This window comes from Nitratireductor thuwali, assembly GCF_036621415.1.
Taxonomy (GTDB): Bacteria; Pseudomonadota; Alphaproteobacteria; order Rhizobiales; family Rhizobiaceae; genus Chelativorans; species Chelativorans thuwali.
Map to the genome: position 1 here is coordinate 3,068,163 of NZ_CP030941.1, position 57,072 is coordinate 3,125,234.

At 65.2% G+C, this 57,072-nt stretch carries 53 protein-coding genes (2 of these 53 running past the window's edge); 35 read left to right on the forward strand and 18 right to left on the reverse strand.

The features are described from left to right. Together hisS and NTH_RS14890 are read right to left on the reverse strand one after the other, a co-directional pair. On the reverse strand, positions 1-1,326 hold the 5' portion of the coding sequence (hisS, locus tag NTH_RS14885; RefSeq protein WP_338530742.1) for a histidine--tRNA ligase. Its footprint begins 222 nt before the window's first position; the window shows 1,326 of its 1,548 coding nt (coding positions 1-1,326); it begins with the start codon at positions 1,324-1,326; its stop codon lies off the left edge, out of view. Between the two features lie 786 nt (positions 1,327-2,112). Beyond that, a complete protein-coding gene (locus NTH_RS14890) occupies positions 2,113-3,846 on the reverse strand; it encodes a VWA domain-containing protein (protein WP_338530743.1) in 1,734 nt (577 codons plus the stop codon). 453 nt (positions 3,847-4,299) lie between these two features. On the opposite strand from NTH_RS14890, the gene NTH_RS14895 reads away from it, so the two are divergent. The 4 genes from NTH_RS14895 to NTH_RS14910 all read left to right on the forward strand — a co-directional run bounded on the left by NTH_RS14895 (position 4,300) and on the right by NTH_RS14910 (position 10,172). Beyond that, positions 4,300-5,160, forward strand: coding sequence for a TIGR01459 family HAD-type hydrolase (locus NTH_RS14895; protein ID WP_338530744.1), 861 nt, complete (start codon positions 4,300-4,302; stop codon positions 5,158-5,160). Positions 5,161-5,174: 14 nt separating this feature from the next. After that, a complete protein-coding gene (locus tag NTH_RS14900) occupies positions 5,175-6,155 on the forward strand; it encodes a bifunctional riboflavin kinase/FAD synthetase (RefSeq protein WP_338530745.1) in 981 nt (326 codons plus the stop codon). Positions 6,156-6,447: 292 nt separating this feature from the next. Continuing rightward, on the forward strand, positions 6,448-9,357 hold the full coding sequence (ileS, locus tag NTH_RS14905) for an isoleucine--tRNA ligase (protein WP_338530746.1): 2,910 nt from the start codon (positions 6,448-6,450) through the stop codon (positions 9,355-9,357). A 137-nt stretch (positions 9,358-9,494) separates the two neighbouring features. Continuing rightward, entirely contained in the window at positions 9,495-10,172 is a 678-nt protein-coding gene (locus NTH_RS14910) for a hypothetical protein (RefSeq protein WP_338530747.1), read from the forward strand. A gap of 200 nt (positions 10,173-10,372) precedes the next feature. On the opposite strand, the gene NTH_RS14915 is transcribed toward NTH_RS14910, so the two are convergent. After that, positions 10,373-10,801, reverse strand: a complete 429-nt coding sequence (locus NTH_RS14915; protein WP_338531926.1) for a nucleoside deaminase — start codon at positions 10,799-10,801, stop codon at positions 10,373-10,375. 99 nt (positions 10,802-10,900) lie between these two features. Between NTH_RS14915 and NTH_RS14920 the strand changes: the two genes are divergently transcribed. From NTH_RS14920 to NTH_RS14930, 3 genes are read left to right on the forward strand one after another with little or no spacing between them, the layout of a single operon-like run. Continuing rightward, a complete protein-coding gene (locus NTH_RS14920) occupies positions 10,901-12,442 on the forward strand; it encodes a pseudouridine synthase (protein WP_338530748.1) in 1,542 nt (513 codons plus the stop codon). Between the two features lie 2 nt (positions 12,443-12,444). After that, complete coding sequence (rsmD, locus tag NTH_RS14925; protein WP_338531927.1) at positions 12,445-12,999, forward strand: 16S rRNA (guanine(966)-N(2))-methyltransferase RsmD; 555 nt, start codon at positions 12,445-12,447, stop codon at positions 12,997-12,999. 60 nt (positions 13,000-13,059) lie between these two features. Then, positions 13,060-14,013, forward strand: a complete 954-nt coding sequence (locus NTH_RS14930; RefSeq protein ID WP_422392401.1) for a patatin-like phospholipase family protein — start codon at positions 13,060-13,062, stop codon at positions 14,011-14,013. On the opposite strand, the gene NTH_RS14935 is transcribed toward NTH_RS14930, so the two are convergent. After that, positions 14,004-15,812, reverse strand: a complete 1,809-nt coding sequence (locus NTH_RS14935) for a monovalent cation:proton antiporter-2 (CPA2) family protein (RefSeq protein ID WP_338530750.1) — start codon at positions 15,810-15,812, stop codon at positions 14,004-14,006. The two genes, NTH_RS14930 and NTH_RS14935, sit on opposite strands and share 10 nt — an antisense overlap. A gap of 140 nt (positions 15,813-15,952) precedes the next feature. Here NTH_RS14935 and NTH_RS14940 point away from each other — a divergent pair, with 140 nt between their 5' ends. From NTH_RS14940 to lpxK, 6 genes are all read left to right on the forward strand, one after another. Then, positions 15,953-17,296 (forward strand): TldD/PmbA family protein, encoded by a 1,344-nt coding sequence (locus tag NTH_RS14940; protein ID WP_338530751.1) that lies wholly within the window; start codon positions 15,953-15,955, stop codon positions 17,294-17,296. Further along, positions 17,283-18,086 carry a 3'(2'),5'-bisphosphate nucleotidase CysQ gene (locus NTH_RS14945; RefSeq protein WP_338530752.1) on the forward strand — a complete coding sequence of 268 codons (804 nt, stop codon included), beginning with the start codon at positions 17,283-17,285 and terminating at the stop codon, positions 18,084-18,086. Before NTH_RS14940 ends, NTH_RS14945 begins: the two co-directional genes overlap by 14 nt. A gap of 114 nt (positions 18,087-18,200) precedes the next feature. Then, positions 18,201-18,446 carry a DUF4170 domain-containing protein gene (locus NTH_RS14950; RefSeq protein WP_338530753.1) on the forward strand — a complete coding sequence of 82 codons (246 nt, stop codon included), beginning with the start codon at positions 18,201-18,203 and terminating at the stop codon, positions 18,444-18,446. After that, the gene (locus NTH_RS14955) at positions 18,446-19,231 is read left to right on the forward strand and encodes a lysophospholipid acyltransferase family protein (protein ID WP_338530754.1); all 786 of its coding nucleotides are present in this window, start codon (positions 18,446-18,448) and stop codon (positions 19,229-19,231) included. Before NTH_RS14950 ends, NTH_RS14955 begins: the two co-directional genes overlap by 1 nt. A 20-nt stretch (positions 19,232-19,251) precedes the next feature. Continuing rightward, the gene (gene waaA / locus NTH_RS14960; protein ID WP_338530755.1) at positions 19,252-20,571 is read left to right on the forward strand and encodes a lipid IV(A) 3-deoxy-D-manno-octulosonic acid transferase; all 1,320 of its coding nucleotides are present in this window, start codon (positions 19,252-19,254) and stop codon (positions 20,569-20,571) included. Further along, entirely contained in the window at positions 20,571-21,605 is a 1,035-nt protein-coding gene (gene lpxK / locus NTH_RS14965; protein ID WP_338530756.1) for a tetraacyldisaccharide 4'-kinase, read from the forward strand. Before waaA ends, lpxK begins: the two co-directional genes overlap by 1 nt. On the opposite strand, the gene NTH_RS14970 is transcribed toward lpxK, so the two are convergent. Together NTH_RS14970 and mutL are read right to left on the reverse strand one after the other, a co-directional pair. Further along, entirely contained in the window at positions 21,606-21,836 is a 231-nt protein-coding gene (locus NTH_RS14970; protein ID WP_338530757.1) for a DUF2093 domain-containing protein, read from the reverse strand. Between the two features lie 67 nt (positions 21,837-21,903). Further along, positions 21,904-23,760, reverse strand: coding sequence for a DNA mismatch repair endonuclease MutL (gene mutL / locus NTH_RS14975; protein ID WP_338530758.1), 1,857 nt, complete (start codon positions 23,758-23,760; stop codon positions 21,904-21,906). A gap of 1,287 nt (positions 23,761-25,047) precedes the next feature. Between mutL and NTH_RS14980 the strand changes: the two genes are divergently transcribed. The 6 genes from NTH_RS14980 to tdh all read left to right on the forward strand — a co-directional run bounded on the left by NTH_RS14980 (position 25,048) and on the right by tdh (position 31,820). Beyond that, positions 25,048-25,938, forward strand: coding sequence for a sce7726 family protein (locus tag NTH_RS14980; protein ID WP_338530759.1), 891 nt, complete (start codon positions 25,048-25,050; stop codon positions 25,936-25,938). Between the two features lie 7 nt (positions 25,939-25,945). Continuing rightward, positions 25,946-26,881, forward strand: coding sequence for a sce7725 family protein (locus NTH_RS14985; protein WP_338530760.1), 936 nt, complete (start codon positions 25,946-25,948; stop codon positions 26,879-26,881). 5 nt (positions 26,882-26,886) lie between these two features. Further along, entirely contained in the window at positions 26,887-27,924 is a 1,038-nt protein-coding gene (locus tag NTH_RS14990; RefSeq protein WP_338530761.1) for an RES family NAD+ phosphorylase, read from the forward strand. Between the two features lie 229 nt (positions 27,925-28,153). Further along, entirely contained in the window at positions 28,154-29,368 is a 1,215-nt protein-coding gene (locus NTH_RS14995; protein ID WP_338531928.1) for an acyl-CoA dehydrogenase, read from the forward strand. Between the two features lie 195 nt (positions 29,369-29,563). Next, positions 29,564-30,751 carry a glycine C-acetyltransferase gene (locus tag NTH_RS15000; RefSeq protein WP_338530762.1) on the forward strand — a complete coding sequence of 396 codons (1,188 nt, stop codon included), beginning with the start codon at positions 29,564-29,566 and terminating at the stop codon, positions 30,749-30,751. A gap of 34 nt (positions 30,752-30,785) precedes the next feature. After that, positions 30,786-31,820, forward strand: coding sequence for an L-threonine 3-dehydrogenase (gene tdh, locus NTH_RS15005; protein WP_338530763.1), 1,035 nt, complete (start codon positions 30,786-30,788; stop codon positions 31,818-31,820). 38 nt (positions 31,821-31,858) lie between these two features. Here the strand turns inward: tdh and NTH_RS15010 are convergent, their stop codons facing one another. From NTH_RS15010 to NTH_RS15020, 3 genes are read right to left on the reverse strand one after another with little or no spacing between them, the layout of a single operon-like run. Further along, positions 31,859-32,263 (reverse strand): type II toxin-antitoxin system VapC family toxin, encoded by a 405-nt coding sequence (locus NTH_RS15010; RefSeq protein ID WP_338530764.1) that lies wholly within the window; start codon positions 32,261-32,263, stop codon positions 31,859-31,861. Next, positions 32,263-32,514 (reverse strand): type II toxin-antitoxin system Phd/YefM family antitoxin, encoded by a 252-nt coding sequence (locus tag NTH_RS15015; RefSeq protein WP_338530765.1) that lies wholly within the window; start codon positions 32,512-32,514, stop codon positions 32,263-32,265. Before NTH_RS15015 ends, NTH_RS15010 begins: the two co-directional genes overlap by 1 nt. 54 nt (positions 32,515-32,568) lie before the next feature. Then, positions 32,569-33,015: a MarR family winged helix-turn-helix transcriptional regulator gene (locus NTH_RS15020; protein WP_338531929.1), complete on the reverse strand. Its 447-nt coding sequence runs from the start codon at positions 33,013-33,015 to the stop codon at positions 32,569-32,571. Positions 33,016-33,092: 77 nt separating this feature from the next. Here NTH_RS15020 and hmgA point away from each other — a divergent pair, with 77 nt between their 5' ends. The 8 genes from hmgA to NTH_RS15060 all read left to right on the forward strand — a co-directional run bounded on the left by hmgA (position 33,093) and on the right by NTH_RS15060 (position 40,222). Continuing rightward, complete coding sequence (hmgA, locus tag NTH_RS15025) at positions 33,093-34,406, forward strand: homogentisate 1,2-dioxygenase (RefSeq protein WP_338530766.1); 1,314 nt, start codon at positions 33,093-33,095, stop codon at positions 34,404-34,406. Further along, a complete protein-coding gene (locus NTH_RS15030) occupies positions 34,403-35,257 on the forward strand; it encodes an MBL fold metallo-hydrolase (RefSeq protein ID WP_338530767.1) in 855 nt (284 codons plus the stop codon). Before hmgA ends, NTH_RS15030 begins: the two co-directional genes overlap by 4 nt. Before the next feature lie 201 nt (positions 35,258-35,458). Continuing rightward, complete coding sequence (locus tag NTH_RS15035) at positions 35,459-36,478, forward strand: fumarylacetoacetate hydrolase family protein (protein ID WP_338530768.1); 1,020 nt, start codon at positions 35,459-35,461, stop codon at positions 36,476-36,478. Beyond that, a complete protein-coding gene (locus NTH_RS15040) occupies positions 36,479-37,429 on the forward strand; it encodes an MBL fold metallo-hydrolase (protein WP_265516651.1) in 951 nt (316 codons plus the stop codon). A 30-nt stretch (positions 37,430-37,459) separates the two neighbouring features. Then, complete coding sequence (locus NTH_RS15045) at positions 37,460-37,822, forward strand: hypothetical protein (protein ID WP_338530769.1); 363 nt, start codon at positions 37,460-37,462, stop codon at positions 37,820-37,822. Positions 37,823-37,832: 10 nt separating this feature from the next. Further along, complete coding sequence (locus NTH_RS15050) at positions 37,833-38,366, forward strand: DinB family protein (protein WP_338530770.1); 534 nt, start codon at positions 37,833-37,835, stop codon at positions 38,364-38,366. Positions 38,367-38,408: 42 nt separating this feature from the next. Further along, positions 38,409-40,028 (forward strand): FAD-dependent oxidoreductase, encoded by a 1,620-nt coding sequence (locus tag NTH_RS15055; protein ID WP_338530771.1) that lies wholly within the window; start codon positions 38,409-38,411, stop codon positions 40,026-40,028. Beyond that, positions 40,025-40,222, forward strand: a complete 198-nt coding sequence (locus tag NTH_RS15060; protein ID WP_338530772.1) for a DUF2783 domain-containing protein — start codon at positions 40,025-40,027, stop codon at positions 40,220-40,222. The genes NTH_RS15055 and NTH_RS15060 overlap by 4 nt, the downstream gene beginning before the upstream one ends. A 63-nt stretch (positions 40,223-40,285) precedes the next feature. On the opposite strand, the gene NTH_RS15065 is transcribed toward NTH_RS15060, so the two are convergent. The 4 genes from NTH_RS15065 to hppD form a co-directional block, all read right to left on the reverse strand. Continuing rightward, positions 40,286-40,780 carry a RidA family protein gene (locus tag NTH_RS15065; protein ID WP_338530773.1) on the reverse strand — a complete coding sequence of 165 codons (495 nt, stop codon included), beginning with the start codon at positions 40,778-40,780 and terminating at the stop codon, positions 40,286-40,288. Positions 40,781-40,865: 85 nt separating this feature from the next. Further along, a complete protein-coding gene (locus NTH_RS15070; protein ID WP_338530774.1) occupies positions 40,866-41,309 on the reverse strand; it encodes a c-type cytochrome in 444 nt (147 codons plus the stop codon). A gap of 30 nt (positions 41,310-41,339) precedes the next feature. Beyond that, positions 41,340-42,926 carry a flavin monoamine oxidase family protein gene (locus NTH_RS15075; RefSeq protein WP_338530775.1) on the reverse strand — a complete coding sequence of 529 codons (1,587 nt, stop codon included), beginning with the start codon at positions 42,924-42,926 and terminating at the stop codon, positions 41,340-41,342. 284 nt (positions 42,927-43,210) lie between these two features. Then, positions 43,211-44,323, reverse strand: coding sequence for a 4-hydroxyphenylpyruvate dioxygenase (hppD, locus tag NTH_RS15080; RefSeq protein ID WP_338530776.1), 1,113 nt, complete (start codon positions 44,321-44,323; stop codon positions 43,211-43,213). Positions 44,324-44,448: 125 nt separating this feature from the next. Here hppD and NTH_RS15085 point away from each other — a divergent pair, with 125 nt between their 5' ends. The 4 genes from NTH_RS15085 (at position 44,449) to NTH_RS15100 (ending at position 48,276) form a co-directional block, all read left to right on the forward strand. Next, positions 44,449-44,916 carry an Lrp/AsnC family transcriptional regulator gene (locus NTH_RS15085; protein WP_338530777.1) on the forward strand — a complete coding sequence of 156 codons (468 nt, stop codon included), beginning with the start codon at positions 44,449-44,451 and terminating at the stop codon, positions 44,914-44,916. 259 nt (positions 44,917-45,175) lie between these two features. Further along, complete coding sequence (locus NTH_RS15090; RefSeq protein WP_338530778.1) at positions 45,176-46,225, forward strand: TRAP transporter substrate-binding protein; 1,050 nt, start codon at positions 45,176-45,178, stop codon at positions 46,223-46,225. A 201-nt stretch (positions 46,226-46,426) separates the two neighbouring features. Continuing rightward, a complete protein-coding gene (locus NTH_RS15095; RefSeq protein ID WP_338530779.1) occupies positions 46,427-46,957 on the forward strand; it encodes a TRAP transporter small permease in 531 nt (176 codons plus the stop codon). Then, positions 46,954-48,276: a TRAP transporter large permease gene (locus tag NTH_RS15100; protein WP_338530780.1), complete on the forward strand. Its 1,323-nt coding sequence runs from the start codon at positions 46,954-46,956 to the stop codon at positions 48,274-48,276. The genes NTH_RS15095 and NTH_RS15100 overlap by 4 nt, the downstream gene beginning before the upstream one ends. Before the next feature lie 34 nt (positions 48,277-48,310). Here NTH_RS15100 and NTH_RS15105 read toward each other — a convergent pair whose 3' ends face one another. The 5 genes from NTH_RS15105 to NTH_RS15125 form a co-directional block, all read right to left on the reverse strand. Beyond that, entirely contained in the window at positions 48,311-48,643 is a 333-nt protein-coding gene (locus NTH_RS15105) for a TIGR01244 family sulfur transferase (protein ID WP_338530781.1), read from the reverse strand. 155 nt (positions 48,644-48,798) lie between these two features. Further along, the gene (locus tag NTH_RS15110) at positions 48,799-50,865 is read right to left on the reverse strand and encodes a 3-hydroxyacyl-CoA dehydrogenase NAD-binding domain-containing protein (RefSeq protein ID WP_338530782.1); all 2,067 of its coding nucleotides are present in this window, start codon (positions 50,863-50,865) and stop codon (positions 48,799-48,801) included. Positions 50,866-50,898: 33 nt separating this feature from the next. Beyond that, positions 50,899-51,459 carry an isoprenylcysteine carboxyl methyltransferase family protein gene (locus NTH_RS15115; protein WP_338530783.1) on the reverse strand — a complete coding sequence of 187 codons (561 nt, stop codon included), beginning with the start codon at positions 51,457-51,459 and terminating at the stop codon, positions 50,899-50,901. Positions 51,460-51,522: 63 nt separating this feature from the next. Further along, positions 51,523-52,317, reverse strand: coding sequence for a 3-oxoadipate enol-lactonase (gene pcaD, locus NTH_RS15120; protein WP_338530784.1), 795 nt, complete (start codon positions 52,315-52,317; stop codon positions 51,523-51,525). A gap of 53 nt (positions 52,318-52,370) precedes the next feature. Continuing rightward, complete coding sequence (locus tag NTH_RS15125) at positions 52,371-53,228, reverse strand: 3-keto-5-aminohexanoate cleavage protein (RefSeq protein WP_338530785.1); 858 nt, start codon at positions 53,226-53,228, stop codon at positions 52,371-52,373. An 82-nt stretch (positions 53,229-53,310) separates the two neighbouring features. Here NTH_RS15125 and NTH_RS15130 point away from each other — a divergent pair, with 82 nt between their 5' ends. The 4 genes from NTH_RS15130 to NTH_RS15145 all read left to right on the forward strand — a co-directional run. Next, the gene (locus NTH_RS15130) at positions 53,311-54,204 is read left to right on the forward strand and encodes a MurR/RpiR family transcriptional regulator (RefSeq protein WP_338530786.1); all 894 of its coding nucleotides are present in this window, start codon (positions 53,311-53,313) and stop codon (positions 54,202-54,204) included. Further along, complete coding sequence (locus NTH_RS15135; RefSeq protein ID WP_338530787.1) at positions 54,201-55,541, forward strand: aspartate aminotransferase family protein; 1,341 nt, start codon at positions 54,201-54,203, stop codon at positions 55,539-55,541. The genes NTH_RS15130 and NTH_RS15135 overlap by 4 nt, the downstream gene beginning before the upstream one ends. 231 nt (positions 55,542-55,772) lie before the next feature. Further along, positions 55,773-56,756, forward strand: a complete 984-nt coding sequence (locus NTH_RS15140; protein ID WP_338530788.1) for a TAXI family TRAP transporter solute-binding subunit — start codon at positions 55,773-55,775, stop codon at positions 56,754-56,756. Between the two features lie 106 nt (positions 56,757-56,862). Next, positions 56,863-57,072, forward strand: the start of a protein-coding gene (locus NTH_RS15145) for a TRAP transporter permease (RefSeq protein ID WP_338530789.1). 2,472 nt of this gene lie beyond the right edge of the window; the window shows 210 of its 2,682 coding nt (coding positions 1-210); the start codon lies at positions 56,863-56,865; its stop codon lies beyond the right edge, outside the window.

Sequence of the window (57,072 nt, forward strand, 5' to 3'; positions counted from 1 at the left end):
GCCCCGCCGGTCGGCATATTTGAGCTGGTTGCCGAATTTCTTCCAGTTGCCCTGATACATCTCGGCGCGGATGCCGGCATCGCGCAGCCGCTGCGTGAACGACTGGTACTTCGCCATCGCCTCCATGTCGCCGTCCATCACGGTGACGAGCACCGGCGCCAGCACCGGGTCCTGCCCCAGCTTGCCGAGGTTCTTCAGCGCCGTCATCAGCCGCGAAACGCCGATGGAAAACCCCGTCGCCGGCACCGGCTGCCCGCGAAACCGCGAAACCAGCCCATCATACCGCCCCCCGCCGCCGACCGAGCCGAAACGCACGATCTCGCCTTTTTCATTGGGGATCTTGGCGGTCAGTTCGGCCTCGTAGACGGGACCGGTGTAGTATTCGAGACCGCGCACGACGGAGGGGTCGATGCGGATGCGATCAATGTCATAGCCCGCCGCCGCGCAAAGCAACTGAATCTCATCGAGCTCGGCACACCCCTGCACAACAAGCGGGGAATCCTCGAAACCACGACTTAGATTGTCCACCGTAAGCCCGTTGGCCACACCGGTTGCGCCTGATCCCTGCTCGTTCCAGCCGGTGATGTTCAGGAGTCTCGTAATCTGGGCGTCGTCGAGACCGGCACCCTTCGTGAAGTCACCTTCACCTTCTCGTCCGCCGTCCCAACGGCCAGGTCCAAGAAGAAGCATCACATCGTCGACCGAAAACTTATCCAGCTTATCAATCGCCCGCAGCACCGTCAGCCGCCGCCCAGCCTTCTCCTCGCCGCCGAGGCCAACCGCCTCCATCACCCCGTCGAGCACCTTCCGGTTGTTCACCCGGATCACATAGTCGCCCCGCGCGATCCCCAGCGCCTCCATCACATCCGCCATCATCATGCACATCTCGGCATCCGCCGCGACGGAGGGCGCGCCCACCGTGTCGGCGTCGAACTGCATGAACTGGCGGAAGCGGCCGGGCCCGGGCTTCTCGTTGCGGAACACCCAGCCGGCGCGGTATGTGCGGTAGGGAAGCTGGATCTCGTTGAAATTCTCGGCCACATGCCGGGCCAGCGGCGCCGTCAGGTCGTAGCGCAGCGAAAGCCACTGCTCGTCGTCGTCCTTGAGCGAGAACACGCCCTCGTTCGGCCGGTCCTGGTCGGGCAGGAACTTGCCCAGCGTGTCCGTATATTCCATCAGCGGCGTCTCGAGCGGATCGAAGCCGTAGCGCTCATAGACGGCGCGTATCTTTTCCATCATCTCGCCCGTGGCGCGGATGTCGTGCGGATGACGGTCGGCAAAGCCCCGCGGCAGCCGCGCCTTCACCCTGTCAGCCTTGTTCGCCATGGTCGAAAATCCATCCGTCGAGAATAAGAAAAACCGCGCCCCGTCCAGGGCGCGGCTGTCGTAACCGATAAGCCCGGAACCGGCAAGGGCGGGCGGTTGCAGCACCGTCGAGGATGACGAAGCCGAGCACCCCACCATCGTCATCCCGGAAGCCCGAAGGGCTATCCGGGACCCATTGGAAGGTCATCGTAGAGCGCGTCCCCTCTGAGCTTGTCGAAGGGCCTCATCCCGGCACCACCCGCGCCTTCTGCGGAACTCGGCCGCGCCAACCCAATAGGTTCCGGCTCTCGCTGCGGTCGGCCGGGACGACGAAGGTTGATGCGCCATTGTAAATCGTTGGGGGGTGTATATCACCAAGGTTGGCGGTTAGCGCTATCCCACCATACAGTTCGTCATCCTCGGGCCCCGACCCGAGGATCCATGCCTGAACGACAAAAATGCCTCAGCCTGTGTGGTGTAGTGTGTTCGGACCCACAAAGCACGATGACTTCAGGTTGGATCAGCCGCACAGACCATCTTCAGCTCCGCGGAGGTTCGCCGATGAGCGCTAATGCCCCAGTTCGTCATCCCGGAAGCCCGAAGGGCTGTCCGGGACCCATTGGAAGGTCATCGTAGAGCGCGGCCCCTCTGAGCTTGTCGAAGGGCCTCATCCCGGCGCATGTCAGCGCCAGCGGTCCCTTCTACGGAGCCCGGCCGCGCCAACCCGATAGGTCCCGGCTCTCCCTGCGGTCGGTCGGGATGACGGACGTGGGCGCATGGCGCCACCCCACCTGAACCCACTCACCCCTAGCTCACGAAGCGCAGATTCGACAACTCGTCGGCGATTTCCTTGAACTTTTCGGCCAGGTCCCCGCCCGTGGCGTTCCAGAACAGCTTGGCGGGCTTGCCGTTGCCGTCCTTGCGGAAGCGGGACTCCGAGGCGCACCGTTCCAGCGCCTCGATCTGGCCGCGCTCGGCGCGCTTTCGATCGTCGAGATCGAGCGCCACGGTGATGACGATGATGCTCTCGTCCTTGGCGTTGCTGCAGAGCTTGTCGAACTGCTGGTTCATCGCCTCGGTGTAATTGTCGTTCGAGTAATCCCACCAGTTGGCGGTGGTGCCTTCGAAGATGCGGCCGTTCTTCGCATAGCCGTAGTTGGAATAGGTTGACTTGTTTCCCGCGTTGTCATGCCTGCCGAGTGATTCCGGCGTGTAATAGGTGTTGGCGCCGTCGGTCAGCACGATCACGATCTTGTCGTTGCCCCTTTCCGCGTCGTCCCGCCCCTCGGTAAAGGGCGCCCGGCCCGAGACCACGCGCCAGCCCCAGGCCATGCCCTCCGGCACATTGGTCGCGCCGTCCGCACGCATGGCATCGATCGAATCCTTGATCTTCTTCATGCCGGCGGCGCTTGCAACGTCGGTCAGCGGCGTGATCGGCCGGGTGGTGCAGCTGTAATTGGGCCCTTGGCCAGATTGTATCGAGGGATTGGCGACGGCGTGGAAATATTTGGGCATGAATTCCTGTCGGAATTTTGCGTCGCCGCCGGTCTGGTCGGCCCACCAGTCGTTGGGGGGGCGCCGCCGGCCGTCGGGCTGGTCGGTCTCATCCGGCGCGAACATCGGCACGAAAAGCGTCTCGGGCCTCGTCCAGCTCGCCGGCTCGTCGCTCAGGCCGTGGGGATAGGGCCGCATTTCCACGCAGCCGGCCCATTTGGCGTCGACGTCTCCGCGGGTTCTGTCCTTTATCTCGTCATAGAGCGTGAACCGCGTAACCTTGTCGCCTTCCTCCTCCTTCCAGCCCTTGCCGACCTTGCGGTAGATGCCGCGAACCAGCTCGACGCGCTTGTTTGGGTTGCGCGCCTCCATCGTGTCCCAGTTGAAGTTCTCGTGATGAACGGGCGACAGCCCGTCGGTGTCCATCCAGGAAGCATTCGCGTTCTCCGGACCCACATTGACGGAGGCCGCAAAAGGCACGATGCCGAACTGCACCGGCTTTACGACCTGCTTCACCTGCCCCGCCTGACCGGCCATGGTCTCGACCAGCTGCTTGGCGGCTTCCTTCAAAAGGTCGATGCGCTTCTTTCCGGAGCCCAATCCGGTGTAGGCCATGGAGCCCGAATTATCGAGCACCAGCGCCACCTCCACGGTGTTCTTCAGGCGTACCTCGCTGGATGCGCTGATCGTCATGGCCGTCTCCTCGCCGGACGCCCCGCGCATGGCCTGGAAAGCCGGGTAGAATATCGGATCGTAGTTGAGCGTCGCCGACAGTTTGAGCGTGCTGCCGCCGGCATTGTTTTCCGGCAGCACCACATGCAGCTTCGTCATGGCGGGGTCGATGGGGCCGAGATTGGCCTCGAAGAATTCCTTGGCGTACTGCTTCGCCTCCTCGTCGCTGGCACCCTTGAGGATGTGCAACGCCGTTGCCATGCCCGCCGCATCCAGCGCGTTGAGCGTGATATTGCGATGACGGCTGGCCTGGGTGTAGTCGATGGCCAGCGCGACCCCGCCCACGATCGGGATCATGAGAAATACCGTGAGCATCGCGTAGTTTCCGCGCCTGTCGCTCAAAAACCTGCGAAACATTGTAGCTACCCCTGCCTGTACTCGTTCCGACAATCATGCCCGGCAGCCATTAAACATTTTCCTTAACGTTGCTGGCCGAACTGAAATCCTGGTTCACGCCGGGTTAACCCCATTGATGCAAGTCGACGGATCGTGGTGACAGGCGGCGGCAACTGGGTTAATTCTACGATTGCGGTGCCCTTCACGCCCCCTCTGCCCTGCCGGGCATCTCCCCCTCAAGGGGGAGATCATCCTTCATCGACGTTTGGCTTGTTCTTCAAAAGATTGGCGAAACCGGTTGCGACAGCTAATCTCCCCCCTTGAGGGGGAGATGCCCGGCAGGACAGAGGGGGGGTAGCGCAGGGCGCGGCGGCAAATCACAACGGTAATGCCAATTCGCAGGCGCACGCCGCTATTCCCAAAGGAGCATCCATGCCGCAATCGCTGGAATTGGTCGAGAATCTCGATGCGGTCGCCGAACCCTATTCGGCCATTTTCTGCGATGTCTGGGGCGTGGTGCACAACGGCGTGCTGGCCTTTCCCCATGCCAGCGCCGCGCTGGCGCGCATGCGCCGGGCCGGCAAGGCGGTGGTGCTGGTCACCAACGCTCCGCGCCCGCACGGGCTGGTGGAAGAGCAGTTGCGCCGCCTCGGCGTTCCCGACGAGGCCTGGGACGCGGTGGTCACATCCGGCGACGTCACCCGCGAATTGATTTCCAACGCGCCCCGCCGCCTTTTCCACATCGGTCCCGACCGCGACATGACGCTCTATGACGGGCTGGACATCGAACTGGTCGAGGAATTCGAGGCCGCCGGCGTGGTCTGCACCGGGCTCCTCGACGACGAGACCGAGACGCCGGAAGATTATGCCGGCCTTCTGGAGCGGCTGCGCGCGCGCGATCTTCCCTTCATCTGCGCCAATCCGGATGTCGTGGTGGAGCGCGGCGACAAGCTGATCTTCTGCGCCGGCGCGCTTGCCCGCGACTACAGCCTGCTCGGCGGCCGCACCGAGATTGCCGGCAAGCCCCATCGTCCCATCTACGAGGCGGCGCTGGCTGCGGCCGGCGAGGTGCTGGGGCGCCGGATCTGCGCCGCCGATGCGCTCGCCATCGGCGACGGGGTGCTGACCGACGTGAAGGGCGGCGTCGACATGGGCATCGACGTGCTGTTCGTTACGGCAGGCATTCATGCGGGCGAATACCGGCAGAACGGCAAACCGGACCTGCAGATGGTGAAGGCATTCCTCGAAAGACACGGCCTAGCGCCCGTCGCGGCCATAGAACGGCTAAGGTAGCGGAATTGGCCGCCATGTTTCAGCGGATAGAAGGCTTCGATGCGCTGCCGGGCGCGCTGCGCGGCGGCGTGGTGGCCATCGGCAATTTCGATGGCGTGCACCGCGGCCACCAGGCCGTCCTGAACGCCGCGCTGGAGATGGCGGCGCAGAAGGGCCGGCCGGCGCTCGTTTTGACCTTCGAGCCGCATCCGCGCGCCGTCTTCCGGCCCGACCTTCCGCTCTTCCGCCTGACGCCGGCCCCCATGAAGGCCCGTCTTCTGGAAGCGATGGGCTTTTCAGCCGTGGTGGAGCAACCCTTCGTGCCGGCCTTTTCCTCGCTTCCAGCCGACCAGTTCGTCAATGAAGTGCTCATCGGCGGGCTGGGCGCCGCGCATGTGGTGACCGGCTTCGATTTCCACTACGGCAAGGGCCGGGGCGGCACCCCGGCAACGCTGGCCGCGGCCGGCAAGGCCGGCGGCTTCGGCGTCACCGTCGTCGACGCCTTCTCGGACGAGGGCGGCGAGGTCATTTCCTCCAGCCGCATCCGCTCGCTGCTGGCCGAGGGCGACGTTTCCCAGGCCGCCGGCCTTGCCGGATACCGGTTCACGGTCGAGGCGCCGGTGGGCGGCGGCCGGAAGCTTGGCCGGACGCTGGGCTTTCCCACCGCCAATATGGCGCTTCCGCCCGAAGCCGCGCTGCGCCACGGCATCTATGCCGTGCGCTTCCGCCGCGCCGGCGGCAGCCTTCATGACGGCGTCGCCAGCTTCGGCCGCCGCCCGACGGTGGACGAGGACGGCGCCCCGCTGCTCGAGACCTTCGTCTTCGATTTCTCCGGCGATCTCTACGGCGAGACCTGCGCCGTCTCCTTCTTCGGCTTCCTGCGCGGCGAGGTGAAGTTCGACGGCCTCGATCCGCTCGTCGCCCAGATGAAGCGCGACGAGGAGGAAGCCCGCGCCCTCCTTTCGGGCGTGCGTCCGCTTTCCGAAATCGACCTCACCATCGCGTTTTCCGGCTGAAACCGGGCGGGTTTCAGCCGGGAACGGGCCTGTTTCAGCTCGTTTCACCCCGGCTTTCCGGCTTTCAGCTGAGAAAAATCGGCCTTTATTCTTGCCTCCGTCTCGGTTAAAAGCGCGCCCATGACGATCCGCGCCGGCTCCATAGCGATCATTTCGCGAATTATCGGCCCGGCCTTCCGCGCCTGAAGGCGGTCGGAAGGTCCGGGATTGCGACCGCGCATTTGCGCATCCTCCGCAACATGATACTGGCACTGGCGGGGCCTTCCGCCTCCGCATTTCCCACGGCGAGACCATGACCGACACGTCCGAAAAGATCGACTATTCCAAGACCCTCAACCTGCCGCAGACGGATTTCCCGATGCGCGCCGGCCTTCCGCAGAAGGAGCCGGAGCTTGTCGCCCGCTGGCAGAAGATGAGCCTTTACAAGCGGTTGCGCGAGGACGCCAAGGGTCGCGAGAAGTTCGTGCTCCATGACGGCCCTCCCTATGCCAATGGCAACATCCATATCGGCCACGCGCTCAACAAGGTGCTGAAGGACATCATCACGCGGTCCTTCCAGATGCGCGGCTACGATTCCAACTATGTGCCCGGCTGGGACTGCCACGGCCTGCCGATCGAATGGAAGATCGAGGAACAGTACCGCGCCAAGGGCAAGAACAAGGACGAGGTGCCGGTCAACGAATTCCGCAAGGAATGCCGCGACTTCGCCCAGCACTGGATCAAGGTCCAGAGCGAGGAGTTCAAACGGCTCGGCATCGAGGGCGACTTCGAAAATCCCTATACGACAATGAACTTCCACGCCGAAGCCCGCATCGCCGGCGAGCTTCTGAAATTCGCCATGTCGGGCCAGCTCTACCGGGGTTCCAAGCCGGTGATGTGGTCGGTGGTGGAGCGCACGGCGCTGGCGGAGGCCGAGGTCGAGTATCACGATCATGAGAGCGACACGGTCTGGGTGAAGTTCCCGGTGATGGGTGAGAACGAGCTTTCCGGCACCTTCGTCGTCATCTGGACGACGACGCCGTGGACGATCCCCGGCAACCGCGCGATCTCCTATTCGCCCCGCATCGCTTACGGCCTCTACGAGGTCACCGGAGCGGAGAACGATTTCGGGCCGCAGGCTGGCGAGAAGCTGATCTTTGCCGATGCGCTGGCCGAAGAGTCCTTTGCCAAGGCGAAGCTGACCTATAAGCGCCTGCGCGACGTTTCGGCGGATGAACTCGGGGCGATCACCTGCGCTCACCCTCTCAAGGGCCTCGGCGGCGGCTACAAATTCCCCGTTCCGCTGCTGCCCGGCGAGCACGTCACCGACGATGCCGGCACGGGCTTCGTGCACACCGCCCCCGGCCATGGCCGCGAGGACTTCGATGCCTGGATGGACGCGCGCGGCCAACTGGAATCGCGCGGCATTGACACCGCCATCCCCTTCACCGTCGACGACGCCGGCTACTTCACCAAGGATGCCCCCGGCGTGGGCCCCGACCGCGAAGGCGGTCCGGCCCGCGTGATCGACGACAAGGGCAAGAAAGGCGATGCGAACGGCGCCGTCATCGAGGCGCTGATCGAAAGGAACATGCTCTTCGCGCGCGGGCGGCTGAAGCATTCCTATCCGCATTCCTGGCGCTCGAAAAAGCCCGTCATCTTCCGCAACACGCCGCAATGGTTCGTCCATATGGACAAGGACCTTGGCGACGCCACCACCCTGCGCACCCGCGCCTTGAAGGCCATCGACGACACCCGCTTCGTGCCCGCCGCCGGCCAGGCGCGCCTGCGCGCCATGATAGAGGATCGGCCCGACTGGGTGCTTTCCCGGCAAAGGGCATGGGGCGTTCCCATCTGCGTGTTCGCAGACGAGGACGGCAATGTCCTGAAGGACGAGGCGGTCAACCAGCGCATCCTCGAAGCCTTCGAGGCCGAGGGCGCGGACGCCTGGTTCGCCGAGGGCGCGCGCGAGCGCTTCCTGGGCGAGCGCGCCGGCGAGCCGTGGAGACAGGTCACCGACATTCTGGACGTCTGGTTCGATTCGGGCTCCACCCACACCTTCACGCTGGAAGACCGGCCGGACCTGAAATGGCCGGCGGACGTCTATCTGGAGGGCTCCGACCAGCATCGCGGCTGGTTCCATTCCTCGCTTCTGGAAAGCTGCGGTACGCGGGGCAGGGCCCCCTACGACACTGTCATCACCCATGGCTTCACCATGGCCGAGGACGGCCGCAAGATGTCGAAGTCGCTGGGCAACCAGACCTTCCCGCAGGACATCATGAACCAGTCTGGCGCCGATATACTGCGCCTGTGGGTCGGCACCACCGACTACTGGGAAGACCAGCGGCTGGGCAAAAACGTCATCCAGACCAATGTCGACGCCTATCGCAAGCTGCGCAACACCGTGCGCTGGATGCTCGGCTCGCTGGCCCATGACGAGGGCGAGGACGTGCCGCTGGCGCAGATGCCGGAATTGGAGCGGCTGATGCTGCACCGGCTGGCCGAGCTCGATGCGGTCGTGCGCGCCGGCTACGATAATTTCGACTTCAAGCGCATCATCCGCACCCTGCTCGATTTCATGGTCATAGAGCTGTCGGCCTTCTATTTCGACATCCGCAAGGACGCACTCTACTGCGACGCGCCGTCGAGCACCCGCCGCAAGGCGTCGCTGCAGGTGGTGCGAACGCTGTTCGACTGCCTGGTCAAATGGCTGGCGCCGATCCTGCCCTTCACAACGGAGGAAGCCTGGCTCGCCCGCCATCCCGATAAGGAATCGGTTCATCTGGAGCAGTTCCCCGCTGTGCCGGCATCCTGGAAGGACGATGCGCTTGCCGCCAAATGGCGCAAGATCCGCCAGGTCCGGCGTGTGGTGACCGGCGCGCTGGAGATCGAGCGCAAGGAAAAGACCATCGGCTCCTCGCTTGAGGCCGCGCCCATCGTCCACATCACCGATGCGGAGTTGCGCGAGGCGATCGGCGGTCACGACATGGCCGATATCTGCATCACCAGCGGCATTGAGATCCGCGAGGACGAGGGGCCGGCGGACGCCTTCCGCCTCGACGACGTCAAGGGCGTTGCCGTGGTCTTCGCCCGTGCGCACGGCATCAAGTGCGCGCGCTCCTGGCGCTATACGGACGATGTGGGCTCCGATCCCGAATTTCCGGAGGTCTCGGCCCGCGACGCCGCCGCGCTTCGCGAGTTGCGCGCGCTCGGCCGTTTGTAGGCATGCCGTTGCGTCAGCCGGCAGCGTCCGGTAAAAGGCGGCATGGATAGAGCGCCATCATCTCGTCGGATTTGTCGGCGAGGAGGCGAAGAGAATAACAGGCTCGCGGGGCCTGCCGGCGCTGAGGAGAACTGACGTTGACGAGTGTTAAGGGCGGCATCACCGTGTTGGCGCGCGGGCCGCGCGGAACCAGGATCGTGGCCGTGGCCGGGGTGTTTTCGGCTATTCTGCTGACGGGCTGCGGCGGCCCCACCTATGGCACGGGCACGCCCTCCAGCCAGCAACTGGTCGAGGATGTGACGGGCGCGCTGTCGCTTGCGCCCAAGAACAAGACGGCTATCGCCTACGAGCCGCGTCCGGGCATCGTCCAGCCGGCTTCCGATGAGGTGCTTCCTCCGCCACAGGAGGACGTGACCAGTGCCGCCAATCCCGCCTGGCCGGAATCGCCCGAGGAACGTCTGGCACGCATTCGTGCCGAAGCGACGGCCAATCAGGACAATCCGCTCTATCGTCCCAACATCGTTCGCGACGTGGATGTTTCCGAACCGGGCCGCACCTCGCCGATCGCGGTATATGCGCGGCAGTCCAGCGCCGAGCGCCGCGCAGAGTTCTTGCGCCGTCAGAAGATGACCAAGCAGGGCAGCCCGACGACGCGCCGTTATCTGAGCGAGCCGCCGACCGAGTACCGCCAGCCGGTGGAAACCGCGCCGGTGGGCGAACTGGGCGAGGACGAGTGGAAGAAGGAGCGTCAGGCAAAGAAGGCGGCCGGTTCCGGCACCGGCGGCATCCGCAGCCTGCTTCCCTGGCTGAACTGAGGCGGCGAAAGCGCGGCTCTATCGGGTGACGGGAGCGTGAGAGGCGCCCGCTCCGTCATCCCGGAACCCGAACGGCCACCCGGAACCCATTGGAACAGCATCCCAGGGCACGGCCCGACACAGTCAGCAGCGGCAGCTCCTTTCACGAGGTGCATCAACATCCTCGGAGTTGACGACGATGCAGGCCACTCGGCTCCGTCCTAACGCCGCTCTCTGAAAAACGCCTTCAAGAGGTCGGCGGCCTCCCGCTCGCCCAGGCCGGCATAGACCTCCGGCGCATGGTGGCAGGTGGGCTGGGCGAAGAAGCGCCCGCCGTGGATTACCCCGCCGCCTTTTTCGTCCGGTGCGGCGAAATAGAGCCGCCTGATGCGGGCGAACGAGACCGCTCCGGCGCACATGGCGCAAGGTTCCAGCGTGACATAGAGGTCGCAGTCGGCAAGACGCTCGGATGCAAGGGTCCGGCAGGCGTCGCGGATCGCCAGCAATTCGGCATGGGCGGTCGGATCGTTGAGCTCGCGCGTCCGGTTGCCGGCCCGGGCCACAACCTGGCCGTCGCGGACCACGACGGCGCCCACCGGCACTTCGCCGCGTGCGGCGGCGCTGCGGGCCTCGTCCAGCGCAGGCTCCATGAAGCCTGAATATTTATGCGGTTCCGCGCGCGCCAATCTTTTTGCTCGCAAGCTTGAATACGAGTTGATACCTACCCGCCTTGAAAGGCAAAGGCCACCATGAACGACAAACCGTACAGACCCAGAGGAAGCCAGGATCGAAAAGCGGGAGACGGCAAGCCGGCCAGGGCTGCTTCGACCGGCAAGCCGCGCTTCGGCGGCAAACCCGGCTCCCCCGCCAGGGAAGGCGGCAAGGTCGGCCCCGCCCGCAGGCCCGAAAAGCCGAAAGGGGCGCCGCACGGCGCGCCGAGGCCGCCGAAAGAGGGCGGCCAGGCTGAACCGCCGGCCGCCGGCGAGCGCATCGCCAAGCGGCTGGCACGGGCAGGCGTTGCCTCGCGGCGCGATGCCGAAGCCATGATCGAGGCAGGACGCGTCAAGGTGAACGGCCGCGCGCTGACCTCACCTGCCTTCAATGTGAGCCCTGCCGACCGCATCGAGCTGGACGACGCGCCCATTCCGGACGTCGAGCGTACGCGGCTTTTCCTGTTCCACAAGCCGGCGGGCGTGGTGACGACGTCGCGCGACCCCGAGGGGCGGCGCACCATTTTCGACATCCTGCCGCCCGGCCTGCCGCGGCTGATCACCGTCGGCCGCCTCGACATCAACACCGAGGGCCTGCTCATCCTCACAAACGATGGGGGCCTGGCGCGCGTTCTGGAACTGCCGTCGACGGGGTGGCTGCGCCGCTATCGCGTGCGCGTCCACGGCAAGGTCGACCCGCTGGCGCTGGCCGAGCTGGAAAAGGGAATTGCCGTCGACGGCGTCTATTACGGCGCCATCGAGGCGACGCTGGACCGCACGCAAGGCACCAATGCCTGGTTGACGCTGGGGCTGCGCGAAGGCAAGAACCGCGAAGTCAGGAACGTGCTGGGCGCGCTCGGACTCGATGTGACGCGGCTGATCCGCATCTCCTACGGTCCCTTCCAGCTTGGCGCGCTTGCCGAAGGCGCGGTGCAGGAGATCAAGGGCCGCATGCTGCGCGACCAGCTCGGCGAGCGCCTGATCGCCGAGGCGCGAGCGGATTTCGACGCGCCGATCACGACGCCCTTCTCCAACAAGCCCGTGCGCGCCGAAAAGCCGGTGCGCGCGGCGCCAGTGGAAGCCCCGGAGGCCGAACCGCCGGCCCCGCGCCCGCCGCGCGAACGCGAAAGGCAGCCGATCAACCGCAAACGCGAGCGCGAGGAGAAGCGCGAGGAAATACGCGGCCGGCTGCAGACCAGGCCGCCATCCAAGACCACTGGCAAAACCACTGGCAAATCCGCTGGCAAGCCCGCCGGAAGGCGCGACGAGGAAAAGCGCAAGCCGATCGAAAGGCGCTCGCGCGCGGCCAATGTATGGATGGCGCCGGGCGCACGCCCGCTGGGCACGAAGAAGCGCGAGGAAAAAGCGGCCGCCGATGCCCGCAGCGAAAGGCGTGGCGCGGAGGGGCCGGACCGCGCGAAGCAGGCGCCCGGCGCCGACAGGCCGCGCCGCGACGACCGCAAGGCAGCATCGCGGCCGCACGGGCCGCGCACGCCTTCGACGGACCGGGGGGCCAAGGGTCCTGCCAAGGGACCTCCCAAAGGACCTCCAAGAGGCCCCAAGGGTCCGAAGGGGCGTTGACGATGCGCGTTGTGGGCGGACGGATGCGGGGCAGACGCCTGGCCTCGCCCAAGGACGATGCCATCCGTCCGACCACCGACCGCGCGCGCGAATCGCTCTTCAACGTGATCGAGCACGGCTATCCGGGTTGCCTCGCAGGCGTCCGCGTGCTCGATCTGTTTGCCGGCACGGGCGCGCTCGGCATCGAAGCCATCTCGCGCGGAGCGGCCTATTGCCTGTTCGTGGAAGAGCAGGGCACCTCGCGCGCGCTCATCCGCGAGAATGTGGAGACGCTCGGTCTTCAGGGGCACACGCGGATTTTCCGCCGCGATGCCACCCGCCTCGGCCCCGTCGGCACCATGCAGCCCTTCGGCCTGGTTTTCGCCGATCCGCCCTATGGCAAGGGGCTGGGCGAGCGGGCCATCGCGTCGGCGCTCGAAGGGGGCTGGCTGCTGCCGGATGCGCTGGTCGTCGTGGAGGAGGCCTCCGCCTCGCCGTTTCAGCCTCCCCGGGGCCTGACGCTGGCGGAACGGCGCGAATATGCCTCTTCCGTGATCACCATTTGCCGCGTTGCCTGAGTTCCAGCACCGACCCGGGCCGGCGCTTTTTGTTGCAACCGGGCCCGCCGTTCGGCGATGATGGCGGGCATCGTGCAAGACGAGGAATATGTAGTGGCCGAAGAAGCACTCGATCCCATATCCGCACGGCAAGGCAATGGCGCAAGCCCGACCTTCGGGCTTGCCCTCGGCGGTGGCGGCGCGCGCGGTCTGGCCCACATCCACGCCATCGAAGCGCTTGACGAGCTGGGCATCCGCCCCGCGGTCATCTCCGGCTCGTCGATCGGGGCGCTCATGGGCGCGGGAATGGCCGCCGGCATGACCGGCGCGGAAATCCGCGATCACGCCTATTCCATCCTGTCGAGCCGCGCCGAAGTGGTCAGCCGCGTCTGGCGATCGAGGCCGGCCAGCCTGTCGCAAATGGTTGAGGGCGGCCTGCGCCTCGGCCAGTTCAGCCCCGAGCGCGTCATCGCCGCCTTTCTGCCGCACAGCATACCGGATCGTTTCGAGGCGCTGCAGATCCCGCTTCGGGTCACGGCGACGGACTATTACGGACATCACCTGGCGGTGTTCGAAAGCGGCGAGCTCCTCTCGGCGCTCGCTGCCTCGGCCGCGCTGCCGGCGGTTTTCCGGCCGGTGCAGCGGGACGGGCGCACCCTCATCGACGGCGGCATCTACAATCCCGTGCCCTTCGACCTGCTCGAAGGGATGGTCGACGTGGTCATCGCCGTCGACGTGGTGGGCGCGCCGACCGTCAGGACCGCCAAGATGCCGAGCGCCATCGAGATGATGTTCGGCGCGACGCAGTTGATGATGCAGTCGATCATATCCATGAAGCTGCAGAACACCCGTCCGGACATTCTCCTGCGGCCCGCGGTCTCGCGGTTCCGGGTGCTGGATTTCCTCAAGATCAACGCAATCCTCGACGAGACGTCCGGTATCAAGGACGAACTCAAGCGGGCAATCGAGCGAGCGATCGAAAGCAGGCAGCTCAATCCTCCCGCTCATGCCGGCCACGGTGGCGATCAGCCCTGATCGGCTATGATCTTCTCCTCGGGATTCAGCCTGCGCGCCTCGTGGGTCGGCTTGATCAGCGGCTCCGGCGTTACCGGACTCGTGTGCATCCTGTCGCGTCCTGCCAGGAAGCCGTCCACCGCCTGGATCTCCAGGCGCTCCTCGTCGCGGCGGCGTACGTCGTCCATGATGGCTCGCGCCGTCTCGTCTTCCGTACCCAGCTCCCTGAGCGACACCTGGCCGAACAGGAGGGCCGATTCCAGCGTCTCGCGGAGTTCATATTCCACGCCCCGCGCCCTCAGGGAAAGCGCATGCGCCCGGTCGTACGAGCGCACGAAGAGCTTCACTTCGGGGAATTCGGAACGGATGAGATCGACGATCGCGTCGGTTTGGGCCCGGCCGTTGACGCAGACCGCCACGATCTTCGCCCGCCTGATGCCGGCAGCCTCCAGCACGTCCTTGCGGCGGCCGTCGCCGAAATAGATGCGGAAGCCGAACTTCTCGACCGAGCGGACACGGGTGGCGGAGTGGTCGATGATGGTCACGTCCCTGCCGCCGGCAAGAAGCACCTGCGAGGCGATCTGGCCGAAGCGTGAAAAGCCGATCATCAGCACGTCCGCACCCGCGCCATCGAAATCCTCCTCCATCTCTTCCGGCTTGTCGCCGCGCGCCATCTGTTCGCCGATGCGCACCGTGAGCGGCGTCAGCACCATCGACAGCGTCACCACGGCAGTCAGCAGCGAGGCCGTCGCCGGTGAGAAGATCAACGCGGCCGAGGCGGCGGTGAAGAGCACGAAGCCGAATTCGCCGCCCTGCGGCAGCAGCGCCGCCACCCGAAGCGCCTCGTCGTGGCCGGATCCGAAGATGCGGCACAGGCCGTAGAGGATGACCGCCTTGACCAGCATGAGCGCGGGCACGGCCAGAAGCACGGCCAGCCAGTTCTCCAGGACGACCCCGAGATCGAGCGAGAGCCCGATCGCCATGAAGAACAGCCCGAGCAGGATGCCGCGAAACGGCTCGATATCCGCGCTGAGCTCATGTCTGAAGGACGAATCGGCCAGCATGACCCCGGCGATGAAGGCGCCCAGCGCCATCGACAGGCCGGCGATCTGCAGCAGCGTCGCCGAACCCAGCACCACCAGGAGCGCGGCCGCGATCATCACCTCCTTCGCGCCGGATTGGGCGATGAGGCGGAACAGCGGGTTGAGCAGATAGCGGCCCGCTATCACCAGCGCCGCAACGGAGGCCAGCGCCACCGCGAAACGCGTTCCGCTGATCGCTTCGGCGCCTTCTCCGCCCGGCGAAAGCAGCGGCACCAGCGCCAGAAGCGGGGCGATCGCGATGTCTTGGAAAAGCAGTATGGAGAATGATTTCTGGCCGAAGCGGGTATTGAGCAGGCCTTGGCCTTCCAGCGTCTGAACCGCAAAAGCGGTGGACGACAGGGCAAGGCCGAAGCCGACGACGATGGCGGCCGAAATCGAAAAGCCCGGCAGGAACGACGCCAGAAGCGCCAGCACGGCACCGGTCGCCAGTACCTGTGCGAGCCCCAGCCCGAAGATGTCGCGGCGCATGGTCCAAAGCCTAGACGGCTTGAGCTCGAGCCCTATGATGAAAAGCAGGAAGACCACGCCAAGCTCGGCCACATGCAGCAGTTCTTCACCGTCCGAGACGAGGCGGGCGACGGGGCCGATCGCGACGCCTGCGGCCAGATAGCCCAGGATGGTGCCGAGCCCGATGCGCTGAAACAGCGGCGCGGCGATGACGGCGCCCATCAGCAGAAGGAGAGGTTCCTGATAGATGCCGGTGGTAATTTCCTCCATCCCTGTTCCCTCGCCTGTTTCGTCATGGTCGTCGCGGCGATGTGACATTCTCGTGCCATTGCGCTACCGCTCCGGGAACCATAAATGGTTGACCATGCCATGTCTCGCCACTTTCCTCCCTCGAACCAGCGGGTGAACGGATGACCGGATCATCGGATGAGAAACAGCTTCTGGACCGGGTCGCCTCGCTTGTCGACGCGGCAAGGAAAGCCGGTGCCGACGCCGCCGATGCGGTGGTGATCCGGTCCCGGTCGCGCGGCGTGTCCGTGCGCCTCGGCAAGGTGGAAAGCACCGAATCGTCTGAAAGCGACGACATGTCGCTGCGGGTCTTTGTCGGGCAGCGCGTGGCAAGCGTCTCGGCAACCACGGCGTCCGACCCCGGCGGGCTTGCCGAGCGCGCGGTCGCCATGGCCCGCGTTTCGCCGGAGGACGCTTTCGCCGGCCTCGCCGATCCCGACAAGCTTGCCCGGCAACTCGCCGATCTCGATCTGGTCGACCCTACGGAAGTCTCGCCGGACCGTCTGAGGGATGACGCGCTGGCGGCCGAGGAAGCAGCGTTGGCCGTGCCCGGCGTGACCAATTCGTCCGGCGCAGCGGCCAGCGCCGGTTCCGGCGGGCTGGTCCTTGCGACTTCCCACGGCTTTGTCGGCCAATATGCCGCGACGCGCTTCTCCCGCTCGGTCAGCGTCATCGCCGGCGAGGGCACGGGCATGGAGCGCGATTATGACTTTTCCTCCAGGCTTCACTTCGCCGACCTGGAAACGCCGGAGAAGATCGGCCGCACAGCGGGCGAGCGCGCCGCGCGCCGGCTGGGCGCTCGCAAGGTTCCCACCGGCAGGTATCCCGTCATCTACGATCCCCGCGTCGCCCGGGGCATCGCCGGCCATATCGCGGGCGCCATCAACGGCGCCTCGGTGGCGCGCAAGACGAGCTTCCTTCGCGACCGGATGGGCAAGCAGATCGCCTCGGCCGCCGTCACCATAACGGACGATCCCACGCGCATACGCGGGCAGGCCTCCCGCCCCTTCGACGGCGAAGGCGTGGCCGGCGCTCCGCTCGTGCCGGTGAGAAGCGGGGTGCTCGAGGCCTGGCTGTTGTCCTCCTCTGTGGCGCGCGAGCTTGGGCTGGAGACGAACGGCCGTGGCGCCCGTGCCTCTTCCTCGGTCAACCCGTCCTCGACCAATTTCGCCATCGAGCCGGGGGAGACGGACCGCGACGACCTGATCGGCGGTATCAAGGCCGGACTCTACGTGACCGAGGTCTTTGGCCAGGGCGTCAACATGATCACCGGCGAATACAGCCGCGGTGCGGCCGGCTTCTGGATCGAGAACGGCCGAGTGACCTATCCCGTTTCCGAGATCACCATCGCCGGAAACCTGAAGGACATGTTCTTGAACATGACGCCGGCGAGCGACCTCGACCGCAACTACGGCACCTCGGCGCCGACCCTGCTGATCGAGGGCATGACCATTGCGGGAGAGTGAGCCGCGTCACGCCGAACATGCCGATGACCTGACGCTGATCGAGACGGCGGCGCGCGAGGCGGGCGAAATCGCCATGCGCTATTTCCGGCGCGATCCGGAGGTCTGGATGAAGGCGGGCGATTCCCCCGTCAGCGCCGCCGATCTTGCCGTTGACGGATTCCTCAGATCGACATTGCTTGCCGCCCGCCCGGACTATGGATGGCTGTCGGAGGAGACGGTCGACAATGCGGAGCGCCTTGCCGCGCGGCGCACCTTCGTGGTCGACCCGATCGACGGCACGCGCGCCTTCATAGACGGGCGCAAGGTCTGGTGTATCAGCATTGCCGTCGTGGAAGAGGGCCGCAGCATCGCCGGCGTGCTCGACTGTCCCGCGAGCGAGGAGATCTTCACGGCAGCCGTCGGCTCAGGCGCCTGGATGAACGGGGGGCGCATCAGCGTGCGGACCGGATATCGCGACATCGCCATGGGCGGTCCGAAATCGATGATCAACAAATTACCCCCGCAACTGCTCACGCGCATCACGCCGCACGGATACATCCCCTCGCTGGCCTACCGGATCGCGCTGGTGGCGCGCGGCACGCTGGATGCGACCTTCGTCAGACCCGCCTCCCACGACTGGGACCTTGCGGCGGCTGATCTTCTTCTTTCGGAAGCGGGCGGGCAGATCATCGACGCTTCGATGCGCCGACCGCTTTACGCGGGCGCCGATCCGAAACTGGGATCCTTGGCAGCCGGAAGCGGCGACATCCTGCGCCCCATGGCAAAGGTTCTGGCGGAACTCCCGGTCTAGCGGCAACTTGTTGTTGCCTCCGGCTGCGAATGGTTTCAAAAGTGGGCTGTTTCATTTACATGACGCGAGCGTTATGCGTCGCATCCCCGAAATTCAGATGGACGAGTGGGTCAAATGGCTGAAGAAACCGAGAACAGGCAACTGCTCCACCTGGTCTTCGGCGGCGAGCTGAAGTCGCTGACGGGGACTGAGTTCAAGGACATCGATGCGCTCGACATCGTCGGCATCTATCCCAACTACCGGGCGGCCGAGGCGGCTTGGCGATCCAAGGCTCAGGAAACCGTGGACAACGCCCACATGCGTTACTTCGTGGTTCACCTGCACCGTTTTCTCGATCCTGGCGCGGGCAAGGCCGACTGATGAAAAATGAAGCAGCAGCCGCTTCAACCGTGGTTGACGTGAAAGCCGAGACGCGCAACCGCCGGCCTTTCAAGGCGCTCTGGCGGCGGATACGCAAGCCGCTGGCAAGGTCGCGCGTCGTCAAGCAGGTGGTCGCGTCGCTGCTGGCCAATGGGATACGCTTCATCTCCTTTACGAATCCCCCCGTTAAGGGTTCGCACGATCCGCGAAAGGCGATTGCCGAGCATACGCCTGCCATCGCCGCCCTCTGGCATGGCCAGCACATACTGGGGCCGACGATCAACCCGCCGAAGCACAAGCTGGTCGCGCTGTTCTCGCGCAGCGCCGACGCCGAGCTCAACGCGCTGGTGGCCCAGAAGCTGGGTTTCGACGTGGTGCGCGGTTCGGGCGGGCGCGAAGGGCACAGCGCCAAGAAGGGCGGCGCCGCCGCGCTGATCCAGCTCAAGCGGACCATCGACAAGGGCTGCAACGTGGCCATGATCGCCGACATACCGCACGGCAAGCCGCGTGAGGCCGGGCTCGGCATCGTCACCCTGGCCAAGCTGGCCGGCAGGCCGATCGTTCCCGTGGCGATCGCCACCAGCCGCCGCAGGGTGCTGGAACGGACCTGGGACAAGACGACGATCAACCTGCCCTTCGGCCGCAGCGCCGTCGTCCTCGGCGATCCTATCCATGTACCCGCCGACGCCAGCGACGAGGTCATGGAAGAAAAGCGCCGTGAGGTCACGGACGCGCTCAATCTTGCCACGCGCGACGCCTATAAGCTCGTCGACAAGCAATCCTGACGGTCTCTGATGGGCAGGCAATGAGCGAACGCTGGGCACGCACCATACTCACGACCTATCGCTGGGCAGGTGCGGCGGCATACCCGCTGGTTGGCGGCTATATCGCCTGGCGCGTGAACAAGGGCAAGGAAGAGCGCACGCGACGCCATGAACGCTATGGCAGGCCGAGCCACGAGCGCCCGGAAGGACCGCTCATATGGGTACATGCGGCCAGCGTCGGCGAGACCATCGCCGTAACCGGGCTGATCGAGCATTTCCTGGCGGCCGGCATCAAGATCGTTCTGACGACGGGCACCGTCACGTCCGCATCGGTGGCCACCGAAAGGCTGGGCGGCCGGGTCATCCATCAATATGTGCCGCTCGACCTGAAGCCGGCGGTGAGCCGCTTCCTCAACCACTGGCGTCCCGATCTCGCCATCATGGCCGAGTCCGAGATATGGCCGATGACCATTCTCGAGCTCGGCGCACGGCGGGTTCCCCAGGTGCTCGTCAACGGCCGCATGTCCGACCGCTCCTTCAAGAGCTGGCGCAAGCGCTCTTTCCTCGCCGAGGCGCTGTTCGAGAATCTGGCCCATGTCGTCGCCCAGTCGGAAGTCGACGGCGAGCGGTTCCGCAAGCTTGGCGCGCGGCCGGTCACTGTCTCGGGCAACCTCAAGGTGGATACGCAGCACCCGCCGGTGGATGCCGCAACGCTCGCCGCCATCAGAGGCCAGATCGGCGGCCGCCGAACCTGGGCCGCCGTGTCCACCCATGACGGCGAGGAAATGGCGGCGGCCGACGTCCACAAAATGCTGCGCAAGCGCCATCCGGATCTTCTGTCCATCGTCGTGCCGCGCCATCCCGAGCGTGCTCCGGCGCTGAAGGCTGAAATGGAGGCGCGCGGCCTTAAAGTGATCTGCCGCAGCACCGGCGAAGCCGTGACTGCCGGCATCGACATCCTTCTCGGCGATACGATCGGCGAGATGGGGCTTTATCTGCGCCTGACGGAGATCGCCTTCGTCGGCCGGTCGCTGACCGGCAGCGGCGGCCAGAACCCGATCGAGCCGGCGATGCTGGGGACCGCCGTGCTTTCCGGCTGCAATGTGCAGAATTTCCGCGAAGCCTATCGCCGGCTGATCGACAGCGGCGGGGCAAGGCTGGTGCGCGACACGCAGATGCTGGCCGGCGCCGTCAACTACCTTCTCAACAATGCCGGCAAGCGCGAGGAGATGATCGCGGCGGGCCGGCACACGGTGGAGGAGATGTCCGGCGCCCTGACGCGCACGCTGACGGCGCTCGAGCCCTTCATCCATCCGCTCATCGTGCAAAGCCGCCTGCAGCGCGGCAACGGCAGGCCCTGATGGCGGGCAGCGAGGCGCCGCCATTCTGGTGGGAGAAGCCCGATTGGCGCGCCTGGGCGCTGTGGCCGGCTTCCGCCATCTATGGCGCCGTCGCTTCCACCCGCATGCGGACCGCGCCGCGCGAGAAGCTGCCGGCCGCGGTTCTGTGCGTGGGAAACCTGACCGTCGGGGGCGAAGGCAAGACGCCGGTGGCGATCGCGCTGGGCAAGCAGGCCCGCAAGGAAGGCCACAAGGTGGGATTTCTTTCCCGCGGCTTCGGCGGCAGCCTTTCCAGGCCCCACCTCGTCGATGCCGGACACGATGCGGCGCGGCATGTGGGCGACGAGCCGCTGCTTCTCGCCCGCCACGCCCCGGTCGTCGTTTCCCCGGACAGGTCGGCGGGCGCGCGCCGGCTGATCGAGGAGGGCTGCGATTTCCTGATCATGGACGACGGCTTCCAGAGCGCCCGCATCCACATGGACTACGCGCTGATCGTGGTCGATGCGCAGCGCGGCCTCGGCAACGGCCATGTCATACCCGCAGGGCCGCTGCGCGCGCCTGTCGTCAACCAGCTTCGCTTCGCCGATGCGGTCGTCACCATGGGGCAGGGGGATGCCGCCCAATATACCGTGCGCCGCGCGGCGCGGGCCGGCAAGCCGGTCTACCATGCGCGCGCCAGGCCGATGAAGACGCGCGGCCTGAAAGGCGCCCGCGTGCTGGCTTTCGCGGGGATCGGCAATCCGGAGAAGTTCTACGCCACCTTGCGCGAGATCGGGGCCGAACTGGTGGCGACCAGGTCGTTTCCCGATCACCATCAGTTCACGGAGGACGACCTGGCCGAGCTTTCGGGTGAGGCGCGGGCGGATGGGCTGGCGCTGGTGACGACGGAGAAGGATCTGGTGCGCCTGTCGAGCGGCCACCGGCCCATGCGGGAATTCGCCGGAACCGTGCGGGCCTTGCCTGTGGAGGCCGCTTTCGAGACGGTCGACACGCCCGGCGCGATCGTCCGCCAGACGATAACCGCCTGGCGCGAGCGGATGCTGAAGGGCGGCTGATCAGGCGCGCTTGCGCAGCGCCGGATCGAGCTCAAGCTCGCGCGCGAGCGAGGTTTCGGCGCTCGCATAGGCTTCCTGGCGCGAGACGCTCCAATATTTCAGTTCCTCGAGCGGAATGGCCTCGCCGGAAACGGCACACCGCACGAAGGCGCCGGGCGTCAGCACCTGGAAATCGCCATCGAGATAACGCACCCGCGCCTCGCGCGCGCCGGGTCCTTCAAAACGGTTCATCGCAATCGCCTCGTCTTTGCGCTCCTGCGCCATAAAACGCCGGCGGGCCCTTGGCAAGGCGGATGTCTCATCGCCGCCCGAACAGTTTCTCGATATCCGCCAGCTTCAATTCGATATAGGTCGGCCGGCCGTGATTGCATGTGCCGGAGCCCGGCGTCGCCTCCATCTGGCGCAGCAGCGCGTTCATCTCCTCCGGCCGCAGCCGGCGTCCCGACCGCACCGAACCATGGCAGGCCATGGTGGCGGCGATATGGTCGATGCGTTCTTTCAGCGTTTCGGCGGTGTCGTGCTCGGCGATTTCGTCGGCAAGGTCGCGCACGAGTTTCGGCACGTCCACCTCGCCCAGCATGGAAGGCGTCTCGCGCACCGCCACCGCGCCGGGGCCGAAGCGTTCGAGGCCGAGGCCCAGCCTTTGCAGGAACGCCGCATGGTTGCCCAGACGCTCCGCGTCTTCCTCCGGCAGGTCGACGATCTCCGGCATCAAGAGCATCTGCGCCGGCAGCGGGCGCGCATGGATGGCCTGCTTGAGCGCCTCGTAGACGAGCCTTTCATGGGCCGCGTGCTGGTCGACGATCACCAGCGCATCCTCCGTCTGCGCGACGATATAGTTCTCGTGCACCTGCGCGCGGGCCGCGCCCAGGGGCCGGCGCAGGGCCTCGGCGGGCGCCTCGCCGGCAGCCGCCCGCGTGTCGGCGCTGACTGCGCTCCCGAATGCGCCCTCGACCGAAAACGCCGCCTGTTCGCCGGCGCCGAAGCCGCCGGCGGCGGCCATTTCGAGCGGGCGCGAGGGCGAGGTTTCCATGCGCCAGGGCTCGGGGGACCGGGCGGCGGCGAAGCGGCCGGGGCCGCCGCCATTGCTGGCCGCCGGGCCGGCGGCCGTGTTCTGGAACGCCTCGAGCATCGCCGCCGCGCCCGTCGTGGCCGCGCGCATGCCGCCCGCCTCCAGCGCCTGGCGGATCGCGCCGACGATGAGGCCGCGCACGAGGCCCGGATCGCGAAAGCGCACATCCGCCTTCGCCGGATGCACATTGACGTCGACCAGCGCCGGGTCGACGTCGAGGAAGAGCGCGGCCACCGCGTGGCGGTCGCGCGGCAGCGCGTCCATATAGGCGCCGCGGATCGCCCCGGCGATCAGCTTGTCGCGCACCGGCCTGCCGTTGACATAGGCAAACTGATTGAGCGCGTTGCCGCGCGTGAAGGAGGGGATCGAGGCATAGCCCGAAAGGCGCACGCCCTCGCGCTCCGCCTCGATCGGCAGCGCGTTTTCGGGAAACTCCCTGCCCAGTATCTGGCTGATGCGGCGCAGGAGCCCCTCGCCATCCTCGGGCACGGCGGCAAGGTCGGTGGTGCCGCGGTCCGTGCCGGTGAGCGTGAAGCGGACGGCGGGAAAGGCGAGCGCGATGCGCTTGACGACGTCGGTGATGGCCGCCGTTTCGGCCCGCTCGCTCTTCATGAATTTCAGCCGCGCCGGCGTCGCAAAGAAAAGGTCGCGCACCTCGACCGTGGTGCCCCGGTTGGCGGCGACCGGCTTCACCGGCCCCACGCGCCCGCCCTCCACGACGATCTCCGCCCCGCTGTCGCCGCCCGCCTGGCGCGAGCGCAGGCTGAGCCGCGACACCGAGCCGATGGAAGGAAGCGCCTCGCCGCGAAAGCCCAGCGAGCGGATGTCGTGCACATCGTCCGACAATTTGGAGGTGCAATGGCGCGACACGGCCAGCGGCAGCTCCTCCGCCGCGATGCCGCCGCCATCGTCGATGACGCGCAGCAATGTCAGCCCGCCGCCGGCGGTGGCGATCTCGATGCGGCTCGCCCCGGCGTCCAGCGCGTTTTCGACCAGTTCCTTGACGACGCTGGCCGGCCGCTCGATGACCTCGCCGGCGGCGATCTGGTTGATGACGTTCTCGGAAAGCTGGCGGATGCTCATGGGCCGATACTAGGCGGATTCGCCGTGGCTGCGAAGGGACCGGGGCGCGCTTTCCAGCGGCAGGTTCCGGGGGTGCCGGCGTCGGGCGCTTTTGTCCGCGTTTCCGTCCGCGTTTCGTGCTCCGCCCCTGTCCGCTTCGTCATCCTCGGGCCTGACCCGAGGATCCATGCCGTGACGGTGGCGGCGGGTGCGCCGTTTCCGGCATGGGGCGTCCGGTGCCGGAAGCGTGGGGCGCGAGGGGAGAGGGAACGGCATGGATCCCAGGGTCTTCGCCTTCGGCTCCGCCCTGGGATGACGAAGGGGAAGGCGGTGCGGTGTACCCGCCAACGCTGCGAATGGCGCGACTGCCTCGCTTCTGATGCCCTTCCGCTTGGGCGTCCTCGCGCCTGCCCATCGGCTTCGTGGCGTCCACCTCTCTCCGCCGTCATGCGAGCGCCCACCCCTCCGCGTCGTCACGTGGGCGCCGCCCCTTTCCGCTTCCTCATCCCCGGGCTTGACCCGAGGATCCGTGCCGCAACCTGTCCGGCAGGCGGGACGAGGGGCCTTCCGCATTGTCGGGCGGCGGTGGCGGCCGAACGGCATGGATCCCCGGGTCAAGCCCGACGAAGGCGCGGGTGGCGGCGCGGGTGGTTGGCGATGGCTGGTTCTCACAAGGCATGCCTCTTCGTTGCCGCGCGGGGATGCCCGCCGGGCTTTGGGAGAAGAAGTTGGGAAGCGGGGCGCGTTGATCGTGCCTCTCTGTTTGGTATTGGTGGCGCGATCAACGCGCCCCGCCGGCCGCTGTCACACGGTCGACCGGTCAATCTCAGGTCCCCATTGCCCTTTCGGACGCCCAGGCTCGTGACTTACACGCCTGGACCGGACCCGCCGCGGCTTCTCCGCACCCCGCGCCGCAAGGCGAAGGGCTCCGGCCTGTCGTGGCCCTCACATGCCTTCGGGTTCCGATCCCGAAGGGGGAGGCTGCCGCCGCCTTCCCGAACACCCGGTGCGCATCCGGTTCCCGTGAAGGCGATGGGGCCATTATGCGGGAGGTTTGGGAGGTGGGGATAAATTTGTGGGATTATTTTTTGGGGGGGCTTTGGGGCTGGGTGCGGACCTGCGGCTTTCGAGCGGCCGACCCGCGAAAGCGGAAGTAGAGGTCAGCGAACCTGGGACAACCAAGAGCGGCCCACAAATGCTCTCGGCAGCCTTCCACCTCGATTTGGCAAAAGCCAGATTCCATATCGGAGCTTTTTGCGCTAAAAGGCCTAGCGTCTGCACGAGGCGATGTGCGGTTCAAGTGGGGGAATGAAGATCTACAGCGCAGCGCAACTATCTGCTTTGACTCGGCTGTTCTCCGCCACCGTTTTTCGTGAAATGGCGAAGAAAGGCCGATCGGGCTTGTTCCGTCGGCTGATTGAGCAGGCCGATCTGCTTGGGCACTCCGACCCGCGCGCGACCGTAGGCGACACCTTTGACTCGGCGTTCGAGATTCTGAAGGTCGCGGGCCACCGCGACGAATACATCTATCGCGCGGCGATCAGCCACAAAGTGCTGATGGGCACGCACTCCCTCCGCACGGCTTCGATGCTCAACGAATTCCGTGCCGGCAGCTGCAAGGCGGATCTCGTCATCCTGAATGGCACTGCGACCGTCTATGAAATCAAGTCGGAGCGGGATTCGCTCGCGCGGCTCGCCAATCAGGTAGAGAACTACAAGCGCGTCTTTGCCAAAGTGAACGTGATCGCGAGCGAAAGCCATATCAAGGGCGTGCTGGCAACGGTCCCAGACGATGTCGGAGTGATGTGTCTCTCCAAGCGCTACCGAATGACGACGGTGCGCGAAGCGATCGACTGCCCGGCGCGCATCTGCCCGGCGACCGTCTTTGAATCACTGCGTATGGCCGAAGGCGCAGCGATCTTGCGGGCGATGGGAGTGACGGTGCCGCAGGTTCCCAATACGCAGCGGCATGCCGCGATGCGCGTCCTTTTCAGTGCGCTCGACCCGGTTGCGCTCCACGTCGAGATGGTGCGGACACTCAAGCGGACGCGCGATCTGGCACCGCTCGGCGACCTCGTTGACCGTCTGCCGGAGTCTCTGCAAGCTGCAGCGCTGTCTGTATCGGTTCGCCGTGCTGACCACCCGCGGCTGCTCGACGCCATCGCGACCCCGCTGCACGCAGCCATGGCTTGGAGCTGACTAGCGTATGTACCATCCTTATTTCCGCGGAAAGCAATTCGAGCTCATCACGATCCGCGAGATGGCGACGCTGCTCGCCGAGAAGAACTTTGTGCCCGTCATAGAGCCCGTGCGCGAGGCGCTCGGTGGCCTCAAGAAGACCTTGGGCGCGGTCTGTGCTGCCGGCGGACGCGCGATCGTAGTCGTGAATCCCTATCACGGCGACCATCAGGAAGACGGAACGAGCATCACCGGCCTCCTTCAAGAGGGCTTTATCGGCGCCGGCAATATCGCCGCCGGCATACTGCTGCGTAGTGACATGACTGTTGACGACGTGATGGCCTGCTATGAGCATCATGCAGATCATCATCCCGTCCTTGTCCACGCCGGCTTCACCGCCCCCAAGGCGCTGGCGGCCGAGTTGGAGGACGGCATGCCCGGCCTCACCAACATCTTCATCGAAGATCATGCAAAGCTGCTCTACCGGAAGCATTTTTCCCAGAGCACGCGCATCCTTGTGCGCGACGGCTTCAAGCGGCTGCGCAATGCCGATTATCCGGAGATGGAGGAGTTCTCTGATCTCCATGTTACCTATGGCGATCTCGGCATGGCTGGCTTTGGCGATTTTCTGATCGTCGGCGACGTCTATAGTGAGGGCGGAGGTCCGGCCTATGCCGTCGCGATCCACCTAACCTTCATCGATCCTGACAAGGACGATGTCATGTACATCTATCACTTCGTCTCGGACACGAAGGACACGCCGACTGATCCCGCCGGCAAGTTCGCTCAGGCGCTGGCGAAGCTGATCGCGAAATTGGACAGCGGGAACTCCCACGTTCTCGAGACCGGCGCGATCAAGGAGTTTCGTGACCTCCACGCGAAGGGCCATTTCCCGGGCCTTGGCTATGTCAAAAAGCTCTCGATGAAACATCACATCGAGACGCTTGCGGACTATCTTGGCTGAGCTCCATGGCACAGCGTCTCTGCTGCCCGGAGTGCTTCGACGATCGCGCTCTGCGCGATCAGCTCTTTCCTTCGCTCGATCCCGGTCATGGGACATGCGATTTCTGCGGGACCGCTGACACGCAGCTTGTTGAGCCAGGCAAGCTCGCCAACTATTTCGAGCTGCTGGTCAATGTCTACGAGCCGAGTAAGGATGGGAAGTCGCTGGTCGAATGGATGAAGGACGACTGGCAGCTCTTCAGCCATCAGCGCATGGACATTGCCCACGCCAAGGAACTTCTCGGCGAAATTCTCGATGACGGTGATATCGTTCGACGCAGTTTCGCCCCGTCGGCAAGCTATATCAGCGAAGGCCTCGCGCAGTGGGACAAGCTGCGCGACGAGATGATGTATGCCAATCGCTGGTTTCTAGACGTCGCTATCGACCTAGACCGTCTCCGCCAACTGCTCGACATGCTGCTGGCGCCGGCTTTACCCCGGCGATGGTATCGCGCGCGAATCCGCATCGAGGACGAGATCTTTCCGATCGAGAAGATGGGTGCACCGCCGAAGCGACGCTCGTCACATGGCAGGGCCAATCCAGCGGGCATTCCCTATCTCTATCTCGGGTCGCTTCCCGACACGGCTGTCGCCGAGATCAGGCCCCATACCGGCGAGGTTGTTTGCGTCGCTGATTTCACGATCCCTGAGATCAAGGCTGTGGACTTGCGCAACCCGCGTAAGCTCGTCTCACCCTTCATCCTGACCGACGCGAGCGAGATCGGCCAGTTGCGCGCCGACTTGCCGTTCCTCGAACGCTTGGGCGAGGAATTGACTCGACCGGTTCAGCCGGCGGGCGCGGCGATTGACTATATTCCGAGCCAGTATCTGTGCGAATTCATTAAGAAGAGCAGCTTCGACGGCGTGGTCTATCGTAGCTCGGTCAGCGATGGCATCAATCTCGCGCTGTTCGATCCCGCTCAGGCGGTTGGCGGGACGGTGGCGCTCTACAACGTGTCGAAGGTTTCGGTCGAAGTAGCCGCACCTAAGAAGAACGCACATTGATAACGGCGGCCTTGGCGAACGGCAGCTTCCAGAACGTGTGGGCCGATTGTTGACTGACTGCTATGAGGCGCAGACCCGTCATCAATCCCACACCTGCCCAACCTCCACCCCACTCCCCCCATCCCCTTCCAAAAAATCCATTTTAAGCTTGAAGCATTATGGCCTAGGATGCTGTATGGTCCCGTCCTATAGGATGCGCGCAATCGCAGCAGGAAGGCAGACAGTGACTATGCAAAAGCCGAAAGCCTCGGAATCCAGCTTCGTCTGGGACGACCCTTTTCTTCTCGACGAGCAGCTCAGCGACGAGGAGCGCATGATACGCGATGCGGCGGCGGCCTTTGCCGCCGACAAGCTCAGCCCCCGCATCGAGCATGCCTATATGAACGAGGAGAGCGATCCGGCCATCTTCCGCGAGATGGGCGAGGCCGGGCTTCTGGGGGTGACCATCCCCGAGGAATATGGCGGCGTCGGCGCGGGCTATGTCTCCTACGGGCTGGTGGCGCGCGAGGTGGAGCGGGTCGATTCGGGCTATCGCTCGATGATGAGCGTGCAGTCCTCGCTGGTCATGTATCCGATCCACGCCTACGGGTCCGAGGAGCAGCGGAAGAAGTATCTGCCGAAGCTTGCTTCCGGCGAATATATCGGCTGCTTCGGCCTGACCGAGCCGGACGCCGGCTCCGACCCCGGCGGCATGAAGACGCGCGCCGAGAAGATCGACGGCGGCTACCGGCTCACCGGCTCCAAGATGTGGATCTCCAATTCGCCCATCGCAGACGTCTTCGTCGTCTGGGCCAAGCTGTCCGATAAAAGCGGGGGGGCGCATGACAACCAGATCCGCGGCTTCGTGCTGGAAAAGGGCATGAAGGGCCTTTCCGCGCCCAAGATCGGCGGCAAGCTCAGCTTGCGCGCCTCCATCACCGGCGAGATCGTGATGGACGGCGTGGAAGTGGGCGAGGATGCGCTTCTGCCCAATGTCTCGGGGCTCAAGGGGCCGTTCGGCTGCCTCAACCGCGCCCGCTACGGCATCTCCTGGGGGGCGATGGGGGCGGCCGAGGATTGCTGGCGCCGCGCCCGGCAGTACGGGCTCGACCGCAAGCAGTTCGGCAAGCCGCTGGCGCAGACCCAGCTTTTCCAGAAGAAGCTGGCCGACATGCAGACGGAAATCGCGCTCGGGCTCCAGGCCTCGCTCCGTGTCGGCCGCCTGTTCGACGAGGGCAAGATGGCCCCGGAGATGATCTCGCTCATCAAGCGCAACAATTGCGGCAAGGCGCTCGACATCGCGCGTCAGGCCCGCGACATGCACGGCGGCAACGGCATCCAGATCGAATACCACGTGATGCGCCACGCGCAGAACCTCGAGACCGTCAACACCTATGAGGGCACGCACGACGTGCATGCGCTGATCCTCGGCCGGGCGCAGACGGGGCTGCAGGCGTTTTTCTGAGGGGGTGAGCGTTGGCGCTCGCCCCTCATCCCCCTGCCGGGACCTTCTCCCCGCTCGCGGGGAGAAGGAGAATGGCCGCAACGTGGACGCCTCCCTCTCCCCGCTTGCGGGGAGAGGGTAAGGGTGAGGGGCGCTTGAAACCGGTCGGTGAAAGTGGAAGAAATGCGCGCCGTTCCGTCGTTTCAGGAGACCCGCATGTCCGACGCCTTCCGTTCCCATCTGCGCACCGAACTCGAAGGCCTGAAATCCGCCGGCCTCTACAAGACCGAGCGCGTCATCACCTCGGTGCAGTCGGCGCAGATCGAGAGCGGCGGCAGGAAGGTGCTGAACTTCTGCGCCAACAATTATCTGGGCCTTGCCGACAATGAGGAGTTGCGCGCGGCGGCCAAGAAGGCGCTCGACCGCTACGGCTACGGCATGGCCTCCGTCCGCTTCATCTGCGGCACCCAGGAAGAGCACAAAGAGCTCGAGGAGACGATCTCGAAATTCCTCGGCATGGAGGACACGATCCTCTATTCCTCCTGCTTCGACGCCAATACGGGGCTGTTCGAAACGCTGCTCGGGCCGGAGGACGCGGTCATTTCCGATGCGCTCAACCACGCCTCGATCATCGACGGCGTGCGGCTCAGCAAGGCAAGGCGCTACCGCTACGCCAACAACGACATGGGCGAGCTGGAAGACCGGCTGAAGGAGGCCGCGGACGCGCGTTTCCGGCTGATCGCCACCGACGGCGTGTTCTCCATGGACGGCATCGTCGCCAATCTTCAGGGCATCTGCGACCTGGCCGACAAATACGGCGCCATGGTCATGGTGGACGACAGCCACGCCATCGGCTTCGTCGGCGCGCATGGGCGCGGCACGCCGGAGCATTGCGGCGTGGAGGGGCGGGTGGACATCGTCACCGGGACGCTCGGCAAGGCGCTCGGCGGGGCCTCCGGCGGCTATACGAGCGCCAGGCGCGAGGTGGTGGAGTGGCTGCGCCAGCGCTCGCGCCCCTATCTGTTCTCCAATACGCTGGCCCCGGTCATCGCCGCCGCCTCGCTCAAGGTCTTCGACATCGTCAGGAACGGCGACAGCCTGCGCCGCCACCTTTACGACAACGCGGCCCGCTTTCGCGCCGGCATGGAGAAGCTGGGCTTCACGCTCGCCGGCGGCGGCCATCCGATCATCCCGGTGATGCTGGGCGATGCCGCGCTGGCCGACAGGATGGCCTCGCGCCTGCTGGACCACGGCATCTATGTCATCGGCTTTTCGTTTCCGGTGGTGCCCAAGGGCCAGGCCCGCATCCGCACGCAGATGTCGGCCGCCCATTCGGCGGAGGATATCGACCGGGCGGTGGAGGCGTTCGCGATCGTGGGGCGGGAACTGGGGGTGATTTCATGACGGCAGCCGACGCTCCAGATACGGGGACAGTCTCATGTCCAACATGATGAAGGCGCTGGTGAAGGCCAAGCCGGAGGAGGGCTTGTGGATGGAGCGCGTGCCGGTGCCGGAGATCGGGCCGAACGACGTGCTCATCAAGGTCAAGAAGTCGGCCATCTGCGGCACCGACGTCCATATCTGGAACTGGGACGAGTGGGCGCGAAAGACGGTGCCGGTGCCGCTGGTCACCGGCCACGAGTTTACCGGCGAGGTGGCCGATGTCGGCGCGGCCGTCACCGAGTACAAGCCCGGCCAGCGCGTTTCGGGCGAGGGCCATATCGTGTGCGGCCACTGCCGCAACTGCCGGGCGGGCAGGGGGCATCTGTGCCGCAACACGCTGGGCGTCGGCGTGCAGCGCCCCGGCTCCTTCGCCGAGTTCATCGCGCTGCCGCAGCACAATGTCGTGGCGATCCCCGACGACGTGCCGGACGAGATCGCCGCCATCTTCGATCCCCTCGGCAACGCCGTCCACACCGCGCTGTCCTTCGACCTCGTAGGCGAGGACGTGCTGGTGACGGGCGCCGGCCCCATCGGCATCATGGGCGCGCTGGTGGCGCAGTGCGTGGGCGCGCGCAAGGTGGTCATCACCGACATCAATCCCGGCCGCCTGGAACTGGCGAGGAAGCTGGGCGTGCGCCATGCGGTCAACGCGGCGCAGGAAAAGCTGCCGGACGTGATGGCGCGGCTCGGCATGACCGAAGGCTTCGACGTCGGGCTGGAAATGTCGGGCGCGGCCCCCGCCTTCCGCGACATGATCGACGCGATGAACAATGGCGGCAAGATCGCCATTCTGGGCATCGCGCCGACCGGCTTCGAGATCGACTGGAACAAGGTCATCTTCAAGATGCTGCACCTGAAGGGCATCTATGGCCGCGAGATGTTCGAGACCTGGTACAAGATGATCGCCCTGGTGCAGGGCCCGCTGGACGTCTCGGGCGTGATCACCCACCGCATGGGCATCGACGATTTCAGGGAAGGCTTCGACGCCATGCGCTCGGGCGAGGCCGGCAAGGTGGTGCTGGACTGGTGAGAACCCTTCTGGAAGGGTCTCTCAGACGTTGAAGGGGCTCAGGGAACGACGAGCCGGATGGACGCCGCTTCGGCGGCACGGAGAAGCTTGTTGTCGAGTGTGGCGAGGGGCAGACGCAATCGACCGGCCAACTCCAGATAGCTCGCGTCGTAGATGGAAAGGGCATGCGCGCGCGCCAGTTGCAGGAGAACCTGTTCATCCACATCATTGTCTTCGACGATTGGGTAGATTGCCAGATTGGCGATAATTGCAGCCGTTTGCTCCAATGTCAGCCGCATGCGTCGTTCCGCGACCACAAGCAGATTGCGCACCTCGAACCACCAGATCGGCGGAACAAGAAAATGGTCATGAAGGAGATGATCCTCCAAGTGCGTTGCGAGAGGGTGCTCTTCGTCGGGTAGAAGCCAGGCCGCAGTTACCGAGGCGTCCAAAATGAACGGCATCAGTATTTATGCCCCTCATGACGCCAGGAGAGCACTTCTTCGATGGTAATGCCGGTTTTGGGAAGTGATGCACGAAGCTTACGGATATTCTCGACCGCCCGCCGCACTTCCTCAGGGCGTTTGCTCTCCTCGGGCACCATCCTGGCAATCGTCCGGCCGTGACGCGTGATGGATACAATCTCCCCGCGCTCGACGTCGCTGAGCAGAGCCGAAAACTTGGCTTTGGCTTCCGTGGCAGGGACTGTCTTCATTCCTTTGACCGGTCAATCTGGTTAATATGACTTGTTAGATATAATGCCGTCCCTTCACTTCGTCAACACGGCCTCTTCCAAGGCCGCGAGCCCCTTCAGCACGGCCTCGCGCTTGCGCATGTCGAGCTTGCCCAGAAGGTCGGCTTCGAACGTCTTGGCAAGGGGAACCAGTTCCTCGTAGACGCGCTGGCCGGCGGGCGTCAGCTCGAGGTGTTCCACCCGCCGGTCCTGCCCGTCCGCCCGGCGCTTGAGCCAGCGCCTTGTCTCCAGCGCCGCCACAGCGCGGCTGACCTTTGTCTTGTGCATGGAGGAATGAGCGCCGACCTCGGTCGCCGTCATCGTGCCATACTGGCCGAGCGTTGCCAGCGTGCGCCATTCCGGCCGGGTAAGGCCGTGGCGCTGCCGGTAGATGTCGGAGAAGGAACGGCTGACGGCATCGGCGAGCCGGTTGAGCCTGTAGGGCAGGAAGGTTTCCAGTGACAGGATTTCGCGGTCGGGCATGGCCATGACATGATTTGATAGTTACATTTTCAATGGTTACAGATGAAACCAGTTTGGTCAATCCTGCGGAGGACGAAATGACGGTCCGATACATGCCGGGTTTCGGCAACGACTTCGAAACCGAAAGCCTTCCCGGCGCGCTGCCGCAAGGCCAGAACTCGCCGCAGCGTCCGGCCTATGGCCTCTATGCGGAACAGCTCTCCGGCTCACCCTTCACAGCCCCGCGCGGCACCAACGAGCGCTCCTGGCTCTACCGCATCCGCCCCTCGGTGCGGCACACGTCGCGCTTCAAGCCGGTCGAATATGCGCGCTGGAAATCGGCGCCCAACCTGGACGACCACGAGCTTTCGCTCGGGCAGCTTCGCTGGGACCCGATCCCCATTCCCAACGAGGAAACGGATTTCCTGGCAGGCATCCGCACCATGACGACGGCCGGCGACACCCAGGGGCAGTCGGGAATGGCGGCGCACATCTATGTCGCGAACGCCTCGATGGTGGACGACCACTTTTTCAACGCCGATGGCGAGTTGCTGATCGTGCCGCAGGAAGGCGGCATCCGCGTCATGACCGAGATGGGCATCATGGAAGTGACGCCGGGCGAGATATGCATCGTTCCGCGCGGCATGATCTTCAAGGTCGAGCTGATGGACGGCCCGGTGCGCGGCTATATATGCGAGAATTACGGCGCCAAGTTCACCCTGCCGGACCGCGGGCCGATCGGGGCCAACTGCCTGGCCAATCCGCGCGACTTCAAGACGCCGGTCGCCTGGTACGAGGAGAAGGAGACGCCCTGCCGGCTGACGGTGAAATGGTGCGGGCGCTTCTATCGCACGGAGATCGATCACTCGCCGCTCGACGTGGTCGCCTGGCACGGCAACTATTCGCCGTACAAATACGACCTTTCCACCTTCTCGCCGGTCGGCGCCATCCTGTTCGACCATCCCGATCCGTCGATCTTCACGGTGCTCACCGCGCCCTCGGGCGAGGAGGGGACGGCCAATGTCGATTTCGTGATCTTCCCGCCGCGCTGGCTGGTGGCCGAGCACACCTTCCGCCCGCCCTGGTACCACCGCAACATCATGAGCGAGTTCATGGGCCTGATCAAAGGCCAGTACGATGCCAAGGAGGCGGGATTCGTGCCGGGCGGCATATCGCTGCACAACATGATGCTGCCGCACGGGCCCGACGCAACAGGCTTCGAGAAGGCGACGAAGGCGGAGTTGAAGCCGGTGAAGCTTGATGACACGATGGCATTCATGTTCGAAACCCGCTTTCCCCAGAACCTGACGCGCTTCGCCGCCGAGAGCGAGGCCCTCCAGGACGATTACATCGACTGCTGGACGGGCCTTAGGAAGCGCTTCAACGGCACGCCCGAGGGCGACTGGTCTTGAGCGACCGGCTCGTCATCCTGGGCAGCAAGGGCGGGCCGGCGATCCGGCCCGAGGGGCCGATGCCGACCTCTAGTCTGCTGGAGCTCGCCGGCCGGCGCATCGTGGTCGACTGCGGACTGGGCGTCACCGTGGGCCTCGTCGATGCGGACATGCATCTGCGCGATCTCGACCTGATCTTCATCACGCACCTGCATTCGGACCATGTGCTGGAGATGGGACCGCTGATCCACACCGCCTGGACGGCGGGGCTGGCGAAGCCGGTCACGGTCCACGGGCCGCCCGGCGTCGGCGACGTGTGGGACGGCTTCTGCCGGTCGATGTCCTACGACATCCAGACCCGCATCGAGGACGAGGGGCGCCCCGACATCCGCGAACTGGTGCGGATCGAGGAATATGGCGAGGGCCCGGTGCTGGACGAGGGCGGCCTGAGCGTCGCGGCGCTGCGCGTCGTCCACCCGCCGGTGACCGACTGCTTCGCGCTGTCCTTCCAAGGTGGCGGGAGGAAGATCGTTTTCTCGGCCGACACGGCCTATTTCCCGCCGCTGGCCCACTTCGCCAGGAACGCCGACATTCTCGTGCATGAAGCCATGCTGGAAGCGGGCGTGGATGCGCTGGTCGCGCGCACCGGCAACGCGGCCTCGCTGAAGAAGCACCTCATGGACAGCCATACGCTGGCCGGGGACGCGGGACGCATCGCAAGCCTTGCCGAATGCGGCCATCTGCTGCTGCATCATCTGATCCCCGCCGACGACCCGAACTTCGGCGAGGAAGAATGGCATGACGCCGTGCGCAAAACGTGGTCAGGTCCCTTGATGGTCGCGCGCGACGGCCTCGAGATACGGCTGGACTAAGGCCATGCTCAACAATAAGTGCTACGCCTTGCTTGTCTTTTTCGCCGCCTGCTTCGTTGCGCCATTCGTTACATACCCTGGTATGCGCCGAATGACGCGCCTTGCAGGCGACGAAAAATCCGGCGCAATCCGCAGCACTTATTGCTGAGCATGGCCTAACCGCAACGACATATAAAGATACGAGCCAGGGAGAAGCATCGCATGAAAGTCGCCACCTTGAAGGACGGCACACGGGACGGCAGGCTGGTCGTCGTCTCGAAGGATCTGACCCGTTATACGGACGCCTCCTTCCTTGCGCCGACGCTGCAGGCGGCGCTCGACGACTGGTCGCGCGTCGCGCCCCATCTGGCAGCCCTTGCCGAAAGCCTGGAGCACGGCGCGGTGCCGGCCGAGCGCTTCCACGAGCACGATGCCATGTCGCCCCTGCCGCGCGCCTATCAATGGGCGGACGGCTCGGCCTATGTGAACCATGTCGAACTGGTGCGGAAGGCGCGCGGGGCCGAAATGCCCGGGAGCTTCTGGGAAGACCCGCTCATGTATCAGGGCGGATCGGATTCCTTCCTCGGCCCGCGCGATCCCATCGCCGTGGCCGATGAGGCATACGGCATCGACATGGAAGGCGAGGTCGCCGTCGTCGTGGACGACGTTCCCATGGGCGCTTCGGCGGACGAGGCACGGGATGCGATACGCCTCATCATGCTGGTCAACGACGTCTCGCTGCGCGGTCTCATCCCGGCCGAACTCGGCAAGGGCTTCGGCTTTTTCCAGTCTAAACCTTCCTCGGCCTTCTCGCCGGTGGCGGTCACCCCGGACGAGATGGGCGAGGCCTGGGACGGGGGCAGGGTACACCTGCCCCTGTGGGTCGACTACAACGGCAAGCCCTTCGGCCGGGCCAATGCCGGGATCGACATGACTTTCGATTTCCCGACGCTGATCGCCCATGCCGCCAAGACGCGGCCGCTTTGCGCGGGCTCGATCATCGGCTCGGGCACCGTCTCCAACAAGCTCGACGGCGGGCCGGGCAAGCCCCTCGACGCCGGCGGCGCCGGCTATTCCTGCATTGCCGAAATCCGCATGATCGAGACAATCGAAGGCGGCAGCCCCAAGACCGACTTCATGCGTTTCGGCGACACGGTGCGGATCGAGATGAAGGACGGGAACGGCCATTCAATCTTCGGCGCGATCGAGCAAGAAGTGCAGAAATACGAGAAAGGCGCATAAATGGCGAAGAACTTCGCATCGGCCGGGGACCTGGCCGACAAGAAAATCTCCTTCGACGAGATCGGCCGCGATCTGTGGGCATTCACGGCCGAGGGCGATCCGAATTCGGGCGTCATCATCGGCGATGAATCGGTGATGGTGATCGAGGCGCAGGCGACGCCGCGCCTTGCGGAAAAGGTGATCGAGAAGGTGCGCTCGGTCACCGACAAGCCGATCAGCCATCTGGTGCTGACGCACTACCATGCCGTGCGCGTTCTGGGGGCTTCCGCCTATAAGGCCCCCACCATCGTCATGAGCGACAAGGCGCGCGCGATGGTGGTGGAGCGCGGCAAGGAGGACTGGGATTCCGAATTTGTCCGTTTCCCGCGCCTTTTCCAGGGGCACGAGAGCATTCCCGGGCTCACCTGGCCGACCACCACCTTCTCGCAATCGATGACGGTGTATCTGGGCAGGCGCCGGGTCGACCTGATGTTCCTGGGACGCGCGCATACGGCCGGCGACATCGTCGCCCATGTGCCGGATGCCAATGTCATGTTCACCGGCGACATCGTCGAATATCATTCGGCCTGCTATTGCGGCGACGGCCATTTCCACGACTGGCCGGGAACGCTGGAGGAAATCCGCGCCTTCGATCCCGATGCCATCGCGCCGGGCCGGGGCGATGCGCTGGTGGGCCGCGACATGGTCAACGAAGCGCTGGACCTGACCGGCGATTTCGTTCTGTCGACCTACCAGCCGGTCGCCCGCGTGGCGCAGGGCGGCGGCAGCCTGAAGGAGGCCTGGGATGCCTGTCGCGCCGAGTGCGACCCCAAATTCTCCGACTACGCGATCTACGAGCACTGCCTGCCCTTCAACGTCTCGCGCGCCTATGACGAGGCGCTGGGCATCGACACGCCGCGCATCTGGACCGCCGAGCGCGACAAGCAGATGTGGGAGGCGCTGCAAGGCTAGCCGCGCCGGAAAGGCGGTCCGGCGGGTGGCATGGCAAGAAGGAGCGAGACGATGCCGAACTGGCTGCTGGGTCTGATCTTCGTTCTGTCGCTGTCGCTGGTGATCTATGGCTGGCGGCAGATATTGCGCCTGACGTTCGGCCTGGAAAAGCAGCGCTTCGGCTGGTCCGACGACGAAGCCAGATTGAAGTTCTTCTCGCTGCGCAGCCCGCGCGGACCCGGCAGGAGAAAGCGCATGCAAAAGTACCTCCGGGAGGAACTGCGCGCCTATGCCGAGGAGACGGGCCAGGGCGACATCCACCGCCGCGCCCGCCTGGCGCTGGCGGCGGGCTATGCCGGGGCGATCGCCTCCAGCTTCGCATGGATATTGTCGACCGCATTCGCCAGCCAGTGACGGAGCCAGAATGGATCTGCAAACCCATTTCAAGAAGATGGCGGCCAACAATCGCTGGTCGAACCGGCGGCTGATGCGCGCCGTGCTCGCGCTGGAGCCGGGCGAGTTCGAAGCGCCGCGCACGGGCTTCTTCCCGTCCATAGCCAAGACGCTCAATCACATCCTGGCCGTCGACCTCTACTATCTGGACGCGCTGGAGGAAGGCGGCCGCGGGCCCTCGGCATTCCATGACTTCGTGGCGTTCGAGGATCCGGCGGCGCTCGCGCAGGCGCGGCGTGTGGAGGACGAGCGCCTCATCGCCTTGTGCGAAAGGCTCGGCAACGCCGACATGGCGCGCCGCGTCGTCACGGACCGGGGGGAGGCGGGCCGGTTCCCCGAGCTTGTTGGCGATTTGCTCGCCCATTTGTTCCTGCACCAGATTCACCACCGCGGACAGGTGCACGCCATGCTGTCCGGCACCACCGTCAAGCCGCCTCAGCTCGACGAATTCTTCCTCGATTTCGACGCGCCCTCGAGGCGGGGCGAGATGGACGAGCCTGACTGAACCGCGACACCGCCCACAGCCCCTAACGAGTGTTTGGAGAAGATGCCCCGCTACGCTTATCAGCCTTTCCCCTATAAAAAGCCGCCGGAGCTCGACGGCGCGGTCGCCCGGCAATATCCGGTCGCCATTGTCGGCGCGGGGCCGGTCGGGCTCTCGATGGCCGTCGATCTGGCGCTGCGCGGCGTTCCATCCGTCGTGCTCGACGACAACGACGTCGTGTCGCTCGGCAGCCGGGCGATCTGCTGGTCGAAGCGCACGCTCGAAATCTTCGACCGGCTGGGCATCGGCGAGCGCATGGTGGCAAAGGGCATCACTTGGAAGGTCGGCCGGCTTTTCCATCGCGACCGCGAGGTCTGGAGCTTTGATCTCCTGCCCGAGGAAGGCCACAAGATGCCGGCCTTCATCAATCTCCAGCAATATTACGTGGAACAGTATCTGGTCGAGCGCTGCGCGGATTTTCCCGACCTGATCGACCTCAGGTGGAAGAACCGGGTCAACGGCGTGCGCAGCCATCACACGGGCGCCAGGCTCGCGGTCGAGGCGCCCGACGGCGCCTACCATCTCGACGCCGCATGGGTGATTGCCTGCGACGGCGCCCGCTCGCCGATGCGCTCCTTCATGGGGCTCGACTTCGAGGGCCGGGTGTTCGAGGAGCGCTTCCTGATCGCCGATGTGGAGATGAAGGCCGATTTCCCGTCGGAGCGGTGGTTCTGGTTCGAGCCGCCGTTCCATCCGGGGCAGTCGGCCCTTCTGCACAAGCAGCCGGACAACATCTACCGCATCGACCTTCAGCTCGGCCCCGATGCCGATCCCGACCGGGAGAAGAGGCATGAGAACGTGATACCGCGCATCGAGAAGATCATCGGGCACGGCGATTTCGAGCTCGATTGGGTCTCGGTCTACATGTTCCAGTGCCGCAGGCTGGAACGCTTCGTGCATGGCCGGGTGGTCTTCGCCGGCGACAGCGCCCATATCGTCTCGCCCTTCGGCGCGCGCGGCGGCAATGGCGGCATCCAGGACGTCGACAATCTGGGCTGGAAGCTGGCTCTGATCGTCAAGGGCGAGGCGCCCGAAAGCCTGATCGAAACCTATGATGAGGAGCGCGTCCGCGGCGCGGACGAGAACATTCTGAACTCGTCGCGCTCCACCTCCTTCATGACGCCCAAATCCAAGATGGAAAAGCTGTTTCGCGACAGCGTCCTCGATCTGGCGGCCGATCACGCATTCGCCCGCCGGCTGGTCAATTCCGGCCGCCTGTCCAGGCCCTGTTCCCTTGAAGGCCTCAGCCTGCAAACACCGGGCGCGGCCGAAGGGATTGCCCCCGGCCAGGCCATGCCGGACGCGCCGGTGCAATGCGAAGGCCGTCCCGGCTGGCTGCTGGAATATTTCGGCAGGGGTTTTGCGCTGATGGCGGTCGGATGCGCGCCGCCGCCCGGCTTGCCCGCCGGACTGCCGGTGATCGAGATATGGCCGGACGAGAACCTCGCCGGCGCCGAGGCGAGGATCGTCCTGCGCGATGCGGAAGGCCTCGTCGCCGACCGCTACGGCGCCGGCGTCATCTGCCTCGTCCGGCCCGACCAGCACATAGCGGCGACCTTCGTCGCGCCGCATGCCGACGAGATCGCCCTGGCCTATGCCCGCGCGATGGGGAGGGAGCATTGACCGACAAGGACGAGATTGGCCGCGACCGGCTGGGTGCGGCCGGCGACGATTTCTATGCCCTGCTGATGCAGGCCCATGAAGGCCTGAGCTTCGAGGAAAGCGCGCGGCTCAACGCCAGGCTGGTTCTGCTGCTTGCCAACCGGGTGGGCGATCTGGATGCGCTCAAGGCGGCATTGGCGGCGGCGAAGAAGTAGCTGGCGGATGACGCCGGCAGCACCGCCCCTCGAAGGACAAGGGGCCGCGCCCGCCGTTCCCGGTCAGTTCTTGCCGGCGCGGACGGCGATGGCCTCCACCTCGATCAGCCAGCCGGGATTGGCAAGACCGGCGACCTCGAAGACCGAGCGCGCCGGCAGGTTGGGCTGTTCATCGGTTCCGAAGAACTCGGTGTAGCCCTCCATGAAGCCGGCAAAATCCATTGGTTCCCCGTTCTGGCCGACCAGGAAGACCTGCAGCTTGACGACATCGCCCATCGTCAGATCCATGTCATCGAGGCTCTTCTCGATGGACTGAAACACCGTTCTGGTCTGCTCGGTAATGTCGCCATAGGCCTCGATCGAGCCACGGTCGGCGTCTTCATTGACCACGGAAGGCACCGCGCCGCTCAAATAGACGGTGGTGGCGTCCCCCGGCACCTCTACCGCGCGGGCAATAGGGAAATCCGATCCGGGAATCTTATGGCGCACGACCTCGTCGGCCAGTGCGACCCCCGAAATCAGCAGGGCGGGCAGGGTGAGGCTTGCAATACGCAGCATGAGAAATTCCTTTCGTTCAATGCAGGATGATCCGAGCTTCGGCGCTGAAGGCCGAAGCTCATCGTCGCCATCTCCATGGCTGATTTTAAGGCCGGGTCTGGGCAACCATCTCGGCCGTTGCATCGCCGCCATACTCGTTCCCGAAATGCGTCTGGATGTAGTTGACGACATCCGCGATCTGCTGGTCGTCGAGGACCTCGCCCAGCGGCGGCATCGCCCTCTGGCCGTTGATGATGATGTAGATCGGGTATTCGGGAAATTCGAGGTTCTCGTTATCGGCCAGCGGCGGATAGGCACCAGCGCCCACGGCGCCTTCGCCGTCGGGCATGTGGCAGCCCTGGCAAATGGCCCGGTAGACCTCCTCGCCGCCCGTCACGCCGATCCTGGAAGGGTCGGCGAACATGGCCTCATAGTCGGAAAGCTTGCGTGTGTTGGTCTGGTCGTCGCCGACCGCGCCATCCTGGGCGAGCGCGAAGGTGGAGACACCGAACAGAATGGCGAGACCGACAGCGCCTGTAAGAGCATTCATGACTTCTCTCCTTGGCAAGCAGTTAGGCATTCAGCCGTTGATGACACGGTCATGCAGACGCGAGATCGCGTCCAGCGACGAGAGGATCGCGCCCTCCTGCCAGCCGGGCAGGTAGGAGATGTGCTCGCCCGCCATTACCGTGCGCCCGTCTATCGCCGCCGCTGTCCGGTACTGGCTCTCCTTGTCCTGCCAGATGCCGTAGCAGCCGAGCACCCACGGCACCCGGTGCCAGACCACGCTCACGCCATTGCTGAATTCGTCCTTGTACTGGGGATGGATCCTGGCGCCGTATTCGAGCGCGATCCGGACCCGCTCGTCCGGCGGCATGGAGTTGAACTGATAGGCGATGGCCCCCCAGCTGTAGCCGCCCAGAAGCACGCCCTTGCCGCCGCTGAAATAGTCGTTGGAGGGGTAGCTGATGAGCGAGATCGGCAGGTCGGTGTAGCTGATGCCGCCGAATATGTTCTCGTCTTCCTCCCAGAAGCGCCGGTTGAACTCGAGGCCGAACTTGACCGAGCCGGCATAGTACATCGTGTCGATGACGCCTTTCATGGCGCCCGACAGATTGTTCTCGATCTGGGAAAGGATGGAGAAGGGGATGGTGCAGATGCACCAGTCGCCCTTGGCTTCCTGAACTCCGCCGCCTTCCCTGGTGTCCTCGAAACTGACGGTGACGCCGTTCTCGTCCTGCATGATCGACGTGACCTTGGTGTTGTAGCGGATGACGTCCTTCACTTCGCGCTCGAAGGCCTGGGCGATCATGTCCATGCCGCCCACCGGCTGGAACATGGTCGCCTGGTGCTCCACGGTCTCGGCCTCGTCCAGCCACCGCCACAGCTCGGATTGAATGATCTTGCTCGGGGCAATGGGTTCGGAGGGCTCCGGAATGCCGTCCAGGCCGCCGCCCGGCCATTTCGCATAGCCTCGGTAGTCGCTGGTGCGCTCGCTTTTCACATAGGCATAGTTCTCGTCGAGAACGCCGTAGACGCGCAGCGATTCAAGGAGCATTTCCTTGTCTTCCTGCGTGACGAGCTCGTCGAGCCTGCCCTGGTTGGTCGCCTTGGCGAGCAGTTCCGATGTCTGGCCGCGATAGTCGGTGGCGATCTCGCGGAAGCGCTGGGGCTTGCCATCGAACGCTTCCTGCCGGTGCAGATAGGCGTTGTGGTTCTTCTGGATGAAGGGCTCCAGCTTGACGCCCAGCCGCTTGCAATAGTCCAGAACCGCATGGTGATGATGCGGAATGCGCCAGGGGCCGGGATTGAAATAATTGCCCTTTTCGTATTGCACGTTCTGCGTGAAGCCGCCGAGTTCCGTATAGCTGTCGCCGCCGCGCAGCGTCCAGCAACGTCCGCCGGCCTTCTCGCGGTATTCCAGCACTTCGACCGTATAGCCGGCGGCGCGCAATTCCATCGCGGCGACCATGCCGGCAAGACCGGCTCCGAGGATCAGCACCTTCGCGCCCTGCGGGTCCCCGTCCAGAGCGATCGGCCCCCGATAGGTGGATTCCTGCGCATGGCCCAGCGTCGTCATCGCCTGATAGAGGGCCGCGCCTCCTGCGGTGGCGCCGATCATCGTCAAGAGATCCCGCCGCGACATCTGTCCGAACGTCCTGTGCATGGTGATCACTCCCTTGTGGCAAACCCTCGAAGCGTTAATGACACTCCTTCGACATGGTTGCTTCAATGGTGGTGTTTGCGGAACATTTTGATCCAACCCGTTCAGTGACGCCTGGCGTGTGAAAGGTTGAGGGCCTGCCGGAGAATATCGCATCCGCGCCGGACGGCGAAAACCGGCTTTTGAGAAAAATACGGCGCAAGCGTCAGTTCAGCGGCTTGCTGCAATGAAAAACGGGACCGCAGAGCGGCCCCGTCATTATCAGCCTTGCCAAGCTGGCGGACTGCCTATTCGGCCGCGTCCACCTTCAAGACGCCGCGGCGTATCTGGTCTTCCTCGATGCTTTCGAACAGCGCCCGGAAGTTTCCTTCGCCGAAGCCCTCGTCGCCCTTTCGCTGGATGAACTCGAAGAAGATCGGTCCGATCACGGTCTTGGAGAAGATCTGCAGCAGGATCTTGGTCATGCCGCCGTCGATCACGCCTTCGCCGTCGATCAGGATGCCGTGCTTCTTCATCCGGTCGATCGGCTCGTCGTGCCCGTGCACCCGCTCATGGCTCTTTTCGTAATAGGTGTCGGGCGGTCCGGGCATGAATTTCAGCCCGTTCGCCGCCAGCCTGTCCGTGGCTTCGTAGATATGTTCGGTACCGACGGCGATATGCTGGATGCCTTCGCCATTGTACTTCTTCAGATATTCCTCGATCTGGCTCTTGTCGTCGGTCGATTCGTTGAGCGGAATGCGGATCTTGCCGCATGGGCTCGTGATGGCGCGCGAGACGAGGCCGGTGATCTTGCCGGCTATGTCGAAGAAGTGGATCTGCCTGAAGCCGAACAGTTCGCGGTAGAAGGCCCACCACTTGTCCATGTTGCCGCGATAGACATTGTGGGTGAGGTGGTCGAGATAGTAAAAGCCCACGCCCTCCGGCTTCGGATCGCGCTCGCCCGTCCATTCGAACTCGTCGTCATAGGGCGAGCCCTTTTCGCCGTACTGATCGACGAAATAAAGCAGGGACCCGCCGATGCCGACGATGGCCGGGACGTCGAGGGACCTGTCGTCGCCCGTATAGGGCTCGGCGCCCTTGGAGACCGCATGGTCGAAGGCGTGCTGCGCATCGACCACGCGCCACGCCATGGACGGCGCGCAGGGGCCGTGCTTGTCGACGAAGCGCATGGCGTGGCTGCCCGGCTCGGCATTCAGAACATAGTTGATGTCGCCCTGCCGCCAGACGCCGATGTTCTTCGACTTGTGGCGGGCGACCTCGACATAGCCCATGCGCGAAAAAAGCTCCGACAGCTTTTCGGGCTCCGGGTGCGCGAACTCCACGAACTCGAAGCCGTCCGTGCCGGCCGGGTTTTCCTTGCTGATTTCCGGGGGCGGCGCGTCGTGTGGAAACGGACCCATGAGAAGTTCCTCCATAGCTCTGATAATCTGCCCGATTTTAACGCTCCAGCTTCGCACGATGGTTGCATTGTGATACGGAAAAGGGGCCACCCGCGCTCGAAACGTGCACAATCGAAGGAAAATGCATGAGCCGTGCACAAATTGACGGTTTTGACCGCAAGATACTGTCGCTGCTGCAAACAGACGCACGACTGACCAACAACGATCTGTCGGAGCGCGTGAACCTCTCGCCGTCCCAGTGCTCCCGCCGCCGCCAAAGGCTGGAGGAGGACGGGCTGATATCCGGCTATTGCGCGGTGCTCAACCGGGAGCGGCTGGGATTTCCGCTGATCAACGTCATCACCGTGACGCTGGCCACCCACAATCCCGACAATGCGCGCCGCTTCGCCGATCTGGTGGCCCGGCTCCCCGAGGTGCAGGAAGCCTTCGCGCTCACCGGCGAGATGGACTATATCCTGAAGGTGGTCACGCCCGACCTTCAAAGCCTGTCGGATTTCGTCAACGCCGTCCTGCTTCCCCACGAATCGGTCCAGCACGTCAAGACGGCGATCGTGCTGCAGACGCTCAAGGAAACCTTCAGCCTTCCTCTGTGACCCCACGGGTCTGGCGATGCCGCGGGTATTTGTTACGAAATGGGCGAACAAATCCCCTTTATTGTTACATAATAATCGCTAAGCTTGGCTTCGACCGGGGTTCGGATGCAGGATGTGCGGCGCTGATCGGATTCGCGATTTTTCGCGTGCCCGACCGGGCAAGAAGAAGTAGCCATGGCCCATTGCAGCCGAACTGGAGCATAATCCAGAACGCGGGCATGTCCGGGAAAACCGGGTGTTCAAAAGGGAGGACAACAATATGAGAATGAAATCACTGAAGAGGCTGGCCGCCGCCGGTCTTATCGCCGCCACCGGCCTTCTGGGCGCCGTATCCGGCTCGCTGGCGCAGGAGGTGACGCTGCGCCTGCACCAGTTCCTGCCGCCGCAGGCCAATGTGCCGAAGCTCGTGCTGGACCCCTGGGCCGACAAGATCGAGCAGGAATCGGGCGGCCGCATCAAGATCGAGCGCTATCCGGCCATGCAGCTCGGCGGCACGCCTCCGCAGCTCTACGACCAGGCGCGCGACGGCGTGGTCGACATCGTGTGGACGCTGCCGGGCTCCAATCCCGGGCGTTTCCCCTCGACCGAGGTGTTCGAGCTTCCCTTCATGATGACCAATGCCGAGGCCACGTCCCGCGCCTACTGGGACCTGTTCGAAAAGCACATGAAGGACACCGAGTTCAAGGACACCCATGTCCTGGGCGTGTGGGTGCACGGACCGGGCATGCTGCACTCCAAGACCCCGATCGACGAGCTGTCCGATCTCAACGGCATGAAGATTCGCGCGCCCACGCGCATCATCAACGCGCTGCTGGGCCAGCTCGGCGCGACGCCCGTCGGCATGCCGGTGCCGCAGATCACCGAGGCGCTGTCCAAGGGCGTGATTGACGGCTGCGTGATCCCGTGGGAAGTGACGCCCGCGCTCAAGGTGCCCGAGCTGGTGGAGAACCACACCGAGTTTGGCGGCGACCACGCGCTCTACACGACGACCTTCGTGCTGGCGATGAACAAGGCCAGGTATGAGAGCCTGCCGGACGATCTGAAGAAGGTGCTCGACGACAATTCCGGCCAGGAATTCGCCGCCTTCGCCGGCCGCACCCAGGCCGGCGCCGACGGCCCCAGCCGCCAGATCGCGGTCGATCGCGGAAACAACATCATCCAGATCAGCGCCGAAGACACCGAAAAGTGGAAGGAGGCCGCGCAGCCGGTCTACGACCAGTGGGTAGCGGAGATGAAGGAAAAGGGCATCGACGGCGAAATGCTCATCGATGAAGCCCGCGCCCTGATCGACAAGTACACGAACAACTGATCGCACCGCATGCGAAGCAGAGGCGGGCTTCCGGGCCCGCCTTTTGCCGCCGGGCAGGCGCTTCCGCCGTTGCCCGATGGCTGGAGGGCGGTAGCGTCCCGATTGCGCTTGTTCTACAGTTGTGGCGGGCAATCGTGACCGTGCTACCAGGAACCGGCGGCCCGGCCGGACAAGGGGAACATGCATGTTTGGGGTAGGGGAGTGAAGCTCTCGGTGATCGTTCCTTGGCTGGCGCGCGGGTTGGCCATATTGGGCGGCGTCGTTCTCGTCGTCGTGACGGTGCTGACGGTCGTCAGCATCACCGGGCGCGCGTTGATCGTTTTCGGCTTCGGCCCGATTCCGGGCGATTACGAGCTGGTCGAGGCGGGAGTGGGCTTTGCGGTCTTCTCGTTTCTGCCGTGGTGCCAGCTCAATCGCGGCCACGCCTCGGTCGACATCCTGACGAATCTGTTCCCGCCGCGGGTCAACCGGGCGATCGACGTGATTTCGGAAGTGCTCATGACGCTGGTGATCATGCTCATCGCCTGGCGGCTCTATCACGGCATGCTCGACAAGCTCAGCTATAACGAAACGACCTTCATTCTGCAGTTTCCGCTCTGGTGGGCCTATGCGGCGAGCCTTGCTGCGGCCGTGGTGGCCGTCATCGTCTCCGTGTTCGCCACCTGGCAGCGCATCCTCGAGTACCGGGCCGACGGCGGCAGCTATACCTTGGGCCAGGGAGGCCTTCATTGAGCAATCTCGAACTCGGCCTCTGGTCCTTCCCGGTTCTGCTGGTCTTCATCTTCCTGCGCATGCCCATCGGCCTGGCCATGATCATCTGCGGCCTGGCCGGCACATGGCTCGTGACCGGAAGCACGATACCGGTTCTCGCCAAGCTCAAGAACGAGACCTATTCGACCTTTTCCAGCTACTCGCTTTCCATCGTGCCGCTGTTCCTTTTGATGGGCCAGTTCGCCACGCTGGGGGGCATGTCGCGGGCCCTTTTCCGGGCGGCCGAGACCTGGATGGGCCACAGGCGCGGCGGCGTGGCGATGGCGGCTGTCGGCGCTTGCGCCGGTTTCGGCGCCATCTGCGGCTCGTCGCTGGCGACGGCGGCCACGATGAGCCAGGTCGCCCTGCCGGAATTGCGCCGCTACGGCTATTCCGGGGCCCTGGCGACCGGCACGCTCGCCGCCGGCGGCACGCTCGGCATCTTGATCCCGCCCTCGGTCATTCTCGTCATCTACGCGATCCTGACCGAGCAGAACATCGCCAAGCTGTTCGTCGCCGCCCTGGTGCCGGGGCTGCTGGCGGCGGCCGGCTACATGGTGGCGATATCGATCTATGTGCGCATCTGGCCCGAATCGGCCGGCAAGCGGGAGCGCGCGCCCTATTCCGAACGCTTCCGCGCCCTGCTGGACGTCTGGCCGGTGCTGGTCGTGTTTTTCACTGTGGTGGGCGGCATCTATCTCGGCATTTTCACGCCGACGGAAGGCGCGGCCGTGGGCGCGGCGGGCACTGGCCTCATCGCGCTGGCCAATGGCGGCCTGACGCGCGCGACCTTTGTCCAGTCCATCCTGGCCACCGCCAGCGCCACCGCGATGATCTTCTTCATCGTGCTGGGCGCGAGCTTCTACAACTCGTTTCTGGCTTTGGCGCAGGTGCCGCAGCAGGCCGCCGCCTTCATCGGCGAGCAGGGCTTCAATCCGTGGATGGTGCTGGTGCTGATCCTGCTGCTCTACCTCGTCTTCGGCTGCGTCATGGATTCGCTTTCCATGATCCTCCTGACGATCCCGATCTTCTTTCCGATCGTCATGGCGCTCGATTTCGGCATGTCCGCCGAGGAATTCGCCATCTGGTTCGGCATCCTGGTGCTGATCGTGGTGGAGGTGGGGCTGATAACGCCGCCGGTGGGCATGAATCTCTTCGTGCTCAATTCCATGGCCAGGGACACGCCCATCGCCGACACCTATCGCGGCGTGCTGCCCTTCGTGGCGAGCGACATCATACGCGTCGCGATCCTCACCATGTTCCCGGCGATATCGCTGTTCCTCATGCGCTGGCTGTATTGAGCGCGATGCTGAAAAGTGGTGCCGCTTTTCGGGATCAGCTCGCCTGCTGCACCAGACCATAGAGATTGAGACTGCGCGCGCCGCTGCGGCAATAGGCCAGCACCGGGCGGGGCAGGTCGGACAGGGCCTTGGCCATCTCGCGCACATCGTCTTCCGTGATCGCGCCCGAGACCACGGGGATGAACTTGAACTTAAGGCCCGCCTCCAGCGCCGCCTGGGCAACCTCGTCATGGGGCACGGCGCCGTCTTCCGTGTCCGGCCGATTGCAGACCAGGCTCTTGAAGCCGGCGTCCGCGATCTGCTTGACCTGCGCCGCCGCGATCTGGCCGGTTACGGCGAATTCGTCGTTGATCTTGCGGATATCCATTCTGTAGCCCCTTGAAGATGTGGCGGTGGCGAGTCCGGCGCCGAGTCCGGCTGTGCATTCAGCAATGTTTTGCCGTCCTTGTCCTTCGCTGGCAAGCGGCTGTCGCGCATATTGGCCTGAAGCGAGGCAATGATCGGCCCGCCCGAGGCGGCCGGCTACCAGGATGCCGCAGCCGCCGCCTCCACCAGCTTCCGCGCGGGGCGGTAGACGGGCTTGCCGGTCACGCCATGCCAGTATTCGAGCCGCGCGAGGATTTTGTCGATCCCGTGCCTGCGCGCCCAGAACATCGGCCCGCCCTTGCCGCGCGGAAAGCCGTAGCCATTGACCCAGACCACGTCGATGTCGGAGGCGCGCGCCGCGATGCCTTCTTCCAGGATGCGCGCGCCCTCGTTGATCATGGGATACATGGTGCGCTCCAGGATTTCCTCGGCGCCGATGGCGCGGCGCTCGATGCCCAGTTCCCTCGACTTTGCTTCGATTAATTCCTCCACGAAGGGGTCCGGCACCGGTTTGCGCGCGCCTTCGTCGTAACGATAAAAACCGCGACCGGTCTTCTGGCCGAAATAGCCGAGCTCGCACAGGCTGTCGGCGACGGGCGCGGTCAATCCCTGCGACTGGCGATGCCGCCAGCTGATGTCGAGGCCGGCGAGGTCGACCATCTGGAACGGCCCCATCGGCCAGCCGAAATCGGTGAATGCCTTGTCGACGGAGGAGGGCGAGGCGCCTTCGAGCAGCAGCGCCTCGTTCTCCTCGCGCCGCGCGGCCAGCATGCGGTTGCCGACAAAGCCGTCGCAGACGCCGACGACAACGGGGGTCTTGCCGATCGCCTTCGCCACGCTCAAGGCGGTGGCCAGCACCTCGGGCGCCGTACGCTCGCCACGCACGATCTCGAGCAGGCGCATGACGTGCGCGGGGGAAAAGAAGTGCAGCCCTACCACGTCCGACGGCCGCTTGGTGAAGGCGGCGATGGCATCAAGGTCGAGATACGACGTGTTGGACGCCAGGACCGCGCCGTCCCTGGCCACCTCGTCGAGCTTTTCGAAGACCTTTCTCTTGACGCCCATCTCCTCGAACACGGCCTCGACGATCAGGTCGCAGTCGCTCATATCCGTATAGTCGGTGGTTCCGCGGATGCGGGCGAGGCGCGCCAGCTTGTCCTTCTCGCTCAGCGAGCCGCGCGACACGGAGCCCGCATAGTTCTTTTCGATCTGGCCGAGCCCGCGCTGCAGCGCCTCGTCGCCGACTTCAAGGACCGTCACCCGCATTCCGCCATTGGCGAAGGCCATGGCAATGCCGCCGCCCATCGTGCCCGCGCCGACGATGCCGACATGGCGGACCGGCCGTGCCGCGACGTCCTTGCCGACGCCTTCGACCTTGACCGCTTCCCGTTCGGCGAAGAACAGATGGCGCAGCGCAGCCGATTCCTCGCCGTCGCGCAGTTCAACGAACATCTCGCGTTCCCGCGCCAGCGCTTGCGAGGGTTCAAGAAGAATGGCGTTGCGCACGGCCTCAGTGCATCTGAGCGGGGCGGTCAGGCCGCGCGCATTGGCGGTTGCCGCCTTGGCCGTTTCCTCGAATGCGTCGAGGTCGTTGCGTGCAGCCTCGATTTTCTCTTCGCGCTTCAGCACCGGGACGTGCGGACCGCCGCCTTCGGCCCTGGCGCGGGCAAACGACACGGCTTCCGCCACGAGGTCGCCCTCGGCGATAGCGTCTATGGCGCCGAGGGCCAGCGCCTTTTCGGCATTTACGGGCTTGCCCGAGACGATCACACCGAGCGCTTCCCGCGCGCCGACGAGCCGGGGCAGCCGCACCGTGCCGCCGGCGCCCGGCAGGAGGCCGAGCGTCACTTCCGGCAGGCCCACCCGCGCATCGGGCGCGGCGATCCTGTAGTGGCAGCCGAGCGCCAGTTCGAACCCGCCGCCCAGCGCGTTGCCGTGGATGGCCGCGACCGTGGGTTTTCCGATGCTCTCCAGGAGGGCGATCACGTCCGGCAGGCTCGGCGCCTTCGGCGGCTGGCCGAACTCGGAGATGTCCGCCCCGGCGACGAAGGTCCTGCCCTTGCAGGCGATCACGATTGCCGCCGTGTCCGCATCCGCGCGCAGCTTTTCCAGCATCGCATGGAGCGGTTGCCGAAGCGCGTGGCCGAGCGCGTTCACCGGCGGATTGTCCAGCCAGACGACGGCCACGCCGTCCTGCCGCGTCACCGATACCGTATCCGCCATATGTCCTCCGATTGCTGCGCCGAACGGATTGCCTCAGGCCCCGGCCAAGTCTCCAGACCCCGCAGGTCTGCCATAGTCGGGGAAGGTGCTGCGCATGGCCGCCTCTTCCTGCCGGATACGGACATACAGGCAGACGAGATAGACGGGAAGGCCGACGATCAGGGTCGCATATGCCTGCAGAGCCACCGCGAAGCCAACCAGCTCCGGCAGAATGTTGAGAAAGTAGTTCGGGTGGCGAAACCAGCGGAAAGGCCCGCGTCTCACCAGGCGATGGTCGCTGGCAATGATGATCTTCACCGTCCAGAAGGGATGAAGCGTGCGTATGATGATCACGAGCATCACCGCCGCGAACAGGTAGAGCGCCATGCCGCCGGCCTGGACCGCCGTAAGGCCGGTAGTGCCCGAATAGGCCCATTCGACGATGGCGGCGGCGTAGAAGAGGATGTGGAGCAACGCCAGAAGGATGCTGTTTGCGGCCCCGAACTCCCGCGCGCCCCGCGCCTTCAGCCGGCGTTCGTTCCTGATGGAGACGCCAAGCGTTCCGAAGCGGAAGACCAGTGCGGATGCGATAAAAAGAACCGTGATCGATTGCATGCAATATCCTCTTGATAGAAACTAGAAAACGTCTGTCGAAAACGGATACCTTCCGATCGGCGATTATCGGGAAATATGCTGGTCCACAAAGCCGCCAATCAGCTTGGCCGTCGCCAGCGGCTGCTCGATGCAGGGAAGATGTCCCGCATTCTCGATGATCTCGCAGCGCGCGCCCTCGATGAGCGAGGCGAGTTCCCTTACGAGCGCCGGCGGCGTCGCCCCGTCCTGGTCGCCGCAAAGGCACAGCGTGGGCAGCTTGAGGGCGCGGGTCGATTCGGTCAGGTCGGCGTCGCGCACGGCGGCGCAGGTGCCGGCATAGCCGTCGACCGGCGTGCGCGTCAGCATGGCGACATAGCCGACGAAATCGGGATTGTCCGGCGCGCGGTAGGCCGGGGTGAACCAGCGCTTCATGATGCCGTCGGCAAGTGCCGCGATGCCCTTTTCGTTGACGGTCTCGATGCGCTGGTTCCACATCGCCTGGTCGCCGATCTTGTGTCCGGTGTCGCACAAGACCAGCGCCCGCACGAGGTCGGGCCGCAACGTGGCCAGTCCCTGCGCGATCATGCCGCCGACCGACAGCCCGACGATGACCGAGGCGCCGATGCCCAGATGGTCGAGCAGGGCGGCGAGGTCGTTTACGTGATCGCTGAGCCGGTAGGGCTGCGGCGTCGCTTCGGACAGTCCGTGGCCGCGCTTGTCGTAAAGGACGATGCGGTAATTGTCCTCAAGAGCTTCGACGACGCGGTTCCATATCCGGAAGTCCGTGCCCAGCGAGTTGGAAAAGACCAGTGTCGGCTTGCCCGCCGCACCGCGCATTTCGTGGTGCAGAACGACGCCATTGACCCGTGCAAATGCCATACTGTTCCTCCTCCTCGAATTCCCGCGATGTATGGGAGAATCCCGGCCGCAGGTCAATTCGCTTGCATTCCACGTTGCCATGCCGCGCGCAAATCGTCCGCTGTCGCGTGGCTCAGGCCGAGGGCGCGCAGGGCGGTTGCGGTGCTTGCCACCAGCTCGGCGTTGTCGCCGGCCGGCCTGCCGTCCGGCAGGTGAATATTGTTCTCGAAGCCGACGCGGGCGTGTCCGCCCAGAAGCGCGGCCGCGCTGACGCAGGCCGTCTCCCGCGCGCCGAAGGCGCAGACCATGAAATGGCCGAAGCGCGGCATTCCCCCGGCGAGGAACGGCAGCAGGTCCGGCGGCGCCGAACGCTGGCCGGGCGTGTAGCGCCCGAGGACGTAGAGGACGGGGATGTCGTCGAAGGGCACGACGCCCCGCCGCATCATGTCGTGGAGCCGCAGCGCCTCGTCCGGGTGGTAAAGGATGATCTGCGGAACGATCTTCTCGCGGGCCATGAAGGCGAGGAAGTCGGCAAAGGCGGCTTCGTGCGTGGCGTCCGGTGCGAGTTCGCCGAGGGCAAGCGACGCCGCTTCGGGCCGCACCGCGCGCACCACCGCCGTCTGCTCTTCCGGCCGGTAGCGCCCCACCGCCTCGGTGGTGATCTGGATGACCAGACGCTCGCCGACCGCCGACCGTATGGCCCGGATAACGGTGGAATAGGCATCGGCATCGAGCAGGTGCCGGCTTTCCCTGTCGCGGACATGGCAATGATACATCGCCGCCCCGGCTTCCAGGCATCCTGCCGCCGTCCGCGCCTGCTCCTCCGGGGTGATGGGCAAGGCGGGATGGTCGGCCTTCGTCCGGCGGCCGCCATTCGGCGCAACGGCGATTGCAACGGGCTCGAGGCTTTGAGGCGGCGCTGCGTCCGGCAAGGTGACTTCTCCAACTGTTGCATGGCGAATGGATAATGCAACACTTGTTGCATGACGCGCTTTCCGCGTCTAGGATCGCCGCATGGATCGTAACGATTTCGCCGAGCGCATCACGCAGTCCGTCGACGGGCTTCCCGGGCAGTTGGGGGCGGCGGCGCGTTATGTGCTGGACAATCCGGGCGACGTCGCGCTCCTGTCGATGCGTGAGCAGGCCCGGCGCGCGGGCGTCAGGCCGTGGACCATGACGCGTCTTGCCAAGCGGCTTGGCCTCGACGGCTACGACAACGTGCGCCAGCTTCACGGCGAGGCGCTGAAGGAGCAGGCGCTGGGCTTTTCCGGCCGCGCCAGCGCGCAGCTTGCGCGCCAGAAGCAGGAAGGCGGCGGCGCGCTCGGCGCCGAGATGGCCGGCACGATGGCTGCCCAGATCGCTGCGATGGCAGCTCCCGCCCGCATCGAGGTGCTGGCCGGGGCGGCGCGCGACATGGCGGCTGCGCGGCGCATCTATTGTTTCGGCCTGCGTTCCGGCCGCCCGGTCGCCAGTCATCTGGCCTATGTGCTTTCCTTCCTCGGCGACAAGACTGTTCTTCTGGACGGCGACGGCGGCGCGGGCCTGGATGCGCTGCGCTTTGCGGGCGCCGGCGACATCTTCTTCGTGGCGACCGTTTCGCCATACACGCGCGCCAGCGTTGAGGCCGCGCGTTTTGCCGCCGACAAGGGGCTTGTCGTTGTCGCCATCACCGACAGCGCCGCTTCTCCCGTCGCCCCGGTCGCCAGGCACGTGATCGTGGCGGCCACCGAAAGCCCCTCCTTTTTTCACGCCATGGCGCCGGCTTTCGCGGCGGCCGAGATCCTGGCCGCGCTGGTGGCCGGGGAGGGCGGAGAAAGCGCCCTCGAAGCCATTGCCCGCGCGGAAGAACATTTGGCGGAGCGAAAAGTTCATCTCCATGAAAGGCCCCAGCCGCCGGAACCGCGATGACCCACATATTGCACCGACAGATCCACGCCCCGTTGCCCGTCGCCGCGGGAGGCAGCGGCATCGAGCTCTTCGATACCGAGGGGCGCGCCTATATCGACGCCTCGGGCGGCGCGGCCGTTTCCTGCCTCGGCCACGGCCATCCCGACGTCATCGAGGCCCTGCGCAGGCAGGCCGAAACGCTGGCCTATGCCCATACGAGCTTCTTCACCAGCGAGCCGGCGGAACGGCTGGCCGACAGGCTGATCGCGTCGGCGCCCGAAGGCATCAGCCACGCCTATTTCGTCTCCGGCGGCTCGGAAGCCAATGAGGCGGCCATCAAGATGGCACGGCAGTATTTCGTGGAGAAGGGGCAGCCGCAGCGCCGCAACATCATCGCGCGCCGGCAGAGCTATCACGGCAACACGCTGGGAACGCTCGCCGCCGGCGGCAATGAGTGGCGGCGCGCCCCGTTCGCGCCGCTGCTGATCGGGACGCATCACATAAGCCCCTGCTACGCCTACCGCCATCGGGAGGAAGGCGAAAGCGATGCCGCCTACGGCCAGCGCGCGGCGCAGGAGCTGGAGGACAAGATCCTGGAACTCGGCCCCGACACGGTGATGGCCTTCATGGCCGAGCCGGTCGTGGGCGCGACCGCCGGCGCCGTGCCCGCCGTCGAAGGCTATTTTCGCCGCATCCGTGAAATCTGCGACCGCCATGGCGTGCTGCTGATCCTCGACGAGGTCATGTGCGGCATGGGGCGCACGGGGACCATGTTCGCCTGCGAGCAGGATGGCGTGAGGCCCGATATCGTGACCATCGCCAAGGGGCTCGGCGGCGGCTACCAGCCCATCGGCGCCGCGCTCCTGTCGCGGGACATCTTCGACGCCTTCGCCGAAGGATCGGGCCTGTTCCAGCACGGTCACACCTATATCTGCCACCCCATGGCCTGCGCGGCCGCGCTCGCCGTGCAGGAGGTGATCGCGCGCGACGGCCTGTTGCGGAACGTGCGGGAGGTGGGTGCCCATCTGCGCGAACGCCTGGAGGCGCGTTTCGGCAATCACGCCCATATCGGCGACATTCGCGGCCGGGGCATGTTCCTGGGGCTGGAATTGGTCACCGACCGGTCCACCAAGGCGACCTTCGAGCCCGATGCAAAGCTGCATGCGCGGGTGAAGAAGGAGGCGATGGCGCGGGGACTGATGGTCTATCCGGCCGGCGGGACGGTCGACGGCGTGCGCGGCGATCACATCCTGATCGCGCCGCCTTTCATCCTCGGCCGGCCGGCGGCGGAAGCCATCGTCGAGCGGCTGGGCGAGGCGCTGGATGCGGCCGTCGCGCAGGTTCGGCCGGCCGATTGACCGCGCGAGTGGAAGAGAAATGCGGCAACAGGAGGTTGCAAGTATCGGCGGATTGCGCGGCATGGGCATTGACTCCCCCGCAAGGGCGTTACACGCTCAGGCCATGCTGCGCGGCGGCTGCCCGGACATATGCACGCAATGTCTGGAACGGCCGGCAGACCCCTGCGCAAGGGGTGGCGAACAAGTCACGACGTGCAAGTTGCAATGTTTAACATCCAGGGAGACGAGATGATGAAACCAAACAGGCTTCTGGGACTCGGCATGGCCGCGGCGATGCTGGGCGCACTGTCGGCGGGCGCCGCCAACGCACAGCAGCAGCAGCAGTTCGTGTCTGTCGGCACGGGCGGCGTGACCGGCGTCTACTACCCGGTCGGCGGTGCGATCTGCCGCCTGATGAACCAGAACCGGCGGGAGCATGGCATCCGCTGCTCGGTCGAATCGACCGGCGGCTCCGTCTTCAACGTCAATGCGATCAAGGGCGGGGATCTCGAATTCGGCGTGGCCCAGTCCGACGTGCAGTACAATGCGTATAACGGCGTGGCGAATTTCGCCGACACCGGCGCCCACGAGGATCTGCGTTCGGTCTTCTCGCTGCATGCCGAGCCGCTGACGGTGGTCGCCCGCGCCGATGCCGGCATTTCGAGCTTCGACGACCTGAAGGGCAAGCGGGTCAATATCGGCAATCCCGGTTCCGGCCAGCGCGCGCTGATGGACCTGCTCATCGCCGAAAAAGGCTGGACGAATACGGACTTCGCCGTTGCCGCCGAACTGGCCCCGGCCGAGCAGAGCGCCGCCTTGTGCGACAACAACATCGACGCCTTCGCCTACACGGTCGGCCATCCGGCCGGCGCGATCCAGGAAGCGACCACCACTTGCGACAGCGTCATCGTCCCGGTCGAGGGCGAGGTGGTCGACAGGCTGGTCGAGGAGAACCCCTACTACTTCAAGGCCACCATTCCCGGCGGCATGTATCGCGGCACCGACGAGGACGTGAACACCTTCGGCGTCGGCGCCACGGTGGTGACGTCGGCCAACGTGTCCGACGAGGTGGTGACGGCGTTCGTGAAGTCGGTCTTTGAAAACTTCGATGCCTTCACGGGCCTGCACCCGGCGCTCGCCAACCTGACGCCGGAACGGATGGTCACCCAGGGCAATTCCGCTCCCTTGCATCCCGCGGCGGAGGCCTATTACAAGGAAAAGGGTTGGCTCGAATAGCCAACCCGTCTCAAGGGCGCCCTTGCCGGGGCGCCCTTTTTCGCTCTGCACCATAAGAACGCCGGGCAGGGCGCAATAACGATAACCATGCTGTGGGGACAAACACATGGCCGACAACCAGAATGGCGCACGCGCGCAAACCCAGCCCGCCAGCGGCGATCTGCAGGATCTCGTCGCCGCGGCCGATACCGGCGCGCGCAGCCCCGCGGGCAAGGCGGGATTCGTCATCGCCGCCGTGGCATTATGCTGGTCGCTCTTTCAGCTCTACATCGCCTCGCCGCTGCCATTCATGTTTTCGCGCCTGACCGGCCTCTCG

Coding starts and splice junctions, on each gene's coding strand:
- NTH_RS14890 (WP_338530743.1), bottom strand. CDS start 3,846: ATGCTCACGGTATTTCTCATGATCCCGATCGTGGGCGGGGTCGCGCTG.
- NTH_RS14895 (WP_338530744.1), top strand. CDS start 4,300: ATGCCGCAATCGCTGGAATTGGTCGAGAATCTCGATGCGGTCGCCGAA.
- NTH_RS14900 (WP_338530745.1), top strand. CDS start 5,175: ATGTTTCAGCGGATAGAAGGCTTCGATGCGCTGCCGGGCGCGCTGCGC.
- ileS (WP_338530746.1), top strand. CDS start 6,448: ATGACCGACACGTCCGAAAAGATCGACTATTCCAAGACCCTCAACCTG.
- NTH_RS14915 (WP_338531926.1), bottom strand. CDS start 10,801: ATGGAGCCTGCGCTGGACGAGGCCCGCAGCGCCGCCGCACGCGGCGAA.
- NTH_RS14920 (WP_338530748.1), top strand. CDS start 10,901: ATGAACGACAAACCGTACAGACCCAGAGGAAGCCAGGATCGAAAAGCG.
- rsmD (WP_338531927.1), top strand. CDS start 12,445: ATGCGCGTTGTGGGCGGACGGATGCGGGGCAGACGCCTGGCCTCGCCC.
- NTH_RS14930 (WP_422392401.1), top strand. CDS start 13,060: ATGGCGGGCATCGTGCAAGACGAGGAATATGTAGTGGCCGAAGAAGCA.
- NTH_RS14935 (WP_338530750.1), bottom strand. CDS start 15,812: ATGGAGGAAATTACCACCGGCATCTATCAGGAACCTCTCCTTCTGCTG.
- NTH_RS14940 (WP_338530751.1), top strand. CDS start 15,953: ATGACCGGATCATCGGATGAGAAACAGCTTCTGGACCGGGTCGCCTCG.
- NTH_RS14950 (WP_338530753.1), top strand. CDS start 18,201: ATGGCTGAAGAAACCGAGAACAGGCAACTGCTCCACCTGGTCTTCGGC.
- NTH_RS14955 (WP_338530754.1), top strand. CDS start 18,446: ATGAAAAATGAAGCAGCAGCCGCTTCAACCGTGGTTGACGTGAAAGCC.
- waaA (WP_338530755.1), top strand. CDS start 19,252: ATGAGCGAACGCTGGGCACGCACCATACTCACGACCTATCGCTGGGCA.
- lpxK (WP_338530756.1), top strand. CDS start 20,571: ATGGCGGGCAGCGAGGCGCCGCCATTCTGGTGGGAGAAGCCCGATTGG.
- NTH_RS14970 (WP_338530757.1), bottom strand. CDS start 21,836: ATGAACCGTTTTGAAGGACCCGGCGCGCGCGAGGCGCGGGTGCGTTAT.
- mutL (WP_338530758.1), bottom strand. CDS start 23,760: ATGAGCATCCGCCAGCTTTCCGAGAACGTCATCAACCAGATCGCCGCC.
- NTH_RS14980 (WP_338530759.1), top strand. CDS start 25,048: ATGAAGATCTACAGCGCAGCGCAACTATCTGCTTTGACTCGGCTGTTC.
- NTH_RS14985 (WP_338530760.1), top strand. CDS start 25,946: ATGTACCATCCTTATTTCCGCGGAAAGCAATTCGAGCTCATCACGATC.
- NTH_RS14990 (WP_338530761.1), top strand. CDS start 26,887: ATGGCACAGCGTCTCTGCTGCCCGGAGTGCTTCGACGATCGCGCTCTG.
- NTH_RS14995 (WP_338531928.1), top strand. CDS start 28,154: ATGCAAAAGCCGAAAGCCTCGGAATCCAGCTTCGTCTGGGACGACCCT.
- NTH_RS15000 (WP_338530762.1), top strand. CDS start 29,564: ATGTCCGACGCCTTCCGTTCCCATCTGCGCACCGAACTCGAAGGCCTG.
- tdh (WP_338530763.1), top strand. CDS start 30,786: ATGTCCAACATGATGAAGGCGCTGGTGAAGGCCAAGCCGGAGGAGGGC.
- NTH_RS15010 (WP_338530764.1), bottom strand. CDS start 32,263: ATGCCGTTCATTTTGGACGCCTCGGTAACTGCGGCCTGGCTTCTACCC.
- NTH_RS15015 (WP_338530765.1), bottom strand. CDS start 32,514: ATGAAGACAGTCCCTGCCACGGAAGCCAAAGCCAAGTTTTCGGCTCTG.
- NTH_RS15020 (WP_338531929.1), bottom strand. CDS start 33,015: ATGCCCGACCGCGAAATCCTGTCACTGGAAACCTTCCTGCCCTACAGG.
- hmgA (WP_338530766.1), top strand. CDS start 33,093: ATGACGGTCCGATACATGCCGGGTTTCGGCAACGACTTCGAAACCGAA.
- NTH_RS15035 (WP_338530768.1), top strand. CDS start 35,459: ATGAAAGTCGCCACCTTGAAGGACGGCACACGGGACGGCAGGCTGGTC.
- NTH_RS15040 (WP_265516651.1), top strand. CDS start 36,479: ATGGCGAAGAACTTCGCATCGGCCGGGGACCTGGCCGACAAGAAAATC.
- NTH_RS15045 (WP_338530769.1), top strand. CDS start 37,460: ATGGCAAGAAGGAGCGAGACGATGCCGAACTGGCTGCTGGGTCTGATC.
- NTH_RS15050 (WP_338530770.1), top strand. CDS start 37,833: ATGGATCTGCAAACCCATTTCAAGAAGATGGCGGCCAACAATCGCTGG.
- NTH_RS15055 (WP_338530771.1), top strand. CDS start 38,409: ATGCCCCGCTACGCTTATCAGCCTTTCCCCTATAAAAAGCCGCCGGAG.
- NTH_RS15065 (WP_338530773.1), bottom strand. CDS start 40,780: ATGCTGCGTATTGCAAGCCTCACCCTGCCCGCCCTGCTGATTTCGGGG.
- NTH_RS15070 (WP_338530774.1), bottom strand. CDS start 41,309: ATGAATGCTCTTACAGGCGCTGTCGGTCTCGCCATTCTGTTCGGTGTC.
- NTH_RS15075 (WP_338530775.1), bottom strand. CDS start 42,926: ATGCACAGGACGTTCGGACAGATGTCGCGGCGGGATCTCTTGACGATG.
- hppD (WP_338530776.1), bottom strand. CDS start 44,323: ATGGGTCCGTTTCCACACGACGCGCCGCCCCCGGAAATCAGCAAGGAA.
- NTH_RS15085 (WP_338530777.1), top strand. CDS start 44,449: ATGAGCCGTGCACAAATTGACGGTTTTGACCGCAAGATACTGTCGCTG.
- NTH_RS15090 (WP_338530778.1), top strand. CDS start 45,176: ATGAGAATGAAATCACTGAAGAGGCTGGCCGCCGCCGGTCTTATCGCC.
- NTH_RS15105 (WP_338530781.1), bottom strand. CDS start 48,643: ATGGATATCCGCAAGATCAACGACGAATTCGCCGTAACCGGCCAGATC.
- NTH_RS15110 (WP_338530782.1), bottom strand. CDS start 50,865: ATGGCGGATACGGTATCGGTGACGCGGCAGGACGGCGTGGCCGTCGTC.
- NTH_RS15115 (WP_338530783.1), bottom strand. CDS start 51,459: ATGCAATCGATCACGGTTCTTTTTATCGCATCCGCACTGGTCTTCCGC.
- pcaD (WP_338530784.1), bottom strand. CDS start 52,317: ATGGCATTTGCACGGGTCAATGGCGTCGTTCTGCACCACGAAATGCGC.
- NTH_RS15130 (WP_338530786.1), top strand. CDS start 53,311: ATGGATCGTAACGATTTCGCCGAGCGCATCACGCAGTCCGTCGACGGG.
- NTH_RS15135 (WP_338530787.1), top strand. CDS start 54,201: ATGACCCACATATTGCACCGACAGATCCACGCCCCGTTGCCCGTCGCC.
- NTH_RS15140 (WP_338530788.1), top strand. CDS start 55,773: ATGAAACCAAACAGGCTTCTGGGACTCGGCATGGCCGCGGCGATGCTG.